The sequence below is a fragment of the Enterobacter sp. 22499 genome (genome assembly GCF_052044815.1).
Taxonomy (GTDB): domain Bacteria; phylum Pseudomonadota; class Gammaproteobacteria; order Enterobacterales; family Enterobacteriaceae; genus Enterobacter; species Enterobacter bugandensis.
Genome location: NZ_JBQENR010000003.1, coordinates 399910 through 457580 on the forward strand (window position 1 = coordinate 399910; position 57671 = coordinate 457580).

Genomic DNA, 57671 nt, shown 5'->3' on the forward strand with positions numbered 1-57671 from the left:
CGGAAAGTTCAGGTGTGCCGGTCGTGAAGGAATAATCGACTATGCTGGAGTTGTTGTTTCTGCTTTTGCCTGTAGCCGCAGCCTATGGCTGGTATATGGGCCGCAGAAGTGCGCAACAAACGAAACAGGATGAGGCTAACCGACTCTCCCGCGACTACGTTGCGGGGGTGAACTTCCTCCTGAGCAATCAGCAGGACAAAGCGGTAGACCTGTTCCTCGATATGCTGAAAGAGGATACGGGGACCGTCGAAGCCCACCTCACTCTCGGTAACCTGTTCCGCTCGCGCGGCGAGGTTGACCGCGCTATCCGTATCCACCAGACCCTGATGGAAAGCGCCTCCCTGACCTACGAACAACGTCTCCTGGCGGTACAACAGCTGGGCCGAGACTATATGGCCGCGGGGCTGTACGATCGCGCTGAAGATATGTTCACACAGCTGGTGGATGAAACGGATTTCCGTATCGGCGCGTTGCAGCAGTTACTGCAGATTTACCAGGCCACCAGCGACTGGCAGAAAGCCATTGATACGGCCGAGCGTCTGGTGAAGCTGGGCAAAGACAAGCAGCGCGTTGAAATTGCGCATTTCTACTGCGAGCTTGCCCTTCAGCAGATGGGCAACGACGACATGGACAAAGCCATGGCGTTGCTCAAGAAAGGCGCCGCCGCAGACCGCAATAGCGCGCGTATCTCTATCATGATGGGGCGCGTTTTTATTGCCAGCGGCGACTACGCTAAAGCCGTTGAAAGCCTGATGCGGGTGATTGACCAGGACAAAGAGCTGGTCAGCGAAACGCTTGAAATGCTGCAAACCTGCTATCAGCAGCTGGACAAGCAGGAAGAGTGGGTGGCATTTCTGCGTCGTTGCGTGGAAGAGAATACCGGCGCGACCGCTGAGCTGATGCTCTCTGACGTGGTTGAGCAGTATGAGGGGAGCGACACCGCACAGGTTTATATTACCCGTCAGCTGCAACGTCATCCCACGATGCGCGTATTCCACAAGCTGATGGACTACCATCTGAACGATGCGGAAGAAGGGCGCGCGAAAGAGAGTCTGATGGTACTGCGCGACATGGTTGGCGAGCAGGTGCGCAGCAAGCCGCGCTACCGTTGCCAGAAGTGTGGTTTTACCGCCTACACGCTCTACTGGCATTGTCCGTCCTGCCGGGCCTGGTCCACCATCAAGCCAATTCGCGGCCTGGATGGGCAGTAATTTTTTTAAAAGCCTTCATTTTAGTTACAACATACTGATGGCTTTTACCACTTTCTCAACACCGTGCGGCTTGCTGGCCTGGCAGGGGCATAAATGGATTCTGTCAATTTGCGGCGACGGCAGGTAGAATGCAGGCCGTTTATCTGTTCCGCGCCGCTGCGCGCCCATAGACGAAAAGGGCTGGTCATGACGTCTGTTACTTCCTCCACTTCCCGCGTTATTACGGATTCTCCTGTTGTTGTTGCGCTTGATTACAATAAGCGTGACGCAGCGCTGGCCTTTGTCGACGGTATCGATCCTCGCGATTGTCGTCTGAAAGTTGGTAAAGAGATGTTCACGCTGTTTGGACCGCAAATCGTCCGCGATCTGCAGCAGCGTGGTTTCGATGTCTTCCTCGATCTCAAATTCCATGATATCCCGAACACCACGGCGCACGCGGTTGCCGCCGCTGCGGAACTGGGTGTATGGATGGTCAACGTCCACGCGTCGGGCGGGGCGAGAATGATGACAGCCGCTCGCGAAGCACTCCTGCCGTTCGGCAACGATGCGCCATTACTGATTGCGGTTACCGTGCTGACCAGCATGGATGACAGCGACTTGCGCGACCTCGGCGTGACGTTGTCACCGGCCGGGCATGCCGAACGTCTCGCGCGTCTGACGCAGAGCTGTGGTCTCGATGGCGTCGTTTGCTCCGCGCAGGAAGCGGTACGCTTTAAGTCAGAATTGGGCAAAGATTTTAAACTGGTCACGCCAGGCATTCGTCCTGCTGGCAGCGACGTGGGCGATCAGCGACGCATTATGACGCCTGAGCAGGCGCTGGCAGCAGGCGTTGACTACATGGTTATCGGCCGGCCGGTGACGCAGTCTGTGAACCCGGCGGAGACGCTTAAGGCTATCAACGCATCACTGAAAAAGGGGGCGCAATGACTGATTCCAACAGTCGGCTGGTCTACTCGACGGAAAGCGGGCGCATAGACGAACCGAAAACGAAAGCAGAACGTCCGAAAGGTGACGGTATTGTTCGTATCCAGCGTCAGACCAGCGGGCGAAAAGGAAAGGGAGTCTGCCTGATCTCCGGGATTGATCTGGATGATGCGGAGCTGAACAAGCTGGCAGCAGAGTTGAAGAAAAAATGTGGCTGCGGCGGCGCCGTGAAGGACGGCATTATCGAAATTCAGGGTGATAAACGCGATTTAATTAAATCGCTCCTTGAAGCCAAAGGCATGAAAGTTAAACTGGCAGGCGGCTAAAATAAATAAGCCACGGCAAATGCCGTGGCTCGTGTTATATACGTGCGTTAGTCAGACCTGAAATGCGATGCTAAATCGCCTTAATGGGAAGGCTGATAGAATAATTATTTGCCAACCTGGTGACCGATAATACCACCGACAGCAGCGCCGCCTAATGTACCCAGCGTACTACCATCCGTTAATACTGCACCACCGAGCGCACCAGCACCGGCGCCAATTGCGGTGTTACGGTCACGTTTAGACCAGTTAGAGCAAGCGCTCAGGGACATTGCTACAGTGATTGCCAGAACAGCGGCGGCTAATTTTTTGCTGGTTAAGGTCATAATACTTTCTCCTGAATTATCGATTCACGGAAAGATGTACACATTAAGTATAGTCAAAATGAATACTCAATTCTTTTTTCCGTGAAAGCTGGTCGCGCAGGCGTTACGTAATCACGCAGGTGATAGTCACTTCCTGTTATATCGCTAACATTAATTTTACGACTTTACGGCAGGTTAAACAGGTAAAAACTCTTAAAGGATGGATAGGAATCCTCTCAGACGAAGGGGGCATATGCGCCCGGAATACGGGCGCAAATGGACTCAGGCGGGCGTTTTAATAATATCGACAATGAGACCGTCATCTTCCAGTTTATTACGATGTTCGTCGCTTAACCTTTCATCGGTAATTACGCGGCTAAAGCGTGAGGCTGGACCCATGGTGTAAGGATGGACGGCGCCAAATTTAGAGCTGTCGGTCAGCACAATAGCTTCACACTCTTTTTCCAGAACGGCATTCACAACGTCAGATCGCATCATATCCCGGCCGGTGAAGCCTGTCTCCGGCTGCCAGCCGTCAATACCGATAAACGCCTTACTGAAATGAACCTGCTGGACATACTGCCGGGTTAGCGGGCCTACCATGCTCTCACTTTTTTTCTGGTAAATGCCGCCCAGCAAAATCACCTCACAGCGCGTCTCTTTGAGCAAATGGGCGATATAGCTGCTGACGGTGATGATGGTAACGTCTTTTTGTTCGGCGAGCGTACGTGCCAGAAGAGCGTTGCTGCTGCCGTTTTCAATAAAGACCGTCTCGCCAGGGTTTACCAGCGATGCGGCAAATTCTGCCAGTTCTCGTTTAAGCGCGTAGTTATTCATCATGCGCGTCTCAACGTCGTCGCTGTCCAGCGGCACGGCATAGCCATGCGCACGGCGCAGGTAGCTCTGTTTTTCCAGCAGATTAAGATCCTGACGGATGGTCACTTCTGAAACGCCGGTGGTTTTAGCCAGCTCAACGACGCTTACGCGCCCCTGATCGATGACCATCTGCAAAATGAGTTGTTGTCGGGAATTCATAGCATCCAATTAATAAAGCGAAACGAGGTCTGAGACAGTGGGATTAGACTTCCCACGGCGCTTTAGGCTGTCGGTTTTCGGGGGCATTGTCAGAGCCATCCTGAGCGAGAAGTTCAGACTTCAGGATCTCGAGATTACGGATTGCAGAGTGATAATCACCCGCCACCAGGATATCCAGCACGGTATCAATACGTTGTGCTACAGCTTGTGGATCAATATTAGACATCATCTCTCCCCAGGAGCGAAAAGTTAATAATTTCAATGATGCAGAAAATAGGTTCAAAAGAGAAGGGAAAAAACGCCATAACGAAATTACCTATACGAAAGTGAACCTCTGTATGACGTTAACGTTGTTGTCGCGCTTGATATCGTTTTAGCCAGCGCTCGAATGCGGCAGCGGGCATCGGCTTAGCGAAAAGAAAACCCTGCCGTTCGTTGACGCCGTTTTTGGTCAGAAAGGCATCTTCTTTTGCGTTCTCCACCCCTTCGGCAATCACCTGCAGGTTTAACGCCTGCGCCACTGCGACAATGGCGCGTACCAGAGACTGGGAGACAGAGTGCTTGTGAATATCTCTGACAAAAGCCTGATCGAGTTTAATGGCATCAATAGGAAAACGCGCCAGCTGGGAAAGGGAGGAGTAGCCGGTACCGAAATCGTCCAGATGAATTTGTGCCCCGAGCCGACTGAATTGCTGGATCACCGAGAGCGCCAGCTCTTCGTTTTCGATAAGACAGCTTTCGGTTAACTCAACGTCGATAGGGCAGTACTCAAAATGCAGATCCTTAAGCGCCTGCTTTAGCTCGCTGAAAATCGTCTGGTCGGCCAACTGACGTGCAGAGACGTTCACGGCCACGCGCAGGTTAATTCCCTTGTCACGCCATTTTGCCACCTGGCGAACCACATCAAGCATCACCCAGCGACCCAGCGGCACAATCAAACCGGACTCCTCGGCATAAGAGATAAATTCCAGAGGGGGGATCAGCCCGCGCTCGGGCGACTGCCAGCGGACCAGCGCTTCAAGGCTTCTGACTTCGCCGCGCCAGGTCATTTTCGGCTGGTAGTGGATCAGGAGCTGATCGTTATCCAGCGCTTTACGCAGGTTGGTGTCCAGCCACAGGTACTCAAACACGCGCTGGTTCATCTCGGGGGAGAAGACGCAGAATTTGCCACGGCCATTCTCCTTGGCGGTGTACATGGCGATGTCGGCATTGCGAATCACGCTTTCCCGATCGTTCCCGTGCTGCGGCGCGAGGGCGATCCCCAGGGAGCAACCGGTGTAAACCTCAATGAGACCGATTCTGAACGGCTGGCGCAGGCGGGTCAGAATACGCGACGCCATCGCTTCCAGCGAGCCCTGAGAGGTATTGGTGGCCATAACGATAAACTCATCGCCGCCGAGCCGCGCTAAAACCTGCCCCTCATCCAGACAACTCAGAAGGGCAAGTGCAACCGCCTGCAGGAGCTGATCGCCGAACATATGCCCGTAGGCATCGTTAACCTTTTTGAAGTTATCGAGGTCGAGGTACACCACGCCAACCTGCGTGTCGCCGCGGCTATTGATGGCGTCTGAAATCAGCTCATGGATCGCATTGCGGTTGGGCAGGCCGGTGATGGTATCGGTATTGGCCAGCACGCGCAGGCGCTCCTGTGCACGCCGTTCTTCGGTAATGTCGGTTCCGGAGCAGATAAGGAAAATTTCATTTTTACCGCTGCCGCTGTGAACGAATTTATTTCTGAACAGAAACAAGCGTTGCCCTTTTCGCGTTTTAATCCAGCGTTCGACTTCGTAGGAGCTGCCGTTGCGAAAGAAACCCGCAATGTTGCGCTTCGAGGCTGCCGCTTCGCTGCGGCTCATGAACAGTTCAAACACGTTTTGACCAATGACTTCATGTTCTTTCAGACCGGTATACTCTTCGCTCAGGCGGTTAAAGCGCTGGATATTGCCGTTTTGATCGAGAATGACAATGACGGAATTCGCTTCAGAAACTACCTGTTCCGCAAAGGAGAGTCCCTGAGCCAGATCGCGTGCCACGGAGGGCGTATCGTTCCAGGCGGAAGCCGTTCCGGCCCACTCGTTTCGGGTGATTTTGCGTCCGACAAGATGGACGGGAACTTGCTCGCCGTAAAGAGAGAGGTTCAGGGAAATGCTGGTGGTCATTACCGTTAGCTGACGGATCTGTGCGGCCTGTTCATCATCCAGTACGATCTCCTGAGTCACGTCAGCATTTTCGCTGGCGGCAAGGTGCAGAGCGTTGCTGTCAGCCGACAATCGCCACCACGGGCTGTGAGTACCCATGTAACGAAACAGCAAATTTTGCTCAAGTTCGTCGATCATGATTTCTCCCGCCGCGACGCATTAGCGAACAAATTATTCATTAGTCGTCGACTTTTCCGTTGAAAATAGCGGCAAAGCCGCAGTGAAAGTATTGTTTTTCTGAGCTTTTTTATAATAAAACGCATCAGGCAGATAAAAATGCTGAGCGTATAAAATCCACGTGCCCGAACAGGGCAGCACTCTTTAACTGTAGATAATTATGGCTGTTTTGGGCGGGCTGGGGCCGAAAAAGTAAGAAAAATGATGCTTTTGCGGGGGGAAAGACAGGGAGAAAATTGTCGGCCTTTCTGAACGGAAATGACCGACAATTGAGCAGGTTATCAGGCGACAGGGCGCGCAATAATACTGCGGGTTTCCATGCGAACTTCAGCGATAGTTACATCAATCACGTCAGTGACTTTGTAAACCGTCTCGCCTTTAATTTGCACGGTGCCGCTTTCCTGACTGCAGACCAGTTCGTCACGAACGGCGTGCAGGAACGGGGCAGGGATAAAGGCGACCGCGCCGTTATCCACCAGACGTACGCGCATTCCCCCGCGGCTGATATCAATAATTTCTGCCGCGAAGCGGGTATCGGTACCGGCTTTATCCTGCAGGAAGCGCGCGTATAGCCAGTCTCCAACGTCACGTTCCGCCATGCGGTTCAGACGGCGACGCTCGGCCATCTGTAGGGTCGTGTCGTCCTGTGGACGGGCAATGGTTTCGCCCTTGATAATCGCTTTCAGCAGGCGGTGGTTAACCATATCGCCATACTTACGGATCGGGGAGGTCCAGGTGGCGTAGGCTTCCAGACCGAGGCCAAAGTGCGGGCCTGGCTCGGTGCTGATTTCCGCGAAGGACTGGAAGCGGCGAATACGGCTATCCAGGAAACCGGACGGCTGAGCGTCCAGCTCGCGGCGAAGCTTGCAGAAGCCCGGCAGTGTCAGCACTTCTTCCGGATCAACATGCACATCGTGATTCTTCAGCAGGGCCGCGAGCGCTTCGGTATTGGCCGGATCGAATCCGGTATGAACGTTGTAAATACCGAAGCCCAGCCTGTCGCGCAGCACGCGCGCGGCACAGATGTTGGCGGAAATCATCGCTTCTTCGACGATGCGGTTAGCAATGCGTCGCGGCTCGGCCACGATATCCAGCACTTCGCCTTTTTCACCGAGAACAAAACGATAATCCGGGCGATCCTTGAAGACCAGGGCGTGAGTCTTGCGCCACTCGCCGCGGTTCAGGCAGATGCGGTGCAGCAGACGAATCTGTGCTGCGATAGCATCGGATTCAGGTTTCCAGCTGCCGGTGTTTTCCAGCCAGTCGGAGACATTGTCATAGGCCAGCTTGGCTTTGGATTCGATGGTGGCGGCAAAGAATTCGATATCGTCTTCAATCGTGCCATCTGCGGCAATGGTCATGCGGCAGGCGAGAACCGGGCGCACCTCATTTGGGCGCAGCGAGCAGAGGTCGTCAGACAGTTCGCGCGGCAGCATCGGGATGTTAAAGCCCGGCAGGTAGTTGGTGAACGCGCGGATTTTCGCCGTTTCGTCCAGCTTGCTGCCTTCCACAATCCAGGCGGTTGGATCGGCAATGGCGACGGTCAAATGCAGTTTGCCATCGGCGCTCTCTTCAGCGTAGAGCGCATCGTCCATATCTTCTGTGCTGGCGCTGTCGATGGTGACAAACTCCAGCGCGGTAAGATCGCGGCGCGCCAGGCCTTCATCCTGCATCTCAGTTGCCACGCCGTTCGGCGCTTCTTTTTCAAGATTATGGCGCGCCAGCGTGACCCACCACGGGACGAAATGGTCGTCGCCAAAGGTGATGAACTGGGTCAGTTCAGCATAGAAACCGCGGTCGCCTTTCAGAGGATGACGGCGCATTTCTGCCACGGCCCAGTCACCTTCTTTAAAATCATGCTCAACGCCGCGGGCGGCGCGGCAGGGAATGGCATCTTTCAGCAGGGGGTGATCCGGCACGACAGAAAGACGATCGTCCTTTCTCTGCACTTTGCCCACAAAGCGGGTCAGGAACGGCTCGATCAGTTCTTCCGGCTCGGCGGATTCACGTTCCTTCTCGGTATGAATGACGGCCATGACGCGATCGCCATGCATCACTTTCTTCATCTGCGGTGGCGGAATGAAGTAGCTTTTCTGCGCGTCAACTTCAAGGAAGCCAAAGCCCTTTTCCGTGGCTTTCACGACCCCTTCTGCACGCGGCGTCTGGGAATGCAGTTGCTGTTTAAGCTGCGCTAGCAGCGGGTTGTCCTGAAACATAATGTTCTATTTTCGTAGCCATTGAGCGGCTGACAGTTTTACGCGATTCTCACTGCTACAGCAAGCGCTCTTTGGGGAAAGAGTGTGGTTATTCCGCTTTGCCGGACGCGACTTTTAGTCGATTGAGCCAGCCCTCCAGCGCGTATTGGCTGAGCAGGTTGATCGCCTGAACGGCAGTAAGTCCTTCTTCCGTGAGCGGGGTAAATTGTGCGGCGCTGAAGCGGTCCGGCGAGCGTGTCAGCAATTCGGCTGCTGCCGAAAGCGCCGGAGGAGGCAGCGAAACCGTTTCCCGGCTGTTTATCAGGATCTCCCCCATCAGGTCGAGCAAGGTCGGTTCATGGCACAGGACCGGCGTCAGCGCCTCAAGCGTGGGCTCTGCCTGCCAGCGGGAGAGGGACTCAAGCTGATGCGCACTGGCATAGCGAAGCTCTACCACGGGCAGAAGCGAGATCCACGCGTCGGAGGACGTTGGCAGGGTGTGCGGCTGAATATGATGGCCCGGCAGCCAGCGGACGGGATGGCCTAGCAGTGCCTGAAAGACGGCGACCACGCGCGCCTGAAAACCGATAAAGCCGATTATCTGGTTAATCACCACAACGTCATAAATAGACAGACCTACCTCATCAAGCTGGTTTCGCGCCTTATCATCAATGACGTCAGGTGAGCTGGCGAGCTGGCGGGCGTACTGCGTGATTTGCGCCAGCCGTCGGTTACTTTCGCGGGAGGAGTCAGGGCCCGGCAGCGGGGCGAGGAGGGCGGCGTAGTGGTTGCACAGCCGCTGAACGCCGCAGGCCTGCGCCACCGTCAGCGCGGTACTTAACCGATCGTAGGCGCTAAGCGTTCGCAGGCGGTTTACGGGAAGTGAGAGCGGGAACAGCTGATGACATAAGGATTTGGCAGGAGCAAGCCAGCCGGTACAGGCGGCGACAATCTCATCTGGCAGGGCTAAATCGAGCAAAAAACGATCGTCGACGTTAGCGGCTTCGGGCACCAGGGGCAGCACATCCGGCTGCGCGTGGTTAGACTGGGTTTCGTGATACCAGTGGCCTTTGCCGGAAAAACGGCGTTGTTCCATGGGCGTTCCTTGATCTCAAAATGGCGATCAATATCCTGGCGTAAGGCAGATAAAGGGAAAAATATTGTTAGGTGATAACAAATAGCAGAACGGAATAACGAAGGGGAGTGCGGAGGGGGAAAGCTCTCTTCCCGTGCGGGAAGAGAGCCACAGCTTATTTAATTTCCAGCTCGTTCATTGCAGCGATGTTGAAGCCGCCGTCAACGTGAACCACTTCGCCGGAGATACCTGCGGAAAGGTCAGAGCACAGGAATGCAGCAGAGTTACCCACATCTTCAATGGTAACGGTACGACGAATCGGGGTAACCGCTTCGCAGTGTGCCAGCATTTTACGGAAATCTTTGATGCCGGACGCCGCCAGGGTGCGGATAGGGCCAGCAGAGATGGCGTTAACGCGCACGCCTTCTGGACCCATTGCGTTCGCCATGTAGCGGACGTTGGCTTCCAGAGAGGCTTTCGCCAGGCCCATAACGTTGTAGTTAGGGATAGCACGCTCTGCGCCCAGGTAGGACAGGGTCAGCAGCGCTGCGCCCGGGTTCAGCATTGCGCGGCAAGATTTCGCCATTGCAACGAAGCTGTAGGAGCTGATGTCGTGCGCGATTTTAAAGCCATCACGGGTTACCGCGTTCACGTAGTCGCCGTCCAGCTGGTCGCCAGGAGCGAAGCCGATGGAGTGAACGAAACCGTCGAATTTCGGCCATGCTTTTGCCAGTTCAGCAAACATGCCGTCGATGCTTTCGTCTTGTGCAACGTCACATTCCAGAACAATGCTGGAACCCAGCTGCGCGGCAAACTCTTCAACACGGCCTTTCAGCTTGTCGTTCTGGTAGGTGAACGCCAGCTCAGCGCCTTCGCGATGCATTGCCTGTGCGATGCCGTATGCGATGGACAGTTTGCTGGCAACGCCAGTCACCAGAATGCGCTTACCGGAAAGAAAACCCATAGCTTTAATCCTTATATTCATTGCTTATTTTGCCTTGTAATTCATAGCGTTACAGGCAGTATTTCAAAATCATTCGAAATTAGCTCGAAATTATAGCCCACTCACGGCCCCTTGTGTCACGATATTTCTCGCCGATCTCCGAAGAGGAATGCCCCAAAAGGTGAGGCGCGGGCTGGCGGGGGCTCAAAATTTCAGCATTCGTCCAGTATATCACCCGGCAGCAGCTTCGCCTCATCCAACCAGCAAGGTTCCGCGATCCATCAGCGGTATTCACACTTTCCTGGCGTTCTCAACGAAACGCGCAACGACAATAAAGAATACCGGGACGAAAAAGATCGCGAGAAGCGTGCCGCTGATCATGCCGCCAAACACCCCGGTGCCGATAGCGTGCTGCGTGCTGTCACTCGCGCCACGCGCCAGCATCAGTGGCACCACGCCTAACGTAAAGGCTAACGATGTCATCAGAATAGGGCGCAGACGCTGGCTTGCGGCCTGTATTGTTGCCGCCAGCAGGGGTTGTCCTTCCCGGTGGAGCTGCCTTGCAAACTCGACAATCAGAATGGCGTTCTTGGCGGAAAGGCCTATCAGGGTGATAAGACCGACCTTAAAGAAAACATCATTCGTCATGCCCGCAACGGAGACGGCAACCACCGCACCGATAAGCCCCAGGGGAACGACCAGCATGACCGCAAAGGGAATTGACCAGCTCTCATACAGGGCGGCGAGCACCATGAACACGACCAGTATCGACAGAACGATCAGACTCGGGAGCTGAGATTCGGATTTTCTCTCCTGCAATGAGCTCCCGGCCCACTCGCCGGCCATCCCCTGCGGTAAATCCCGTGACAACGTCTCCATGGCCTTCATTGCAGTGCCGCTGGATTTGCCCGGGGCCGCACTGCCGGTAATGCGGATAGCAGAATATCCCTGATAACGCGTCAACTGCTGCGGCGCAACGTTCCAGGAAAGCGTCGCAAACGTAGATACTGGCACCATCTGCCCCATACGGTTTTTTACCGATAATTTCAGGATCTGCTCAGGCTGCATGCGGTAAGGGGCGTCGGCCTGAATAATGACCTGCTGAACACGGCCCTTGTTCGTGTAGTCATTAACGTAGTTCGACCCCATGGTGACCGAGAGCGTCTGGTTGATTTCATCAAATGAAACGCCCAGCGCTTCCGCTTTTTCCCGGTCAATCTGAAGGGCCAGGCTTGTTCCTTCCGGCAGACCGTCTATATACACGTCACTCAGTTCAGGACGTTGATTAGCTTTCATAACCAGCGCATCGGCCGCTCTCTTTAACGCCTCGTAGCCCAGTCCCGCCCTGTCCTGCACGTACCAGGTGAAGCCCGAGGAGGTGCCCAAATCCGAAATGGCCGGCGGGAGAAGGCTCATCGTGACGGCATCAGAGACGTTAGCCATGCTGGCCTGTATATGGTCGGCTTCATTCTGTGCGGTCGTACCCTGCCGATCTTTCCAGTCCTTCAGCGTGGTGAAGGCCATGGCCGAATTCGGTCCCGAGCCTGAAAACCCAAATCCCAGAATCATAATGTTGCTTTCAATATCCGGCCGGGCCGCAATTTCCTCTTCAAATTTTTTAACCACTCTCAGGGTGCGCTGCATTGTGGCATCGGAAGGCAGCTGAATTGAGGACATAAAATAGCCCTGATCTTCATCCGGAAGAAAGGACGAGGGCAGCGAAGAAAGCCCCAAACATAGGGCAGCACATAGCGCAACGTACAACAGCAGCATACGCCCGGTACGTCTCAGCACCGCACCCAGCCAGGATTCGTACCACGTCGTGAGGGTACGAAAGCGGGCGTTAAACCCTGCTGCGAACCTGCCACCTACGTGCTTTGCTGCGCTGTGAGGCTTAAGCAGCGTCGCGCATAGCGCGGGGGTAAGCGTGAGGGCAAGAAATGCCGACAACAGTATGGAGACCGCCATGGAAATACAAAATTGTCGATAAATAATCCCGACGGATCCTTCGGCGAAACCCATGGGAATAAAGACGGCGGTAAGCACCAGCGTGATCCCGATAATTGCCGGCGTGATTTCATTCATGGCCTCCCGGGTTGCGTCGCGCGGAGAGATTTGTTTTTCTTCCATCAGGCGCTCGACGTTCTCCACGACCACAATAGCGTCATCTACGATAATCCCTATCGCCAGAACCATGCCGAACATGGTCAGAATATTGATGGAGTATCCACTCAATAGCATCACCGTGAAGGTGCCAAGCAGTGCGACGGGGGCAACAATCGCCGGGATAAGCGTACAGCGTATCTTATGCAGAAACAGCAGCATTACGAGGAAGACCAGAATCATCGCTTCCACAAATGTCTGCACCACCTTCATGATGGAGAGCTTCACAAAAGGCGCGGTATCGAAGGGAACCGTAAACGTCATTCCTTCCGGCAACACCTGAGAAAGTTCGTCGATGCGTGCGCGTACGCCTGCAGCCGTGCTCATCGCATTGGCGCCAGGCGATAGCTGGACTGCCGCAGCCGTTGCGGGAACCCCATTTTCGCGGATACCGAAAGCGTAGCTTTGCAGGCCGGACTCAATGCGCGCGACGTCGGACAGCTTCAGCCTTGCGCCGGACGCCTCTGATTTCAGAGTTATATTACTGAAAGCCTCTACGGAAGTGAGTTGCCCCTTCACGGTGATCGGATACGTTACGCCTTGCCCTTCAGATGCCGGTTCATCTCCCGTTTTGCCGGGCGAAACCAGGGCATTTTGCTGGCCAACGGCGGTAAGCACATCGCTCACCGAAAGCCCGTAGCTATGAAGCTTCATCGGGTCCAGCCAGATGCGCAGCGCTTTTTCGCCACCAAACAGCTGAATTTTCCCTACTCCAGGTACGCGGCGAAGCTCGTCGCTGACATGCCGGGCAAAGTAATCGCTTAAATCGGCTTCCTCAAATCTACCGGTTGCGGACTTCAGCCCCACCATCATTAAAAAACCGGAATTGGCCGCCTCGACGTTGATGCCATTTTGCCTGACCGCCTGTGGCAAACGCGGCTCCACAATTTTAATCTGGTTCTGAAGGTCCATCTGCGCCAGCTTGATGTCCGTGCCGGGCTTAAACGTCACGGTAATAGACGCAGAACCGGTTGTGTCACTGGATGATTCGAAGTAAAGCAAATTATCGACGCCAGATATTTCGCGCTCAAGTAACGACACCACCGACGTATTCATAATATCGGGGCTGGCGCCCGGGTAGGTGACAGAAATAATAATCCCAGGCGGTGCCACCGCCGGATACTGCGCAACCGGCAGCCGGGGGATAGACAATACACCCGCCAGGACGATAAAAAGCGCCACGACCCAGGCGAAAATGGGACGTTCAATAAAGAAATGAGGCATTAATTTAACTTCCAGATACGTGACTATTTCAGTGAGTTATTTTGTTCAAGATGGTGTGATGGAGAGTCTACAACTCGCCTGTTTAGCGGACATGGGCGGTTTATGGAGAGAGTGTGGAGCGAAACAACACGGTTGTTTAAATCATTCTCACGATGAGGTACAACGGTGAACCGCCAAAAAAGAGAATTAAATAACACTCATAGTAAAACACCAAATCGTTAAAATCTGGTGTAGCGTTCAGCAGCACAGTGAACGTAATAATGAGATAAACAAAAATCACCATTAGCCAGAAGGCGATGAGAAGTAATTCAGTGAACGCGCCTGCTTTGTTTTGTATTATCAGAGAGACAACCGACAAGGCGATGCAGCCATAGATCATGGGGGAAGAGAGTAGTGTTGCGGCGACTTTCTCATCCATTTTATGCATCAATACCAGCCAGGTATAAAGTAATCCCCACGATAGCAGCAGGAAGAGAGAAAATATGCCGATTTTTTTAGGAGAGAAGTATTTCGAAAGTTCCATGTTCATTATCTCAGCCAAATTCAGAAAGCCTTTAAGCGACAGGGGTATTTACCACGTTAAACGAAAGATGGTTTAACTCCGAATAACTATTGTGGACTGACATTGTCGAGTCTTTATTGACTGAATGTGTAGGCTGTATGGAGAAATTGCCTGGCACTTAAATTAACCCAGGAAATTTTCGCGGTCATGGCACTTTTTCCCGGAGCCTGTGTCTTATTGTGCTAAAGATATCTGATAGCGTGCTCAAAGGGATTTCACCCGCGGAGATAAAATGAACAAAAATACTCTAATCCTTGTTGTTGAAGATGAAAACGAAATTGCCGATATACTGATGAGTTACTTAGAGCGTTCTGGGATGAAAACGCTGAGAGCCCGGCAGGGCGAGCAGGCGATAGCGCTTAATCGGCTCCATAAACCGGATCTTATATTGCTGGATATCCATCTGCCCGTATGCGATGGCTGGAGTGTACTCACGACGCTCCGTCAGGAAAGTTCTGTGCCCGTCATTATGGTGTCCGCACTCGATCAGGACGTGGATAAGCTGATGGGGCTGAGGCTTGGCGCGGATGATTACGTCATCAAACCTTTCAACCCTTCCGAAGTGGTCGCGCGGGTTGAAGCCGTGCTGCGCAGAACCAGACCCGCTCTTCAGCAGGCGGGTGCCGTGCCTCTCAGGACGCCTTTTATTACGGTCTACCCGGACGATTTCTACGTTGAGGTCACCGTGGGCGAAGAGGTAGTCTCCCCAGTATTAACGACGACGGAATTTAAACTTCTTACTTACCTGGTGAGATACCCGCGAAAGGTCTGTTCCCGGGAAGAGTTACTTAACGCGTGTCTGCCGGAAGGCGATACGCTCGACAGAACGGTAGACAGCCATATGAGCAAGCTGCGTAAAAAGCTGGAGCTTGCAGGCCTTTATGGCGTTCCTGAGAGCATCAGGGGGATGGGCTATCGACTCGGGGAGAAAAAATGAACAGAGATTCTGTCCTGAGTCGGCAGATCTTAACGTATATGCTGCTGCTGACGTTTATGATCATTGCAATTGCGGTACTGGGCTCATGGTTTTTTTACTCTTTTATTCTCGATCACCTCCCCGGCGGTGCCGTTGAGGGCGATGACGAGCAAATGACGATGTGGGACTGGGTGTGGATCGGGACCGCGACAACAATCAGTCTGATAATCGCGATATTTTTAACGATAAAACTTTCTTCACGAATACTCACCCCGTTAAACGCGGTAGCGTCCAGCCTGAGAAAAATTTCTCAGGGCCAGCTGGATGCCCGTGCTTATTGCGCCAGCTCCCGTCTGGGAGAGGTCAATCATCTGGTCACGGATTTCAATGAAATGGCGGAAAAACTCCAGACGCTGGATATTCAGAGGAAATCCTGGAACGCCGCCATTGCCCATGAGCTGAGAACCCCGGTCACGATTTTACGCGGGCGGCTTCAGGGGCTGGTTGACGGCGTTTTTGAGCCGGATCCGCTGCTTTTTAATAATCTTCTCAAGCAGACTGAGGGGTTAACCCGTTTGATTGAAGATCTTCGGGTGATCAGCTCTGACGGCGGGGCGGGTTATACGCTGTATAAATCCAGAACGGACCTCAAAGGCACAATCCAGGATGCGCTTGATACTTTCATGCCCGAGTTCAAGCACAATCAGTTTGTGATTAAAACAGAGTTGAGGGAACAGCGATGCGTGTTCGATCCGTTGCGCATCAATCAGTGTCTGGCCGTTCTGTTTGACAACGCATTACATTATTCAACTTCGCGGAAACTCATCGTAAAAAATGGCGTCTCTGATAAAGGCAATTATATCCTTATTGAGGATGGCGGGCCGGGCATTCCCAGGGAATTTCATGATTTCTTATTTCAACCTTTCCAGCGGGATAAAGGAGCCAGAGATGTTAATCCCGAAGGATGTGGTTTAGGCTTATCGGTGGTAAAAGCCATCATGCTGGCTCATGGTGGCGATGTAACGTATACCTTATCGAAGCAAAACCACTCCCTGTTCAAACTGACCTGGCCCGATGCCTGAGCCCTGGCGGCAGGTCAGCCCGGCCTGCCCGCCGATAGCGGCAACTGCCATATATCGCCTAACTTTGTATCCCATTCCAGAGGGGTAATTCGCAATTTGCCCCGTTTTGGGCTTAAGGTTATTTCACTGAAGTAAATTTCATCGCTTTTCAACATGAGGTCAACGCGGCAGTAGTCAAGGCCATTCGCCAGCTCCTGAGCGGCCAGCAGAGCCTCACGGAACAATTTCGGCTCGCCGGGCGCAACCGGCGTATTAGGATATTCCATCTGGAAGGGCTGTAAATTCCAGTGTCGGTCGTAAACGTTGATAAATTCTCTGCCGCGGTCATCTGTAAAATCTGCCTCAACATAGTGTGCGACGCCGTGAAAACAGTGAATTCTCAGCATTTCCGGCGTGCTGTTCCTGTCCGCATTATTGAAAAGATCGACATAGGGCTCACACAGTATAACGGGTGTAATATTTTTGTACTGCCACTCACGCGTGGTGTAATACAAATTCTTCTTTAATGCGAGAGTGAGCTTTTTACGGGCCTGCCGGTAATTGAACTGGTCTTTGTTTGTACAGATTATTGTGCTTCCACTGTCATGATTGCACTTAAGGACGAATTGATCGGGCAGTGTTGAAAAATCGATATGCGAAAACCTGCGGTATACACCAATCAATGGCACCGCTTTTACTCGCGTTGTTCTGGACGCAACGTATTCGCGGACGGCGAGTTTATCGGCAAGCATTGTGTAGAGATTATTATGGTCATAGACCAGGCGATGACATATTTTTTCACTCAACGTAGTGGGTGATTTAATGTCAGGGGTTATGCCTGATGTCTTTTTGAGTTTTGCATTATGAAAATTGAGGTCCGTCATGAAATATGAACGGCATTTTCTGATGAGATACTCCGTATATTTTAGAACATATGTGGTGGTGTTCATTTCTTCTCCTCCGTAATGTCCCGGTATTCTGGAGAAGAACTATTGATGGATATTGCTTAAAATATGGAGCAGGGATGGAGACAAAAAATAAAAGGATTAAATAGCGCACGCAGGCTATTTAATCCTTATTTGAGCGGAGCAATCCGTGTTTACCGCCGCGCTTAACGGTCTTTTCTCCACGCATCGGCGGTCAATGCTTCACCGAAATGCCCGGCAATCAGCCTTTTCGTCAGCTCATGAAGCGGGGAGGCCATCACATCCGCCGTGCTGCCGCGCTCGACGACTTCCCCCTGGTGCATGACCATCACCTGATCGCTGATGTGCTTCATCATCCCCAGATGCTGGGTGACGTAGATGTAGGAGATCCCCTGCTTTTCCTGTAATTCGAGCATCAGGTTAATCAGCTGCGAACGCATCGACATATCCAGCGAGGCAAGCGCTTCGTCTGCAACGATCACTTTCGGGCGCAGAATCAACGCGCGGGCCAGACCCAGACGCTGTTTCTGACCGGGGGCCAGCATATGCGGGTAGTAGCTTTCGTGATCCGGTAACAACCCAACCATACGCAGCGTTTCGAAGATACGCTTGCGGCGCGCCTCTGGCTCCAGTTCGGTATTCAGACGCAGAGGGAAATCAAGGATCTGCGAAATGCGCTGGCGTGGATTAAGCGAGGTAGACGGATCCTGGAAGATCATGCGGATGCGCTGGCTGCGGAAAGAGTAATCGCCAAACTGCAGAGGATGATCGTCAATCAACACTTCTCCAGCAGTGGGCTCGACCATGCCGGCAAGCATTTTCGCCAGCGTGGATTTACCGGAGCCGTTTTCGCCGATGATCGCCAGCGTCTGTTTTTCACGCAGGGTAAAACTCAGCGGCTTAACCGCTTCGACAGTCTGACGATGAAACAGCCCCGTGCGATAGCGAAAGGTCTTACTCAGATTGCGGACTTCCAGCAAGGTTTCGACCATTTCACTCTCTCTCCATGTTCAGCGGGAAATGACAGGCGTAAAGATGATTTTTGGCGCCGGTCAGGCGCGGCGTCTCGATACATTTACGCTGAGCATACGGACAACGCGGCCCCAGACGACAGCCTATCGGCAACGATTCCAGCAGCGGAATCGCTCCGGGCAGGGTATTCAGACGGCTCTTGTGCGGCATGGCGCTGCCAAAATCAGGAATGGCGCGGATAAGCGCCTGCGTATATGGATGGTGCGGCGCGGCGATCAGCTCCTCACTCGGGGCAGTTTCTACCGTTTGCCCGCAGTACATTACGTCAATTTTATCCGCCCATTTGCTGAGCATTTGCAGGTCATGGCTGATCAGCAAAATGGTGGTGTTATTGTTCTGGTTCAGGCGCGACAGCAGGCGGAAAATTTGTGCCTGGGTGGTCGGCTCCATCGCGTTGGTGGGTTCATCCGCAATCAGCAAACGCGGCTGATTAGCCAGGGCGATGGCAATCATCACCTTCTGGCATTCACCGTCGGTCAGCTCATACGGGAAGCTGCGCATCGCGTCTTTATGGTCTTTGATCCCGACGCGGTGTAATAGCTCAATGGCGCGGCGCTTGCGCCAGCCGAAACGCTGCCACCAGCGGCCTTTATAGGTCCAGCCGGGAATGTTCTGCATCAGCTGTTTGCCTACGCGCTCGGACGGATCGAGGCAGGACTGTGGCTCCTGGAAAATCATCGAGACGTTATGGCCGACCAGCTTGCGACGCTCGCGCGGAGAGAGGCGCAGCAGGTCTATATCGTCGAACCGCATGCGGTCGGCGGTCACGCGCCAGTTGTCTTTCGCCACGCCGCAGATCGCTTTGGCGATCAGGCTTTTTCCCGAACCAGATTCACCCACCAGCCCGCGAATCTCGCCCTCGGCGAGAGTAATGCTGATGCGATCGACGGCTTTAACCCAGCCTTCACCGGTTTTGAATTCAATGGTGAGGTTGCGAATATCAAGAAGCGGCATTATTGCACCCCCGCGTTAATTGCACGGCGAATACCATCGCCCAGCAGGTTGATCAGCAACACGCTTACCATAATCGCCGCCCCCGGCAGCATAACCGTCCACGGCGCCACGTAGATTAGCTCCAGCGCGTCACCGAGCATCGCACCCCATTCAGGGGACGGCAGCTGCGCACCGAGGTCGAGGAACCCGAGCGCAGCGATGTCCAGAATCGCCATCGACAGCGCACGGGTGATCTCGGTGACCAGCCCGGCGGCGATGTTTGGCAGAACGGCAAACCACAGAATATTGAAGGTCGTCGCGCCGTCCAGACGGGCCGCAACGACATACTCTTTTTCCAGCTCGTCATGCACCATGCTGTAAACCGAGCGCACGATGCGGGGGAGGATAGCCAGCCAGACGGCGAACATGGCATGCGACAGATGCGGACCGGCAAAGGCAACCACAATGATTGCCAGCAGCAGAGACGGAATCGACAGCAGCGTGTCCAGAATGTGGTTCAGCACCGCCGAGCGCAGGCCATGCGTGGAGCCCGCGAAAATACCGAGCGCCAGTCCAAAGAGCGTCGCCGCGAGCGTCACGACAAACGCGCCGCCCACCGTCGGGGCTGCCCCGCTTAACAGACGGCTCAATACGTCGCGTCCGAGATCGTCAGTGCCGAGGAAGAATGAGACTTCGCCGTAGCGTGACCAGGAAGGCGGCAGCAGCTGATAGCCAAGGAACTGCTGATCAATGCCATAAGGCGCAAACCACGAACCAAAGAGGCAAAGCAATACCAGACCGGCGCAGCCATAAAGGCCGATCATTGCCGTGGTGTCACCATAGAACTTTCGCCACACGGTACGCAGCGCACCAGGCGTGCGCTTTTCACTGTAAACGTTATCGTAAGGCATACCATTCCTTATGCTTCAATGGGTTAGCCATCGCACCCAAAATATCGGACAACACGTTAACAATAATGACCAGCGAACCAATCACCATCACACCCGCTGAGATAGCAGCATAATCCTGCTGACGGATGGCGTTAATCAGCCAGCGTCCCAGCCCGGGCCAGCTAAAGACCATCTCGGTGATCATGGCCAGCGTAAGCATGGTGGAAAACTGCAGCCCCAGGCGCGGAATTACCGGCGGCAGAGCGTTGTGCAGGACGTTGCGGCGCAGTATGGTCAGGCGCGACAATCCGCGCGTGGCGGCAGCTTTGACATAGTTCTGCTCAAACACCTCGATGGTGCTCAGGCGCATCAGACGGATCACCTCGGTTGTCGGCGCAACCGCCAGCGTCAGCACCGGCAGTACCATATGACGCAGGGCGCTGACGATCATCTCATGGCGCCAGACGGAATCGGACAGCCAGGCGTCAATGATGGCAAAACCCGTTACCGTTTTAACCGTATAGAGCAGGTCAAAACGGCCAGAGACCGGTAGCCAACCCATCGTCAGCGAGAAGAACAGCGTCAGCAGCAGCGCCAGCCAGAATACCGGGATAGAGAAGCCGAGCAGGGCAAGGGCGCTGATAAACTTATCCTGCCATTTGTTGCGGTAGATCCCGGCCAGCATGCCCACGGGAATACCTACCATCAGGGCAAAGCCGAAGGCCAGAATGCACAGCTCCATCGTGGCCGGGAAAACCTCTTTTAGCTGATCGGAGATAAGCTGCCCGTTGATGCTCGACACGCCGAAATCCCAGTGCAGCAGCCCGTTAAACCAGAACAGCCAGGCATCCCACAGCGATGAGCCCTGTAGCGGGGCGTGCGGCGTGAAATAGCTCAGGCTGAAGCCGACAAAGTTCAGAAAAAAGAGCGTCACCAGCAGTAAAAGGAGCCGACGCAAGGTAAAAATAATCATGGTTTTTTCACCTCTTGTTCTTTTTCACGCGATACGCCGGCGAACGAGGCGTTGCCGAACGGGCTCAGCACCAGGCCTTTAATATCATAGCGGTAGGCCTGAAGGCGCAGGGAAGATGCCAGCGGAAGCACCGGCAGTTCCTGAGCGAGTATCTTTTGCGCTTCATCGTAAGCGTCAATGCGCGAGGCCAGCTGTTGGGAAGAGAGCGCTTTTTGCAGCACGGCGTCGAACTCCCGGTTACACCAGTGGGCGTAGTTGGTCTGCGAATTTATCGCAGCACAGCTCAGCAGCGGCCGGAAGAAGCTGTCCGGATCGTTACTGTCGGTAGCCCAGCCTGTCAGGGTGAGGTCGTGATTCATATCCATCAGGCGCGCCTCCTGGAAACGGCCCTCAACCGGTACGATGATCACCTTGACGCCCACCTGCGCCATATCCGCCTGCAGCAGTTCAGCGGTTTTCAGCGGGCTCGGGTTCCACGCCTGGGAGCTGGTGGGCACCCAAAGCTGGAGCGTCAGGTTTTCCGCGCCCAGCGCTTTCAGTTGTTCACGCGCTTTTGCCGGATTGTATTCCGTAATTTTAGCCTCACCGTCGTAGGCCCACGAGGCGCGCGGTAAAATTGAGGCGGCGGTTTCCGCCGTGCCGTAGTAAATCGACTGCATCAGACGCTGGTTGTTGATCGCCAGCGCCAGAGCGTGACGTACGGCAGGGTTGTTCAGCGGCGGCTTATCGGTGTTAAAGGCCAGATAAGCGATGTTCATCCCCGGGCGTAACGTCAGACGCAGACGCGGATCGTCGCGCAAAATGGTGAGCTGGCTGGCAGCGGGCCAGGCGAGCACGTCGCATTCCCCGGTGAGCAGTTTCGAGAGCCGTCCCGTTCCGCCAGACCCGAGATCGACCACCACCTGCGGCATCAGCGGCGTACCGCGCCAGAAATGTTCGTGGCGCTGCAGGCGAATATATTGCCCCGCGCGGTATTCGGCCAACTGGAATGGACCGGTACCGACCGGCTGGCGGTCGAGCAGCTCCTGACGATCTTTTTTCGTCAGCTTCGCCGCGTATTCGGCGGACATAACGGACGCATAGTGGGTCGCCAGGTGCCAGAGGAAGGAGGCATCCGGGCGCGTCAGCGTAAATTCAACCGTCCGGCTGTCCAGCTTGCGCACGCTTTTAACGGTGTCGGCAAACTGCAGGCTGTCGAAATAGGGGAAATTATCCCCGTTAACGTTATGCCACGGGTGGTTACGGTTAAAGATACGCTGGAAGGTGAAGACCACGTCATCCGCGTTCAGCTTGCGCGTAGGGGTAAACCACGGCGTACGCTGAAACGCGACATCATCGCGCAGGCGAAAACGGTAGGTTGCACCGTTATCCAGGACTTCCCAGCTTTCCGCAAGTTCAGGCACCAGGCGATAGGTGTACGGGTCGACATCAAGCAGACGGTCGTAAAGCTGCGCGGCGAGCGTATCCACAATCAGGCCGCTGCCCGCTTTTTGCGGGTTGAAGGTGTCCACCTGGCCACTTACGCAATAGACGAAGCCGCTGTCACGAATGTCAGGCTGCGTAGACTGCCCGGGCGCAGCAAACGCCAGGCCGCTGAACAGACCGAGTGCAAAAAAGGACGATAAAACCAGACGCATAATTTTTAAGGTTTTTAGGTTCGATCTGCAAAGTGTATCGCACTTACGCCTGCTTCGTAAAAATGTCTGCGGGTAAGTGCCGATATTGTCAGCGCATTTGATGCTTTTTAAGCAATGCCCGTAACTGATGGTAGGTCAGGCCCAGGAGTTCGGCCGCACGTTTCTGGTTATATTTCGCCGCCTTCAGGCTTTGCTCCAGCAGCTGTTGCTCCTGCTCGTGCTGGAACTGGCGCAAATCAAGGGGCAGCGCGGGAGTATCGCCTGACGATGACGGGGAGGAAACCGGCGGCGCATTGCGCTGAAAAGGATCGATAATGATATTGTCCAGCTCTGTCTCGCTGCTGCCGTGGCGGTAAACAGAACGCTCCACAACGTTCTTCAGTTCGCGGATATTTCCCGGCCAACGGTAGGCCAGAAGCGTCTCCCGCGCATGATCGCTGAAGCCGGGGAAAAGAGGGAGACCGAGCTCGCGGCACATCTGAATCGCAAATTGTTGAGCAAGCAGCATGATGTCGCTTCTCCTGTCGCGCAGGGGCGGAAGCTGAACGACGTCAAAGGCCAGGCGGTCAAGCAGATCGGCACGGAATTTCTCCTCCGCGACCATATCCGGCAGATTGGCGTTGGTGGCGCAGACCAGGCGCACGTTAACCTGCAGCGGCTGGTTGCCGCCGACGCGCTCCAGTTCACCATACTCAATCACGCGCAGCAGCTTTTCCTGCACCAGCATCGGCGCGGTGGCGAGTTCATCAAGGAACAGGGTGCCGCCGTCGGCGCGCTCAAAACGTCCCGGATGGCGCTTTTGAGCGCCGGTAAACGCGCCCGCCTCGTGGCCGAACAGCTCGGTGTCGAGCAGGTTTTCATTCAGCGCCGCACAGTTTAGAGAAATGAAGGGGCCGTCCCAGCGTCCGGATAAATAGTGCAGACGGTTGGCAATCAGTTCCTTACCCGTGCCGCGCTCGCCGATAATCAGCACCGGTTTGTTGAGCGGCGCAAGGCGAGAAACCTGTTCCAGTACCTCAAGAAAGCTGTTGGCTTCGCCGAGTAAGTTATCTTTGTATTGAGCCATGATGAAATTAACCACTCCTTAGCGATATTCACCAGGTCAGCATAGTTCTGTGATGAATAAAAATCAATCACATCGTGTAAAATCAATAAGATAAAAAACTGGCACGGGAATTGTATTATCAGTACAGCAGGGCATAGCCCGATAACAGAACTATGAGGATTTGATTATGGGTATTTTTTCTCGTTTTGCCGACATCGTGAACGCCAACATCAACTCACTGCTGGAGAAAGCAGAAGATCCGCAGAAGCTGGTGCGCCTGATGATTCAGGAGATGGAAGACACGCTGGTTGAAGTGCGTTCTACCTCCGCCCGTGCGCTGGCTGAGAAAAAGCAGTTAACGCGCCGTATTGAGCAGGCCACCGCTCAGCTCAATGAATGGCAGGAAAAGGCGGAACTCGCCCTGCGCAAAGATAAAGAAGATCTTGCTCGCGCAGCGTTAATTGAAAAGCAGAAGCTGGCGGACATGATCGCTACGCTGGAGCATGAAGTCACGCTGGTGGAAGACACGCTCACCCGCATGAAAAAAGAGATTGGTGAGCTCGAAAATAAACTGAGCGAAACCCGCGCGCGTCAGCAGGCGCTGACCCTGCGTCATCAGGCGGCAAGCTCTTCCCGCGACGTGCGTCGTCAGCTGGACAGCGGCAAGCTGGATGAGGCCATGGCGCGTTTTGAGTCATTCGAGCGTCGTATCGACCAGATGGAAGCGGAAGCAGAGAGCCACGGCATCGGTAAGCAAAAGTCGCTGGATCAACAGTTTGCCGATCTGAAAGCGGACGATGAAATCAGCGAGCAGCTGGCGGCATTGAAAGCCAAAATGAAGCAAGATAACCAATAATAATGTTGCGGCACCTGAGCGTGCCGCTAAGCATCCGACGACAAGGAGTACACATGAGCGCGCTTTTCCTGGCCATTCCCCTGACGATTTTCGTGCTGTTTGTTTTGCCGATTTGGCTATGGCTGCACTACAGCAACCGTTCTTCAGGGAACGATTTATCCCAGAGTGAACAACAACGTCTTGCGCAGCTTACCGACCAGGCTAACAAGATGCGCGATCGCATTCAGGCGCTGGAAGCAATCCTGGATGCAGAACATCCTAACTGGAGGGACCGTTAATGTCAGGACTGAATCTGAACAAAAAATTGTGGCGAATTCCACAGCAGGGCATGGTGCGCGGCGTTTGCGCCGGTCTGGCCCATTATCTCGACGTTCCGGTAAAGCTGGTTCGTGTGGTCACGGTGCTGTCGATATTTTTCGGCCTGGCGTTTATCACTTTCGTGGCCTACATCGTGCTGTCGTTTGTACTTGACCCGATGCCGGAAGGCGAACTGGCTGCGGAAGGCGCGCCTACCAGTAACGATCTTCTCAATGCGGTTGACGATCGGCTGGCTGAAGGGGAGAAGCGGTTACGTGAAATGGAACGCTATGTCACATCCGATACCTTTACGCTGAGAAGTCGTTTTCGTCAGCTTTAAGAGAGAATATACATGAAGAAAAACTGGCAACAGGCCGGTCAGAAGGTAAAACCCGGCCTGAAAATCGCAGGTAAACTGGTTCTGATGACGGCGTTACGTTACGGCCCGGCAGGTGTGGCGGGCTGGGCGATCAAATCTGTTGCCCGCAAGCCGGTCAGAATGTTGCTGGCCGTGGCGCTTGAACCTCTGTTGCAAAAAGCGGCAAAGCGGCTGTCACGCCGTTACTTATCCCGATAATTCACGCTCGCGTTAGCCCTTTCTCTCCCCGGAAGGGCTAACGACATTTCATCCCTTTCCCTCACTTTCTTTGCGGCAGCTCACATTACTGCACAGAGCTGCTTTGTAATTGCGTTTTTCAGCCTCCCGGTTCGTTGACAGATATTTTTCAGGGGAGTAGATTGCCCTTCGTGGGACCGCTACCATGGAAAATAATGTGAACGCAAAAATTAAAAAACTTATCAATCATATTTACGGTGAATCATTTTCTGAAGCACACTTTAAAGTGTTATTAACAAAGCTTGAACAAGCTGCTGTTGATATTACAGAAAAGCGTAAATCAGGCTGGGATGAAAAAGATGTCGTTCTGATCACCTACGCCGATCAGTTCTCCGCGAAAGGGGAGAAAGCGTTGCCGGTATTTACCCGCTTTTATAATGAGTGGCTTGCTCGCACGTTTTCCCATGTCCACCTTTTACCTTTTTATCCGTGGTCCTCTGATGACGGATTTTCCGTTATTGATTACCACAACGTTGCGCCTGAAACCGGGACCTGGCAAGACGTTGCTGATTTAAAACAGTCTGCCAGCTTAATGTTTGATTTCGTCTGCAACCATATGTCAGCAAAAAGTGAATGGTTTGCTAATTATCTTGCGCAGAAACCTGGCTACGAAGATTTCTTTATTGCTGTCGATCCAGAAACTGATTTATCTGCGGTGACGCGTCCTCGCGCATTACCGTTGCTGACGCCGTTTACGCTGCATGATGGCAGCGTGCGTCATCTTTGGACCACCTTCAGCGATGACCAGATCGATCTTAACTTCGCCTCGCCTCAGGTGCTGATTGCGATGGTTGACGTGCTGCTCCATTACCTGGCGGAAGGGGCGCGTTATATCCGTCTGGACGCCGTCGGATTATGTGGAAGATCCCTGGAACAAGCTGCATCCATCTGGAACAGACTCACTGCCTTATCCAGCTTTTCCGTGCTATTACCGAGGCCGTGGCGCCGGGTACCGTGATCATTACTGAGACGAACGTTCCGCATAAGGACAATATCTCTTATTTCGGTGACGGTGAAAATGAAGCCCAGATGGTCTACCAGTTCTCCTTGCCGCCGCTGGTGCTGCATGCTGTGCACCGTCAGGATGTTAACGCTCTCTGTCAGTGGGCGGGATCGCTGGCGCTGCCTTCAACAAAAACGACCTGGTTCAATTTCCTGGCGTCTCATGACGGTATCGGTCTGAACCCACTGCGCGGCATTCTGCCGGAATCAGAAATCCTCGCACTGGTTGAGAAACTTCAGCAGGAAGGGGCGCTGGTCAACTGGAAAAATAATCCTGACGGTACGCGCAGTCCTTACGAAATTAATGTGACCTATCTTGACGCGTTAAGCGCGCAAAACAGTTCAGATGATGAACGCATTGCGCGCTTTATTCTGGCGCATGCGGTGCTGTTAAGTTTCCCGGGTGTACCTGCCGTGTATATTCAAAGTATTCTTGGCTCCCGTAACGATTATGAAGGGGTCGAGCGCCTCGGCTATAACCGCGCGATAAACCGCAAGAAATATACCGCCGGTCAGGTTGATCTCGAACTTAATAATAAAAATAGCATTCGTCATAAAATTTATTCCCGTTTAAGCGCGTTTATTGCGATTCGTCGTGGGGAAAGTGCGTTTCACCCTGATGCTAAGGCATTTTTTGAATCACTGGATGAACAAATTCTTAAAATCGTTCGCGTGGCTAAAAACGGTGAGAGAATTACAGCCCTGTTTAATTTTAGTAATAACGTTCATACCGTTTATGGGGACACGCTTACTGGTATGGAATTACTATCAGGACAAGCTGTTAGCGGTAAAGAGCTGACCCTCAATCCATGGCAGGTTATGTGGATTAAAGAAAACTAAAAAGGACCCTAAAATGAAAATGCCCAAAATTGTGGTGTTATCAGCACTGGTTTCGTGCGCCCTGTTATCAGGCTGTAAAGATGATAAAGCGTCTGCTGTGACCATTGAGTTCATGCACTCGTCAGTAGAGCAGGAGCGCCAGGCGGTTATTACGAAACTGATCGAAAAATTCGAGAAAGAAAACCCCGGCATTACGGTGAAGCAGGTGCCGGTGGAAGAAGATGCCTACAACACCAAAGTGATTACGCTCGCCAGAACGGGCGCGCTGCCTGAAGTGATTGAAGTCAGCCATGATTACGCGAAAGTCATGGATAAGGAACAACTGCTGGATCGCAAGGCTATCGGTGAAGCCATTGAAGCGGTAGGCGAAAAGACCTTCTATGACGGGATCCTGCGCGTTGTGCGTACTGAAGACGGCACAGCCTGGACAGGGGTGCCGATGAGCGCCTGGCTGTCCGGCGTCTGGTATCACAAAGATGTGCTTGCCGCTGCGGGTATTCAGGAACCGCATAACTGGGAACAGCTGCTGAAAGCCAGCCAGAAGCTTAACGACCCGGCCAACAAACATTACGGTATTGCGCTGCCCACCGCGGAAAGCGTCATGACCGAGCAGGCGTTCTCCCAGTTTGCGCTTTCCGGCGGCGCGAACGTTTTTGATGCCAACGGAAACGTTGAAATTGACACCCCTGAAATGGCGAAAGCGCTTGAGTTCTATAAAGCGCTGGCCGCGACCACCATGCCGGGCTCGAACGACGTCATGGAGATCAAAGATGCCTTCATGAACGGTTCCGCACCGATGGCCGTCTATTCCACCTACATCCTGCCAGCGGTATTCCAGGATGGTAACCCTGCCAACCTTGGCTTCGTTGTCCCGACAGAAAAGTCCTCTGCCGTTTATGGCATGGTCACATCGTTGACGATCACCAGCGGACAAACCGAAGAAGAAACGCAAGCGGCTGAAAAGTTTGTGACGTGGATGGAGCAGGCTCAAAACGCAACCGACTGGGTCATGATGTCGCCGGGCGCGGCGCTGCCGGTGAACACGCTGGTCGTAGGAACGGATACCTGGAAAAACAACGAGGTGATTAAAGCGTTTGGGCAACTGCCTTATGAACTGATTGCCCAATTCCCGAACGTACAGGTGTTTGGTGCTGTCGGCGACAAAAACTTCACGCGCATGGGCGATGTGACAGGGTCCGGCATTATCAGCTCCATGGTGCATAACGTCACCGTGGGTAAACAAGATCTCAGCGCAACGCTTAGCAAGAGCCAGACGCGACTGACTGACCTGATTTCACAACGATAGGAGCGCTCTGCGGAAGGAAATTATGAAGACGTTGTTTTCTGGTCGTTCAGATATGCCTTTCGCCATGCTGCTGTTGGCCCCCAGCCTGATTTTGCTGGGGGGCCTGGTGGCCTGGCCAATGATTTCCAATATTGAAATCAGTTTCTTACGCCTGCCGCTTAACCCGCGTATTGATGCGGTGTTTGTTGGCCTGGATAACTACATCCGCATTCTGGGGGATGCTGCGTTCTGGCACTCGCTGTGGATGACGTTCTGGTATACGGCGCTGGTCGTGCTCGGCAGCACCGGGCTGGGGCTTGCCGTCGCCATCTTCTTTAACCGTGAGTTTCGTCTCCGGAAGACGGCGCGTTCGCTGGTGATTTTATCCTACGTGACACCCTCTATTTCCCTGGTATTTGCCTGGAAATACATGTTCAACAACGGCTACGGCATTGTGAACTATCTGGGCGTCGATCTGCTGCATCTGTATGACCAGGCGCCGCTCTGGTTCGACAACCCTGGCAGCAGCTTCGTGCTGGTGGTGCTGTTCGCCATCTGGCGCTACTTCCCGTATGCCTTTATCTCATTCCTGGCAATTTTGCAGACCATTGATAAATCGCTGTATGAAGCGGCAGAGATGGACGGAGCCAACGCCTGGCAGCGTTTCCGTATCGTCACGTTGCCCGCCATCATGCCTGTACTGGCAACGGTGGTGACGCTGCGAACCATCTGGATGTTCTACATGTTTGCGGATGTTTATCTGCTGACCACGAAGGTCGATATTCTGGGCGTGTATCTCTATAAAACTGCCTTTGCATTCAACGATCTGGGCAAAGCAGCCGCCATTTCTGTTGTGCTGTTTGTGATCATCTTCGCCGTCATTCTGCTGACCAGAAAAAGGGTAAACCTCAATGGCAACAAATAAACGCATACTGGGCCGTATTGGTTTCTATCTGGGGCTGACGGTATTTCTGATTATCACGCTGTTCCCGTTCTTCGTGATGCTGATGACGTCATTCAAGAGCGCGAAAGAGGCCATATCGCTGAATCCGACTATTCTGCCGCAGGCGTGGACGCTTCAGCATTACGTTGACATCTTTAACCCGCTAATTTTCCCGTTCGTGGATTATTTCCGCAACAGCATGGTGGTGTCGCTGACGTCATCGGTAATTGCGGTGTTTCTCGGCACGCTGGGCGCTTACGCCTTGTCCAAGCTGCGTTTTAAAGGACGCGCGACGATCAACGCGAGCTTCTACACCGTCTATATGTTCTCCGGGATTTTGCTAGTGGTGCCGCTGTTCAAAATCATCACCGCGCTCGGCATTTACGACACTGAACTGGCGCTGATCATCACCATGGTCACCCAGACGCTGCCTACGGCGGTATTCATGCTGCGCAGCTATTTCGACACCATTCCGGACGAAATAGAAGAGGCCGCGATGATGGATGGTCTGAACCGCCTGCAAATCATCTTCCGCATTACCGTGCCGCTGGCCATTTCCGGTCTCGTGTCGGTGTTTGTTTACTGCTTCATGGTGGCATGGAACGACTACCTGTTTGCCTCCATTTTCCTGTCCAGCGCCAGCAACTTTACCCTGCCGGTCGGGCTGAACACGCTCTTTAGTACGCCAGATTATATCTGGGGTCGCATGATGGCGGCATCGCTGGTGACGGCGCTTCCGGTGGTCATCATGTACGCACTCTCTGAACGTTTTATTAAAAGTGGTTTGACCGCCGGTGGCGTCAAGGGCTAAGGCGGCCAATTTTTTATCAGGAGCAAGTTATGAAGAAGTTAGTTGCGACAGCGCCACGCGTAGCGGCGCTGGTGGAGTATGAAGACCGTGCTGTGGAAGCACATGAAGTGAAAATTCGCGCCCGCTTTGGCGCCCCGAAGCACGGAACGGAAGTCGTGGATTTCCGCGCGGCAAGCCCGTTTATTGATGAAGAGTTCAACGCAGAGTGGCAGATGTTCACGCCGCGTGAAGAGGGCGCTGCGCGCGGTATCGAATTCGGTAAGTTCCAACTGGGCAACATGATCGTTGGCGACATTATTGAATGCGGTGCAGACGTAACGGAATACCAGATCGGCGACAGCGTCTGCTGCTACGGCCCGCTGCAGGAGACGGTCATCGTTAACGCGGTGAACAACTATAAGCTGCGTAAAATGCCGCAGGGCGCGTCCTGGAAGAATGCCGTTTGCTACGATCCGGCGCAGTTCGCCATGAGCGGCGTGCGTGATGCCAACGTCCGTGTGGGTGACTTTGTTGTCGTGGTCGGTCTGGGAGCCATCGGACAGATTGCGATTCAGCTGGCGAAAAAAGCCGGTGCGTCAGTGGTTATCGGCGTTGATCCGATTGAACACCGCTGTGAGATCGCTCGCCGTCACGGCGCGGACCACTGCCTGAATCCAATCGGTACCGATGTCGGTCTGGAAATTAAAAAGCTGACCGGCAAGCAGGGCGCGGACGTGATCATCGAAACCAGCGGCTTTGCGGATGCGCTGCAGTCCGCGCTGCGCGGGCTCGCCTACGGCGGCACCATCTCCTACGTGGCCTTCGCCAAACCGTTTGCGGCAGGCTTCAACCTGGGCCGCGAAGCGCACTTCAACAACGCGAAGATTGTCTTCTCCCGCGCCTGCAGTGAACCGAACCCGGACTATCCGCGCTGGAGCCGCAAGCGTATCGAAGAGACCTGCTGGGAATTGCTGATGAACGGTTATCTGAACTGTGAAGATCTGATCGACCCGGTCGTGACCTTCACCACCAGCCCGGAAAGCTATATGAAGTATGTCGATCAGCATCCGGAACTCAGTATCAAAATGGGCGTCACTTTTTAAGCTAAGGACAGCAAATCATGAAGATCGCAACACAAAACCAGGCCTTTTTCCCGACCAATATCATGGAAAAATTCGAGTACATCAAAGCGATGGGTTTTGATGGCTACGAAATTGACGGACGTCTGCTGGTGGAAAATCTCGACGAAGTGAAAGCCGCTATCAAAGCCACGGGCCTGCCGGTGACGACAGCATGTGGCGGGTACGATGGCTGGATCGGTGATTTCATCGAAGAACGCCGTCTGAACGGATTACAGCAGATCGAACGCATTCTGGAAGCGCTGGCGGAAGTCGGCGGAAAGGGCATTATCGTGCCTGCTGCCTGGGGCATGTTTACCTTCCGTCTGCCGCCAATGACCTCTCCACGCAGCCTGGACGGTGACCGCAAAGCCGTAAGCGCCTCGCTGCGCTGGTTGGATGAGGTGGCCGCGCGCACCGGCACCACCGTCTACCTGGAGCCGCTGAACCGCTACCAGGATCATATGATCAACACCCTGGCAGACGCGCGTCGTTATATCGAAGAGAACGGCCTGAAGCACGTGCAGATCATCGGTGATTTCTATCACATGAACATTGAAGAAGACTCGCTGACGGACGCGCTGCATCAGAACCGCGATCTGCTGGGTCATGTTCACATTGCAGATAACCATCGCTATCAGCCGGGCAGCGGTAGCCTCGATTTCGCCAGCCTGTTCGGTCAGCTGCGTGCCGATAACTATCAGGGATACGTAGTGTATGAATGCCGTGTTCGCGCCGAGGATCCGGCTAAGGCTTATCAGGACTCTCTCACTTATTTGCGTGAATGCTAAGGATGACGAGCGTGATGAGTGCTTCTACACCTTCGCCTCTGCGCGTCGCCATTATTGGCGCCGGGCAGGTCGCGGACAAAGTGCATGCCTCGTATTACGCCACGCGCAGTGATGTTCAAATGGTGGCTGTCATGGACAGCCGCCTTGAGCAGGCACAGGCGTTCGCGGAACGTTATGCTATTCCATCGGCATGGCAGGACGCTCACGAGATGTTGCAGGCAGTAAAACCGGATGTGGTGAGCGTCTGTTCGCCCAACCGGTTCCATTTTGAACACGTGATGGCGTCGCTCGAGGCGGGTTGCCATGTGATGTGTGAAAAGCCCCCGGCGATGACGCCGCAGCAGGCTGATGAGATGCGCATCGCGGCGCGCAAGGCAGGAAAAGTCCTGGCCTATGATTTTCACCATCGCTTTGCCCTGGATACCCAACTCCTGCGCGATGCGGTAATGAACGGAACGCTTGGTGAAATTTACTTTACCTCAGCGCAGGCGCTGCGTCGCTGCGGTGTGCCGGGGTGGGGCGTTTTTACCAACAAATCGCTACAGGGCGGTGGACCGCTTATTGATATCGGCATTCATATGCTCGACGCCGCAATGTATGTCCTGGGTTTCCCGGCGGTAAAACGGGTGACTGCGCACAGCTTCCAGAGGCTGGGAAACCGTAAAAGCACCGGTCAGTTTGGCGAGTGGGATCCTGCGCAATTTACCGTGGAAGATGCGCTGTTTGGCACGATTGAATTCTGCAACGGCGGCATTTTGCGTCTGGACACCTCCTTTGCGCTTAACATTCGCGAGCAGTCAATCATGAACGTCTCTTTCTGCGGTGAAAAGGCGGGTGCAACGCTGTTCCCGGCGCACATCTACAATGACGAAGCCGGTGTTTTAGAAACCCTTACCCAGCGCGAAGAGGCGGACGATCAGCGCCATCTGCGCAGCATGGATGCTTTCGTACGTCACGTGCTGGGAGAGCCCGTGATGATTGCCGATGCAGAACAGGGACTGGTAATTCAGCAGCTTGTTGGCGCGCTTTATGAATCCGCAGAAACAGGGGAAAGCGTAACACTATGCTGAACGTCTCTGTATTAACCGATCCGGGCTTTTGTCCACACAGCCTGAATAAATACGCCTCCATCATGGCCTGCGGCAATGGCTACATGGGCATTCGCGCCGCGCATGAAGAAGAGTACACCCAGCAGACCAGAGGCATGTATCTCGCTGGGCTGTATCATCGCGCGGGGCGCAACGAGACCACCGAGCTGGTCAATCTGCCGGATATCACCGGTATTGATGTAGAGCTGGACGGCGTCAATTTCACGCTCCTGGCCGGGGAAATTCTTGAGTGGCAGCGCGAGCTGGCCTTTGCAAACGGCGAACTGCATCGTAACGTTGTCTGGCGTTCGCCCGACGGCAAGCGCTATCGGCTGGAGAGTCGTCGTTTTGTATCGCTGGACCAGCTGCCTTTAGCGGCTATGCAGCTCGCGATCACGCCTCTTGATGCCGCCACGCATGCCGTGCTGAAAACCGGCATCGATGCGACGCAAACGAACAGCGGCAGACAGCATCTGGATGAACTCTCGGTCAGGGTCTTTGATCAACACTATATGCAGGGGGTGTATGAAACGCAGGATCGGGCGTCGGAGGTTGTTGTTTCGGCGTTTTGTCAGCTCTCCGCGAAGAGCGACAGCTGCTTCACCGCCAAAAATCGGCGTCTCAGCGTACATCATTCACTGACCATTGCTCAGGGTGACACTGTCACGCTTGAAAAGATCGTCTGGGTGACACATCGCAGCGATAAAGCGCTGTCACAGGAGTCTTTTGCGCGCAACGCGCTGGCCGATCTCAAAGTTTCTGCCGCAAGAGGTTACGACGCATTGCTTGAAAGCTCAGCGTATGCCTGGAAAGAGGTCTGGCGTGATGCCCGGGTGGAAGTGACTTCCGCAGAGCAACAGGATCAGATGGCGCTGGATTATGCGGTCTGGCACCTGACCACGATGACGCCTGCCCATGATGAGCGAAGCAGTATCGCTGCGAAGGGGCTGACGGGAGAGGGGTATAAAGGCCACGTCTTCTGGGATACCGAAATTTTCCTGCTGCCTTTCCATCTGTTTACCCGCCCGCAGGTTGCCCGCAGCCTGCTGCGCTATCGCTGGCTTAATCTGGCTGGCGCACGGGAAAAAGCCCGTCGTAACGGCTGGCCGGGCGCGTTGTTCCCATGGGAAAGCGCCGCAAGCGGAGAGGAAGAGACGCCGGAGTTCGCGGCAATCAACATCCGCACCGGGGTACGCCAGAAGGTGGCTTCCGCACTTGCTGAGCATCACATCGTGGCTGATATTGCCTGGGCCGTCGTTGCGTACTGGCAGGCGACGCATGATGACGCCTTTATGCGTAACGAAGGCCTGACGCTGCTGATGGAAACGGCTTTGTTCTGGATGGGACGCGCAACGGACGTCAATGGTCGTCTGGAAATCCATGACGTGATCGGACCGGACGAATACACCGAGCACGTGAACAACAACGCCTACACCAACTATCTGGCCTGGCACAACGTTGCCTGCGCGCGCCAGTTCATGGCGATGTTTGGGCGTGAGGATGCGCGTTTTACGGAGAATGCTGCGCAGTTCCTGGCGCGCTTATGGCTACCGGAGGCCGATGCAGACGGTGTGATCCCGCAGGATGATTCCTTCATGGCAAAACCTGCCATCGATCTGAGCCGCTACAAAGCCAAAGCGGGTAAGCAGACGATTCTGCTCGATTATTCCCGCGCGGAAGTGAACGAGATGCAGATCCTTAAGCAGGCCGATGTGGTGATGCTTAACTACCTGCTGCCAGAACGGTTTACACCACAGCAATGCGCCGCCAATCTGGCGTTCTATGAGTCACGCACGATCCATGATTCGTCCCTGAGCAAGGCCATTCACGGGATTGTACTCGCGCGCTGCGGTGACACGCAGGGGGCCTATGCCTTCTGGCGCGATGGCATCGCCATTGATTTGGGTGACGATCCGCACAGCAGCGATGAGGGCATTCATGCCGCGGCAACCGGTGCGATCTGGTCTGGCGCAATTCAGGGATTTGCTGGCCTGCAAATCATTGAAGGGGAACTGCATCTCGCGCCAAAACTGCCTGCTCACTGGCAGAAACTCGCTTTCCCGCTGCGGTGGCGGAACGCAGCAATGCACTTCACATATGAAAACGAGGTGTTAACCATTGAAACCACGGCGCCTGCCACGCTGACACTGTGGGGCAAAACGCTACATATCCCGGAGCGAGAAGTCTTCGCGTATAAGGATTTTCTTGCGTCCGTGAATGGGACCGCTACCACGGAGGGGCAACATGACGCTTAAGGCTGTTGTATTCGATTTGGACGGTGTGATCACCGATACCGCGCATCTCCACTTTCTGGCCTGGCGTGCCGTGGCAGAGGAAATTGGCATTACCTTCGACGAAGTGTTTAACGAACAGCTTAAGGGGATAAGCCGCATGGATTCCCTCCAGCGCATTCTGAAGCACGGCGGAAAAGAGGGGATGTTTAGTGAGGAGCAGTGCCTGGCGCTTGCGACGAAAAAAAATGCGCTTTACGTCCAGTCGCTGGCATCACTGACGCAGGATTCTCTGCTGCCGGGGATCCGCGACGTGCTGGCGGAGATCCGTGCCGCGAAGGTCAAGATTGGGCTGGCATCCGTATCGCTCAATGCCCCAGGGATTTTGCACGCGCTGGGCATTCATCAGGCCTTCGATTTTTGCGCTGATGCTTCCCGCATTTGCCGTTCAAAACCTGACCCGGAGATCTTCCTTGCGGCCTGTGCGGGGCTGAACGTGCGTCCTGAAGAGGCGATTGGCATTGAAGATGCCGCTGCGGGTGTTGAAGCAATCAACGCCGCAGGAATGCTGTCGGTCGGGATTGGGCCTGGCCTTAACCATGCGGGATTACAACTTCATTCAACGCGGGAACTGACCTGGAAATGCCTGACAGAATTCTGGGCGTCCCGGGCGTATTGATAAGGAATAAATTATGGCTCAACTTTCTCTGAAACATATTCAGAAAATCTATGATAACCAGGTCCACGTGGTTAAGGATTTCAACCTCGAAATTGAAGACAAAGAGTTTATTGTTTTCGTCGGTCCGTCGGGCTGCGGTAAATCCACGACGCTGCGAATGATTGCCGGTCTTGAGGAGATCAGCGCGGGTGAACTGATTATCGACGGCGTGTGCATGAATGACGTGCCTGCCAAATCGCGTGATATCGCGATGGTATTCCAGAACTATGCGCTTTATCCGCATATGACGGTCTACGACAACATGGCGTTTGGCCTGAAAATGCAAAAAATAGCGCCCGCGGTGATTGAAGAACGCGTGAACTGGGCGGCGCAGATTTTAGGGTTACGCGAATACCTGAAGCGTAAACCTGGCGCTTTATCGGGTGGTCAGCGCCAGCGTGTGGCGCTGGGCAGGGCGATCGTGCGCGAAGCGGGCGTCTTCCTGATGGATGAGCCGTTATCCAACCTTGATGCCAAGCTTCGCGTGCAGATGCGTGCCGAAATCAGCAAGCTTCACCAGAAGCTTAACACCACCATGATCTATGTTACGCACGACCAGACGGAAGCCATGACGATGGCGACCCGCATCGTGATCCTGAAAGATGGCATCATTCAGCAGGTGGGTGCGCCGAAGCAGGTGTACAACGAGCCGGCCAATATGTTTGTCGCAGGGTTCATTGGCTCTCCGGCAATGAACTTCATTCGTGGCGCTATCGACGATCGCTATTTCGTAACGGAAACGCTGCGTCTGGAGATCCCTGAGGACAAGCTAGTCGAGTTGAATGCGCAAGGTTACCAGCGTAAAGCGGTCGTCTTCGGGATCCGTCCGGAAGACATACTTACCCTGCAGAGCAGCGGAGAAGATATCGCGGCGAAAGTCAGCGTCGCTGAGCTTACCGGTGCCGAATTTATGCTTTATGCCACCGTGGGTGGACATGAACTGGTTGTCCGCGCAGGCGCGGCCAATGACTACGTTGCCGGAGATACTATCGGCATTCAGTTCGATATGAATAAGTGCCATTTCTTCGACGCCGATACCGAAGCGGCTATTAGATAAGAAAGGTGTTTGCCGGAAATGCAAATTTCCGGTTTTTTTGTTTGTTAATTATAAAGGGAATATTTAATGAGTACTCTACTAAGAAGTGCTGCGCTCGTTCTGTGCGCAGGGGTTAGCTGTGCGCAAGCAACAGAACCCGCAAAGCAGTGGGCGTTTAATATCGGTGCCATGTATGAAATTGAAAACGTCGAAGGTCAGGGCGACGATAAAGATGGATTATATGAACCCTCCGTATGGTTTAATGCAACATGGGATGCCTGGACAATCTCTCTGGCAATGTATCAGGAAGGGCCGGTTGATTATAGCAGCATGACGCGTGGCACCTATTTCGATCGCCCGGAATTTGAATTGCGCTATCGCTTTATCGGCACCGATGATTTTACGTTCGGTCTGACCGGTGGCTTCCGCAATTATGGTTATCACTTTAAAGATGAACACGGTGCCAAAGACGGCAGCGCTAATATGCAGCGCTATAAAGTTCAGCCTGACTGGGATATTAAATTAACCGACGACTGGCGCTTTAGCGGCTGGTTTGCCATGTATCAGTTTGCCAACGATCTGGAAAAAACCGGTTATTCTGACAGCCGCGTCGAGACCGAAACCGGTTTTACCTGGACCATCAACGAAACATTCTCTGCGAAAGTAAATTATTATTTAGAGCGCGGCTTCAACATGGACAGCTCACGTAATAACGGCGAGTTTTCTACCCAGGAAATTCGTGCGTACCTGCCGATTTCGTTAGGCCAGACGACGTTAACGCCTTATACCCGTCTGGGACTCGATCGCTGGTCAAACTGGGACTGGCAGGACGATCCGACGCGTGAAGGACATGATTTCAACCGTCTGGGTATGCTGTACGCCTATGATTTTAACAACGGTTTATCCATGACGCTGGAATATGCCTACGAATGGGAAAACCATGACGAAGGTGAGAGCGATCGCTTCCACTACGCGGGTGTCGGCGTGAACTACGCGTTCTGATCATGATTTACCAGGGGCGATTGCCCCTGGTTTTTAGCGCAAGGACGCCGCATCCGAAAAATGCGTATCAACCAAAATCTTATGCGGCGCAGGTTTACCCGCAATACGCTTAAACAACACGTTGCAGCTCTCTTCGCCGAGCTTTCTCGTCGGAATATCAAACCCGCCTGGCGCAGGGGTTAAAACGAGAGACAGCATCGGATCGCTGTAGCCTGCCATAACAACCTGCTCGGGAACCATCAGATTTAACTCATCCGCAGCACGATAAAGACCCAACAATTTCATACTGTCAGTAGCAAAAACGGCATTGGGCGGGTTGTCAGACGAGAGTAATTTGCAGGCTGCCTGGAGCGCGCTTTCATGGGTATATCCGCCATCAATGACCCAGTCCGGGTTAATGGCGATACCCTGCTTCTCAAGGCTGGATTTATAACCCGCAAGGCGATCGATAGAAACGTGATAATCGAGCGGGGCATGCAGACAGGCAATTTTTGTTCGCCCATGTTTAATAAACGAATCGACCAGAATAGCGCTGTCGTGAAAATTGTCCGTATCAACAGAATAAATATTCTGGAACTTTCCTTCTACTTTTCCAATAACCACCACGGGCACACCGTATTCGTCCAGCGTGGTGAAAAAAGATTCGTTTGCGGGTGAACTCAGCATGATGATCCCTTTGATCATCTTCTGTTTTATTTTTCCCACGCACTTCTGCAGATCGTCCTCACTGCTTTTCGAGGTTTGTAAAATAACGTCAAACCCTTCCTCTTCCGCTTTTGCCGTAATGGCGTGAAGAACATCGGAGAAAAAAGGGTTACCGGCAGTAGTTTTGGTCGAGCGGGTCGAAATAACCATAATGGCATCAAAGCCAGAAGAGGTCAGGGCGCGGGCCAGTTTGTTGGGCTGATAATTTAATTCGTCTATGGCCTTAAGCACTTTGTCTCGCGCTTCAGGGGAAATATTCGTTTGTTTATTCAGAACGCGGGAAACGGTTGATTTCGATACGCCCGCAACCCGTGCGATATCATAGATGGTGGGTGACATACACCTTACTCACTCCGGACTGACAGCAATGTCGTTCATCTTACTGGAGAGAAAACGGCAATAGCAATAAATAAGAATTGATAATCAACGATCTGCCCCCATTTATTGTATTCTGAAGCCATACATTCCTGGCTTCCGGGCAATGAAGGATGGCGATGAAGCGATTTAAGAACGAACTCAATTCACTGGTGAACCGCGGCGTTGATCGACATCTGCGTCTGGCCGTTACCGGCCTGAGCCGCAGCGGTAAGACGGCGTTCATCACCGCGATGGTAAACCAGTTGCTGAACCTGCACGCCGGCGCGCGGCTGCCGTTGCTCAGCGCCGTGCGCGAAGAGCGTCTGCTGGGCGTTAAGCGCGTCCCTCAGCGTGATTTTGGCATACCGCGTTTTACCTACGACGAAGGGCTGGCGCAGCTTTACGGCGATCCGCCCGCGTGGCCGACGCCAACGCGAGGCGTCAGTGAAATTCGCCTTGCGCTGCGCTTTCGTTCTAATGAATCGCTGATACGTCACTTTAAGGATACCTCAACCCTGTATCTGGAAATCGTCGATTATCCCGGCGAATGGCTGCTCGACCTGCCGATGCTGGCGCAGGACTACCCCAGCTGGTCCCGCCAGATGACGGGCTTGTTGCAAGGGCAACGCGCAGAGTGGTCAACGAAATGGCGACAGCTGTGCGAGGGCCTTGATCCGCTGGCGCCTGCGGATGAAAACCGTCTGGCGACCATTGCTGAAGCCTGGACGGACTATCTGCATCAGTGCAAACAGGAAGGGCTGCACTTCATCCAGCCGGGCCGTTTTGTCTTGCCGGGTGATTTAGCAGGCGCGCCCGCGCTGCAGTTCTTCCCGTGGCCGGATGTGGACGGCGCAGGCGAGTCGAAGCTGGCACAGGCCGACAAACACACGAATGCCGGCATGCTGCGCGAGCGTTACAATTACTACTGCGAAAAGGTGGTCAAAGGTTTTTATAAAAACCACTTTTTACGTTTCGACCGCCAGATTGTGCTGGTGGATTGCCTGCAGCCGCTCAACAGCGGGCCGCAGGCATTTAACGATATGCGCCTCGCGCTGACGCAGCTGATGCAGAGTTTCCACTACGGGCAGCGGACGCTGTTTCGTCGTCTGTTCTCACCGGTGATCGACAAGCTGCTGTTTGCGGCCACAAAAGCCGATCACGTTACGGTCGATCAGCACGCCAACATGGTTTCTCTGCTGCAGCAGCTGGTGCAGGACGCCTGGCAAAACGCCGCGTTTGAAGGCATCAGTATGGATTGTCTTGGGCTCGCATCGGTGCAGGCGACTCAAAGCGGCCTGATTGACCTTAACGGCGAGAAAATACCAGCATTACGCGGGAATCGACTCAGTGACGGCGAGCCGCTTACCGTCTATCCCGGCGAAGTGCCCGCGCGGCTGCCGGGCCAGGCCTTCTGGCAGAGCCATGGCTTTCAGTTTGAAGCCTTCCGCCCTCAGACCATGAGCGTCGATCGGCCGTTACCGCACATCCGTCTGGATGCGGCGCTGGAGTTTTTGATTGGAGATAAACTGCGATGACGGAACCGTTAAAACCGCGCATAGACTTTACCGGAACGCTTGAGCCCGAGCGTCAGGACGCCTTTAAAACGGCGCAGACGTTCAGCGGCGCGCAGGCGGAGAACTTTGCCCCGGCGCTGCCGGACGATCCCGCCGTCGAGGAAGGTCCGGCGGAGGCGGTCGTGGAAGCCGCTCTGCGTCCTAAACGCAGCCTGTGGCGCAAGATGGTCACCGCCGGTCTGGCGCTGTTTGGCGTCAGCGTGGTCGGGCAGGGCGTGCAGTGGGCGATGAACGCCTGGCAAACCCAGGACTGGGTTGCGCTGGGAGGATGTGCCGCGGGCGCGCTCATCGTGGGGGCGGGCGTCGGGTCGGTTGCCACCGAGTGGCGCCGCCTCTGGCGTTTGCGACAGCGTGCGCACGAGCGCGATGAAGCGCGGGATCTCCTCCACAGCCACGGCACTGGCAAAGGCCGCGCCTTCTGTGAAAAACTGGCCAGCCAGGCCGGTATCGATCAGTCGCATCCGGCGCTCCAGCGCTGGTACGCCGCCATCCATGAAACCCAGAACGACCGGGAGGTGGTCACGCTCTATTCCCATATGGTTCAGCCGGTGCTGGATGCCCAGGCGCGGCGTGAGATTAGCCGCTCGGCGGCGGAATCCACGCTGATGATTGCCGTCAGCCCGCTGGCGCTGGTGGATATGGCCTTTATCGCCTGGCGTAACCTGCGCCTCATCAACCGTATCGCGAACCTTTACGGCATAGAGCTGGGTTACTACAGCCGGCTCAGGCTGTTCAAACTGGTCCTGCTCAATATCGCGTTTGCGGGCGCGAGCGAGCTGGTGCGCGAAGTGGGAATGGACTGGATGTCGCAGGATCTGGCGGCGCGTCTTTCAGCCCGTGCAGCCCAGGGCATTGGCGCGGGCTTGCTGACGGCGCGTTTGGGTATCAAAGCGATGGAGGTGTGCCGTCCGCTGCCGTGGATCGATGGCGATAAGCCGCGGCTGGGGGATTTCAGGCGTGAACTGATCGGTCAGCTGAAAGAGACGCTCAATAAAAAACCGTCTCCTTGAGGCTTTGTTCACTAATCGTGCTGGCTGTCAATATTTGTTGACAGCCATCTTCCGGTTCACCGAGTTCTGACATATCATTTTAACGTTATTGGCTTAAAACGGTGAATTTCCCATGCGTCTTGAAGTCTTCTGTGAAGACCGTCTCGGTCTTACCCGCGAATTACTCGATCTTCTTGTTTTACGTAGCATTGATTTACGTGGCATTGAGATCGATCCTGTCGGGCGAATTTACCTCAATTTTGCCGAAATTGAATTTAACACCTTCAGCAGCCTGATGGCGGAAATCCGCCGTATCGCTGGCGTTACGGATGTACGCACCATCCCCTGGATGCCCTCCGAACGTGAGCACCTCGCCCTGAGCGCGCTGCTTGAAGCGATGCCCGAGCCGTTCCTCTCTTTGGATCTGAAAAGTAAAGTCGAGCGCGTTAACCACGCGAGCTGCCAGCTTTTCGCGCAGAGCCAGGAGAAGCTCAGCAGCCACCACGCCGCGCAGCTGATCCCCGGTTTTAACTTCCAGCGCTGGCTGGACAGTAACCCGCAGAATACGCACAGCGAGCATGTGGTAATTAACGGGCAGAATTTCCTGATGGAGATCACACCGGTCTATCTGAAAGGAGAAGGAAATAGTCGCGTATTGACCGGGGCGGTGATCATGCTGCGCTCGACGCTACGCATGGGGCGCCAGCTGCAAAATCTCTCCAGCCAGGACGTTGGCGCATTCAGCCAGATTATTGCCGTCAGCCCGAAAATGCGCCACGTGGTTGACCAGGCGCGCAAGCTTGCCAGCCTTACCGCGCCGCTGCTGATTACCGGCGATACCGGTACCGGGAAAGATCTGCTGGCGCACGCCGTGCACCTGGCAAGCCCGCGTGCGGCAAAACCGTATCTGGCGCTTAACTGCGCTTCAATTCCAGAAGATGCCGTCGAAAGCGAGCTGTTTGGACACGCACCGGAAGGCAAGAAAGGGTTCTTCGAGCAGGCCAACGGCGGCTCCGTGCTGCTGGACGAGATCGGCGAAATGTCGCCGCGTATGCAGGCTAAACTGCTGCGTTTCCTGAACGACGGCACCTTCCGCCGCGTCGGTGAGGATCACGAAGTGCATGTGGACGTGCGCGTCATTTGCGCCACCCAGAAGAACCTGGTGGAGCTGGTGCAAAAGGGGATTTTCCGCGAAGATCTCTATTACCGCCTCAACGTCCTGACGCTGAACATTCCACCGCTGCGCGATTGTCCGCAGGACATCATGCCGCTAACGGAACTGTTTGTGGCCCGCTTTGCCGACGAGCAGGGCGTTCCACGTCCGAAACTGTCTGCAGATCTCGGCACGGTGCTCATGCGCTACGGCTGGCCGGGCAATATTCGTCAGCTTAAAAACGCCGTTTATCGCGCTCTGACCCAGCTTGAAGGGTATGAACTGCGCCCTCAGGACATTCTGTTGCCGGATTACGACGCCGGAACGGTATCGGTAGGCGAAGAGGCGATGGAAGGGTCGCTGGATGATATCACTAGCCGCTTCGAGCGCTCCGTGCTGACGCAGCTGTACCGCAGCTACCCCAGCACCCGCAAACTGGCAAAACGGCTTGGCGTCTCGCATACCGCGATTGCGAATAAGCTACGTGAGTATGGATTGAATCATAAGAAAGGTGACGAATAACAAAAAGCCTCTGTAAAGAGGCTTTTTTAATGTTTATTCCTTCGCCAGCGGCGTGGTCACGATCTCTGTTTTTGTCTCGCCCTGAATCGACGCAATCCTGCTTTCGACGTCCTTCACCTGCTGCGCGCTGTGTAGCAGGGTATAGGTCAGGTCAAACTGAGCGCTGGCGCCTGGTTGCAGCTGCTTAACCCGCTTCTGCTCGCGTTCAATGGTGACGGGGTAGGCGTAGCTGGTGCCTGGCTCAATCCCCGTGACATAGCCCTGTTTTGGCGTATCGGTATTTTTCCACAGGGTCAGCACGGGCAGCTGGCGGGTATCAAACTGAATTGACGCGCCTTTGTCACCGGCTTTATTCACCACCGCCGCGAGGGTTTCATGGTTGCTGTCCGCAAGCGGTTTGATGTTAAAGACCATCTCATCAAAGCCTTTTGTCGGCCCGGCGTAGGTTTGCCAGTCGTTAACGCCCGCTTTCGCGTAATCATTGAACGGGCTCACGCTTGCCGCCGGGGCAAGGAAGCGCGCGCCTTCTTCGAGGACAGGCGCCCCGAAGTTGCTGTGGTAGATGATCTGATAGTCATGAGGGTAATCGGCATGGTTCGTCAGAACGTCATGCAGGCTGAACTGGTTGGTTCCTGGAACGTAACGCAGTTCGGTCATGGTTTGCAGATCCGCTTTTTTAAAGGTGCTTTCTTTGATGAGACCGCGAATACGAATTTCATGCGGGGCAGCATCCGCAATTTCTACCTCCACCTGGGATGCCGGTGTATTCCCCGCCTTGCCATGCAGGGTGTAAATCTGGCCGTCAGCGGTGACCGGGTGCCCCGTCCATTCGTAGCCACAGCGAACCATCATCTCGTTGAAACCTTCCAGCCAGCCAAGTCCGTTTCGGCTTTCCAGATTAATATACGCCGGATTAACGACCTCTTTAACGGGCGAATTCCACCCCAGCCTGGTGCCAAAGCCCTCCACATGCAGAAGGTTCATCCCGCGCGTCGGGCTTAAGGTGATGGTCAGCCCGTTTTTACTGCTAATAACGATCACTTTACTGCCTTCCTGCTTGCCGCCGTGCAACACTTTTTGCTCGATGCTGAACGTTCGATCGTTAATTTTCAGCTCATCGCTGGAAATCTTCCAGTTTCCTTTTTCCACGCTGCTTTCAGCGCTTGTCAGCACCCAGGTTTTTGCTGCGGCATGGCCCGAAACCAGTACCGAAAGGAGCGTTAAAGCCAGTTTTATTTTCATATTTATCCCTTTTTGCTGAAACGATTATTTAACTTCGTAAGCAAATCTAATGTTTTGGCGATAAGGGAAATGTGATGCGCCTCACTGAGGGTAAATTCAGGGTTGTTTAACGATCAATATGCGGGTCTGATCGCTATTTTGCTGAATTCTTGAAACTGAATTGCGTTAATTTTGTGACGCAAGCTCATTATTGCTTTAACGATTCAGCGAGTAATTAATAAAAAACCCCGCCATAGCGAGGTTTTGAAAAAGCGGTATAGAATGCTAAGTAATGATTATGCTTTCAGCTTTTCCAGCGCGGCGGTGTAATCCGGCTCGGTAGTGATTTCATTAACCAGTTCGCTGAAGATGACAGTGTCGTTTTCATCAAGAACCAGTACCGCGCGTGCTGCCAGGCCTTTCAGAGGGCCTTCGGCGATGCTGACGCCATAGTTTTCGAGGAAATCCGGGCTGCGCAGGGTGGAGAGGGTGATAACGTTGCTCAGGCCTTCAGCACCGCAGAAGCGAGACTGGGCGAACGGCAGGTCAGCAGAAATGCACAGCACAACGGTGTTGTCCATTTCAGTTGCCAGCTGGTTGAACTTACGCACGGATGCGGCGCAAACACCGGTATCAATGCTCGGGAAAATGTTCAGCACTTTGCGTTTGCCCGCAAACTGAGCCAGTGTGACGTCAGACAGATCTTTAGCCACCAGAGTAAAAGCCTGCGCTTTGCTGCCAGCCTGCGGAATGGAACCTGCAACAGCAACCGGGTTGCCCTGGAAATGAACGAGTTGTGACATAGATATCTTCCTGTTTACATATAGTTAACGTCGGGGCTAGTGTATGCCATCCGCGGATAACACGGCAAACCAAATTTTTTCGCCTTTCCGGGCTGCAAGGAGTCAGTGATGAGAAGCGTTAAGGTCTATGAAGAAGCCTGGCCATTGCATACCCCGTTTGTGATCTCCCGCGGCAGTCGAAGCGAAGCCAGCGTGGTGGTCGTTGAAATCGAAGAGGACGGTTTTAAAGGCGTAGGGGAGTGTACGCCTTACCCGCGCTATGGTGAAAGCCTCGCGTCAGTGATGGCGCATATCATGACGCTGGTGCCAGACCTGCAAACCGGGCTCACGCGCGAGGCATTACAGCAGCGTTTGCCCGCCGGGGCCGCACGTAACGCCATTGATAGTGCGCTCTGGAGCCTGGAGGCGGCGAAACAGCAGCAACCCCTGACAGCATTGCTGGGCGTGGCGCTGCCTGAATCGGTGGCTACCGCGCAAACGGTAGTGATTGGCGAGCCGGAACAGATGGCCGCCAGCGCTAAAGCGCTTTATGACGCCGGGGCCCGGCTGCTGAAGGTGAAGCTTGACGATCGTCTGATTAGCGAGCGGATGGTCGCCATTCGCGCGGCGGTACCCTCAGCCACGCTGATTGTTGATGCCAATGAATCATGGCATCCAGAAGGGCTGGCCGCCCGCTGTCAGCTGCTGGCCGACCTGGGGGTGGCCATGCTGGAGCAGCCTCTGCCAGCAAAAGATGACGCGGCGCTGAAGAACTTTATCCATCCGTTGCCCGTTTGTGCGGATGAAAGCTGTCATACCCGCGCGAGCTTGAGCGAGCTGCAGGGCCGCTACGAGATGATTAATATTAAGCTCGACAAGACCGGCGGGCTGACAGAGGCGCTGGCCCTGGCGGCAGAAGCCCGGGCGCAAGGTTTTTCACTGATGCTGGGCTGTATGCTCTGTACGTCCCGGGCAATCGGCGCGGCGCTACCGCTGGTCAATCAGGTCCGTTTCGCCGATCTGGACGGCCCGACGTGGCTGGCGGTTGACGTCTCTCCCGCGCTCCATTTTACCAGCGGCGTGCTTCATCTCTGAGGCTGCCAGCGTAAAAGATCCACCATGGCTTTTAAGTATTTTTCGCTGGCCTCGTCGGAGGAGATCGGCGGGAATTCAGCGGTTATGCAGGGCAGGCTCAAATCGGCGCACCAGCTACCGAACGAGCCCGGCGTTTCATAGCCCACGCTGGTCACGAGCGGCAGGGCGAAAGCGTCTGCCAGCCACGCGCCAAGCTCGGAGTGACGCGGATCTTCAATACAGGCCAGCGGATCGTGGAAGGAGACCACCCACGCGGGATGGATCTTATGGATTAGCTTGCACAGCGCCTGGGTTTCCGGCTCTGAGCCCGGCTTATCTCCCGTTAGCAGAACCACATCACGCTCCTCGGCGGAGCTGTTCCAGCGATACACCGTTTCCCCGGCGCGCCAGTTTGCTGATGGAAAATTACGGTTTAAGTCAACGCCTCGCGCATTGGCGCGAAGACCCAGCTGGCAGCCGTCCGGGTTAACCGCCAGAATCACGTGATGACGTCGCAATGACGGCGTCAGCGTCCGCAGCGCGCAGGAAAGCGTCACGATGGAGGAGTTTTCATCCCCGTGCGTGCCGGCAAGAATCAAGCCGCTTTCGCGGTCTGCATCGGGGGCGGGGAACCAGATCAGCGATGCGCCTAAAAAGGAGCGGCCATATTGCTCAGCGCCCGGCGGAAAGGCGCCGCGTTCCGCTCTCGGTCGGGTGGTTGCCATACGAAATCCTGATAAAGAAGTCACTACTGGCAGTGTTGTGCAAAACCCGCTGTTAATCAAATAGTTTCCGTAATGGCTAAGAATTGCCTTAAATCACTATTCAGGCGTAAGTTATTTGCATTTCTTTTTGTCGAAACAAATAATTACGCATCTGCTTAATACCTGAATTCATTAAAGGGGATCTTATGAAGCATCCTGTTTCGCGTCTTTTTGCCGTACTGTGCCTGTGCGGGCTCTCTTCACTTTCTTTCGCAGCTGACGTGCCGCAGGGCACTGCGCTGGCGCAAAAACAGGAGCTGGTCAGGCATATTAAAGACGAGCCGGCTTCGCTGGATCCGGCGAAAGCCGTGGGGTTGCCAGAGATTCAGGTGATTCGCGATCTCTTTGAAGGTCTGGTTAATCAGAATGAGAAAGGGGAGCTGACGCCGGGCGTGGCGACACGCTGGCAGAGCAACGATAACCGCGTCTGGATGTTTACCTTACGCGATGACGCGAAATGGTCCGACGGCTCCCCTGTCACCGCCCAGGATTTTGTCTACAGCTGGCAGCGTCTGGTTGACCCGAAAACCACCTCTCCATTTGCCTGGTTTGCCGCGCTGGCGGGAATTAATAACGCGCAGGCCATTATTGACGGCAAAGCCGCGCCCGATACGCTGGGTGTGACGGCGGTGGACGCCAGAACGTTACGCGTTCAGCTGGACAAACCGCTGCCGTGGTTCAGCAACCTGACGGCGAACTTTGCTTTTTATCCAGTACAAAAAGCTAACGTCGAAAGCGGTAAAGAGTGGACGCGACCGGGCGCGCTGGTGGGGAACGGGGCTTACGTTCTGAAGGACCGCGTGGTGAATGAAAAACTGGTTGTGGTGCCCAATACGCACTACTGGGACAATGCCAAAACGGTACTGCAGAAGGTGACCTTCGTGCCGATTAATCAGGAATCGTCGGCGACCAAACGCTACCTGGCAGGGGATATTGATATTACCGAATCGTTCCCAAAAAACATGTATCAGAAGCTCATGAAGGACATTCCGGGGCAGGTTTATACGCCGCCTCAGTTGGGAACGTATTACTATGCCTTTAACACCCAAAAAGGCCCGACGGCGGATGCACGGGTTCGTCTGGCGCTGAGTATGAGCATCGACCGTCGTATCATGGCAGAAAAGGTGTTAGGGACGGGGGAGAAGCCCGCCTGGCACTTCACCCCAGACGTGACGGCAGGGTTCACTCCGGACGCCTCGCCGTTTGAGCAGATGTCGCAGCAGGAGCTGAACGCCCAGGCCAAAACCTTGCTGCAGGCTGCAGGATACGGTCCTCAGCGTCCGCTAAAGCTGAACCTGCTGTATAACACTTCGGAAAACCACCAGAAAATCGCGATTGCGGTGGCCTCCATGTGGAAGAAAAATCTCGGTGTGGATGTCAAACTGCAAAACCAGGAGTGGAAAACCTACATTGATAGCCGTAACACCGGCAACTTTGATGTGATCCGCGCCTCATGGGTGGGCGATTACAACGAACCATCAACGTTCCTGTCATTGTTGACCTCCACTCACAGCGGCAATATCTCCCGCTTTAATGACCCTGCCTACGATAAGATCGTCCAGCAGGCGACGCTGGAAACCACCGCGAAGGCGCGCAATGCGGACTACAACATGGCGGAGAAAATCCTTATGGAGAAGGCGCCCATCGCGCCAATTTATCAGTACACTAACGGTCGCCTGATTAAGCCCTGGGTGAAGGGCTACCCCATCAATAACCCGGAAGACGTGGCATATAGCCGGACGATATATATTGAAAAGCACTAATCGGTACTGGCTTGCTGTTAACGCAAGGTAACCACGGCTAAACCAAAAGCTGGCGCAGCTGACAGCGCCAGTTTTCATTAGCGTCCTGAAAGGTGATGTCCTCAAATGACGGTTTTTAGCCATGACGCTATATCCTGGGTAGGCAGGTTATTCTGTACATTCCAGGTATCTTTCATCGGCCACCATACACCGTCTTCCCTGGCGAAGGCCGTGCGATAGCCTGTCATCGTATCATCCGGTTTCAAACGCAGCTCATCCAGTAGCACAGAGAGGGGTAATACGTCTTTAGTGAACGTTTGGCCGGTCACACGTTCAACGGTTTCTGCCAGTTTTCCGTATGAGGTTGTTTCACCTGCGACAAATATCACTTCATTTACGATCCGCGGCTGATGCAAATAAATTTCGGTGGTGAGTCGGCCAATATCCGCAGGTGATGTCACGGTAACCTGTGTTTCCCATCCTCCGAGCGCATTAATGGTTTTTTCGGATAAATTCACCACATCAAATGCCGGTTCGAAGAGAAAACTGGTAAACATGCCGGTTGAAACAATCACCCATTCCGTCGCGTTCTGTTCCCGCAGTAGCGTCCTGACATCATACTGCTCGTCCCAGACGGGCTGACAGCTCCCTTTGCCTACCACATCGTAATTCACGCCAAACTGCCAGGGAAAATAGCGTTTAACGCCAGCCTCCAGTACCGCGCGAGTAATCTTTATCTGTGTTCCCGCGCCAGCGACAAACCCCATGCAGTTGATAACAGTATCAAAATCCGCGAAGTGGTTTTTTAACGCGTCAATCGTGCTGGCAGCGACATCGACAGAGATAAATTTGGCCCCTGCATCAGCCAGTTTTTGATGCGTTTCGGACAGAAGCTTACCCCGGCTGTCCCTGGAGCCGGGCGATACGATAACGTAGACAGCGCCGTCGCGCTGCGTGAGTGCCGGAACCAGATACTCCAGCACGGCAGCGCCCAATTGTCCTGCACCAAGCACTAATACTTTTTCGCCTGTCGTGATATCACGTTCTTTCATACTGAGCCTCTCTTTGTTTAATCGTTTGATTACTTCAACTTGAGCAAGGTTATGTCAGATGGCTGCATTCGATAAGACGACAAGCATAAGTTAGACTGTTCGTAAAAATGGGATAATCGATCTTTTCGGGCGCGGTGGGAATATGGATAAACTGGAATCAATGCGGGTATACGTTTGTGTGGTCGAGACCCATAGCTTCGCCAGGGCGGCAGAAGTGTTGGGGCTACCGCGCTCTACCGTATCGCGGGTCGTTAAGGAGCTGGAAACATATCTGGGCATTCAGCTTTTACAACGCACCACCCGGAAACTCAGCGTGACCGCAGAAGGCCGACGTTACTATGACGAGAGCAAACGGCTGCTGACGGATATTGCGACAATGGAGTCTTCCTTTCCCGGCAGATCCGCGCAGCCAAGAGGCCGTTTTAAAGTCGGGATGCCGCAGTCTCTCGCCCGACATTGCATTCTTCCCAATCTCCCTGAATTTCTCCGCCAGTATCCCGAGCTGGAGCTGATACTCTGTTCCAGCGATAACGTGGAGGACATTATTCAGGAAGGGTATGACTGCGTGATCCGCACCGGGAGGATCGAAGATTCAACGACGCTGGTCGCGCGCCCTCTGGCGAACTTCAGATGGGTTGTTCTGGCTTCTCCGGGCTATATAGCCGCCTGTGGTAAGCCGGAAAATCTCGACCAACTGGAAAAGCATTACGCAGTCGGCTACCTGAACCACCGCACCGGGCGTACCATCGACTGGTTTTTTACGCGTGATGACGGCGATTGTGCAATCCGCATGAAAGAGACGCTGATCGTCGATGACACCGATGCCTATATCCAGGCCGGAATTCAAGGGCTCGGATTAATTCGCGTGGCCAGCTATCTGGCTGAGCCGTATCTGAAGAGCAGGGCGTTGGTCCGCTGTATGGAGGACGTCTCTTTCGATTTACCGCTTTCGCTTGTCTATCCACAAAATCACTATCTCCCGCCTTCGGTACGCGCCTTTTATGACTGGAGCAGAGCGGTGCTACACCAACATGGTGACTGACGGGCGAAAACTCTGGTTTTGCTTAAAAGTCGGAAATAAAAAAAGCCCGTCAGAGAACGGGCGAAATAAACAAATGATTTAGTGATTCGTTATCAACATTGTTGGAGGATAACGCCGCGTATCTTACGTGGCTGAGGGCAATGCAGATACCTGACAAATTCGGTAGGTGAAACAATAAATTAAACGTGCACTACAGTGCGTCAAAAGTGGGGTAGAGACTGTTTTCCAGATATTCAACGAAAAACCAAATCTCACCGCTGAAAATAAACCATAAGCCAAATATAATAAGCAATAAAATAATTAAGGTGAGTATTATTTCTGTCTTTCCCATTGTTGCCACAACCCACCCGTCGTTAATTTACTTAAGCTGGGCATTGTAGCGGGGCTTTTCACGATACTCCAGTTTCATGCCGCAAGGACTTTATTACGCCCGTCGTTTTTGGCGCGATAGAGCGCATCGTCGACACGTTTAAACAGCGCGTCAATACTCTCTTCCGGGTCATGCCGAGCCACGCCAATACTGACGGTAAATCGTGGTAAGCCTGGGAGGGTAATATGGGCGACCGCCGCACGGACGGATTCGGCAATCTTCAGCGCCGTTTCGAGAGGCGTACGCGGCAACAGGATGACAAACTCTTCACCGCCCCAGCGGAACACCAGGTCATCTTGTCTGCTGCAGGCTTCCAGCGTTCGGGAGAGGGCGATGAGCACCTCATCACCCTTCAGATGACCAAAGAGGTCATTGATGTTTTTAAAATGATCGGTATCCACCAGCAGCAGGCTAAATTGCTGCTGGGCGGAGAGGTGGCTCAGGTTGGTTTGGTCGATAACGTTATAAAACTGACGTCGGTTGAGTAACCCCGTCATCGAGTCACGTAATGCAGCATTTTCCAGCTCCTGCTCAAGCCTCTTTTGCTCAGTAATATCATGGATTATGCACAGCATCAGTTTGTCGCCGTAGATCTCAATGGGCCCCGCGTAGGTCTGGACGTGGCGGGTGGTGCCATCGGCAAGGCGGTGAATAAAATTAAGCGGCTTATGTCCGCCGGGCAGCGCGGCGATCTCCGTCATGATGGGCATGACGCCTCTGCCAAGCGTGTTAATTTCCCAGGTGTGCTTCCGGCACATCTCATCATGTGAATAACCGTAAAAGCTGAGCGCGGCCAGGTTTGCATCGACAATTTGCCCGTCACGGGCAGGATCGATTAGCAACATTGGTGCGCTGTTGGTCAGGAAAAAGCGTGCGTAAAACCCCTGTTTTTTGCGTTGATAGGTTGCGGAACGGCTGGCTTTCAGGCCTGAGGGGGCGTACGAAGAGATCCCTTCGAAAACGATAACATCACCATCCGGCGTGACGTGGGTGAGGGAGAGGCGACAGCTTATCGGTACGTCCTGCCCGCCCCGGCTAACTGTCCAGATCTCGACAATATCGTGATCGTTCTTCAGTTCAGGAACATACATTGACAGTACGGTTTGCGCACTTGCAGAACAGGACCCTTTACGCAGGTCATTCAGCGTTTTATTACCCGTTAGCTGTATTGCGGCCACATTTGCAAAAATAATCTGTTCCGAAACAGGAGAAATGAGCCACACGGGCGTTTTAATTGCATTAAGCGCATCAAAACTATTTTGCGACATAGTATTTTCCTGTTCATCGGCACGATACGCCTGGCAATCATGGCAGAACTGACCCGCATGTACTCCCTTGAAACATACTCTACTCAATCCCGTCAGGCATGATTTTTTTGTGAAATAAATTCGGGGTCCGTTTGAATTTTACTTATGGGTATAATTTGTTTGTCTGAGTTTTTTTGTAGCAGCAGCCACGGAACCTGTTCAGCGGGCAAGGGGCGGGAGAAAAGGTAGCCCTGGAGATAGTCACAGCCGAGGCTGGTCAGTATTGCCTGCTGTTCGTCCGTTTCAATCCCCTCGGCAACGACAGTCATCTCCATGGTGCGGGCAATATTAATAATGGTTTCCACCAGCTTGCGGCTTTTTTCATTTCCCAGCATAGAGGACACAAAGCTCTTGTCGATTTTAAGCTCTTTTGCCGGAAGAACGCTCAGCATCAGCAGGTTGGAATAACCCGTGCCAAAATCATCAATAGAGACGGTGATCCCCGCATGGTTAAAGGCGTTGAGCAGCTCGATGCTGCGGTCGAGATTTTTTAGCGCGGTACTCTCCGTGACCTCCAGGATCAGCCTTGAGGGCGACAGATTATATTTATCCAGCATGGACGACACGATGTGAAAGATATCCGGCTGTTCGAACTGAATGGGGGATAAATTGAGCGATAACGTCCACTGGCTGAAACCTTGTTCAGTCCAGAAATGAAGCTGCCGACACGCGGCTTCAATAGCCCAGTTGCCAACCGGAATAATCAAACCCGTTTGTTCCAGAGTGGGTAAAAACAGACCTGGCAGCAAAACGCCTTGCTCCGGATGCCGCCAGCGCAGAAGAGCCTCAAAACCGTGGATTGTCTTCTCTTTAGCATGCCAGGTTGGCTGATACCACAGTTCAAACCGATCGCTTTCCAGCGCCTGATAAAGTTCCTGCAGAAAACCCGGCTGCGCCGGAACCGCCGTTGACATCTCAGGGCGGTAAAACGCCCAGCCGTTACGACCTTCTTGCTTAACGTGGTGTAAGGCGGCATCCGCCTTAAACTTCAGTTCATGCAGCGTTTCGCCATCCTGAGGATAAAGGCTTACACCCGCGCTGAGGGTGGTACTCAGCGTATGTCCGCAAAGGGATAGCGGACGGCGCATATCCGCGAGCAGCGTCGTGAGCAGGGTAGTGAGCTTTTCTTCGTCGTATTCGGGAACCAGCAGGATAAAGGCATCCCCACCCAGCCTGGCCAGCGTCATCTCACGGGTAAGTAGGGAGGTGATGCGCTGGGCAATGGTAATTAATAACTCATCACCGACGCTGTGACCCCAGGTATCATTCACGCGTCTGAAGCGATCGACATTCAGAAAAATCACGGCAAATTGTTTGTTACTCAACAAGGCGCTGTGCAGACAATCCTGCATTCGGATATCCATCTGCTGGCGGTTTGCAAGGCCGGTGAGAGCGTCAAAGCGAACCTGTAGCTCAAGCTGACGGTTGAGTTGGCGCAGATTGTCCGTCAGTCGGCTGGTCCGCCAGTGCGAATCGATAAGCGAAATAATTAACATCATGCCGAGCAGGGCGAGCGTGGTGACGGAAACCCAGATGGATAACCCCAGCTCGCTGACCCCGCCGGGGAGCGTATGCGCCATCTCATGGAAATGCGCGGCGCTCATGCCCGTATAGTGCATCGCGCAAATGGCGGCGCCCATGACTAACGCGGCGAGAATGCGAGTCACAAAGACCCCTTTGTGCTTATCTCTAAGGCGAAAAGCCAGCCACAGCGCCACGCCGGAGGCGACCACGGCAATCATCACGGACACACCCACAATGCGCCGATCCCAGAGGATGCTTCCTTCCAGCATCAACGCGGCCATGCCGATATAGTGCATAGCGACCACGCCAGCGCTGAGGATAACCGTGGCGAAGAACAGCCGAAAGGGAGAGAGGTGTTTGCCCGTAACGGCAATATTTATTGCTATCGTGGAGGCAACGATCGCCACGCCGAGAGACGCAAGGGTTAGCCATAGGTCATAGCTCATCATCATCGGCATTTGCATCGACAGCATACCGATGAAGTGCATTGACCAGATCCCGATGCCCAGCGTGATCCCGCCGGCAATGCGCCAGAACAGAGACGCTTTACGGCTGGAAAGGGGAATTTTCCCGGCGCTGTCCAGGGCCACAAAGGAGGCGATAAACGCCACCAGATAAGAGACAGCGATCAACACAGGGTCCCACGATATATTGAGCATTATGCAATCCCACACCTGAGAGGGTTACCGATTTTGCCGGCCGGCACGTCTTTATCTGGCAACGAACATGCGCATTCAAACCATATTAGTTATTTATCGTGGAAAATAGCCACTTATATAAAAGGTCAAACTTACCCGAAATATAAAATATATTCTTTATGTTAATGCATTAAGTACGGCTAAACATAGTTGATAGATTGTAGCAAAGCGTCTTAAATATGTGTGCATATGGACCGTTGTACCGCAGATAATGGTATCGCTTCAGGAGGCTTTGGACCAGCAATACAGCATATGGGGTATGACATTTCTACTAAAACCTCTTTTTTATCTGACTTAAGTTAAATACAGGGTGGGTAACGGCGAAACGAGAAACCAGCGTATTATGTGAGGACAAACGCAAAAGTGAATGCTATAAATCTAAATGCCGACCAAAATATAAGTTGTGGGTAAAATCATGCTAAGAAATATTAGTGTCAGGACCTTCATTGCCTGGTTCCTGCTGTGCCTGTTTTTAGTGAATGCAGGTATCGTTGCTCTATTTTCCAGCAATCTTCCTCTTTTCGTTTCGATTAATCTGGTCAATTTCGTTGGATTATTTTTGCTCTGGAGTTATATGACGAAGTTTCTTGTGACGCCGATCAATACTGTGAAAAAAAGTATTGAAGAAGTGACCGCAGGCAACTTAGGCGTCTCTATCCCCGAGTTTGGCAATAACTGCGCGGGGCGATTAATTCCCGGGATTAATACTCTTTCCAGCAACATCGCTACGCTGGTGCGTGAGATCAGGGCATCATCACAAAACGCCATGGCCTTGTCGGATCAGCTCTCTTCCCGCAGTGCTCAGCTCTCGGTGAAAACAGAGCAACAGTCTGCATCTCTGGTGCAAACTGCGGCAAGTATGGAGCAGATGGCGGCAAGTACCCGAAACAATGCCGATAATACCCGGCTGGCGAGCGAGCAGGCGAATGCCGCGACGCTGCAGGCGCGCAAGGGCGGAGAACTGATGGAACAGGTTGCCAGCAATATGCAATCCATTACCGAGTGCGCGCAGCAGATGACGGAAATTATCTCGCTGATCGACGGGATTGCATTCCAGACGAATATTCTGGCGCTTAACGCGGCCGTCGAGGCCGCGCGGGCGGGCGATCACGGGAAAGGGTTCTCCGTGGTCGCAGAGGAAGTCCGAAACCTTGCTCACCGCAGCGCCGAGGCGGCGAAAAACATCAAAACGCTGATTGACGTTACCAGCAGTAATGTCACCCAGGGGGCCAGCGTTGTGTCGGAAGCGGAGAAGAATATGCGTGACATCGTGACCGGCTCCGGCAACGTCAGCCGGTTAATGGACGAAATTTCTACCTCAACCGCAGAGCAGGAGAAGGGCATTTCCCAGATCACGCTGGCGCTGTCCGAACTGGAGCGGGTCACGCAAAGCAACGTGGCGATGGCGGAGGAGCTCAACGGTTCCTCTGATGTGCTGCGTAATCAGGTGATCGAACTGCAGACGCGGACCCGAAATTTCAGGCTGGACCAGGGGCACCCCCTGTCACCAGTAGCCAGCCCTGTCTCGTTTCATCCGCGCCCCGAGCACTCTCATTGACAGCTTCCCGAAGCCTGGCATGCCAGGCTTTTTTATTCTCAAAATATAGCGTGTACAATTCCTGAGCGATTTCAGCGCGATGCGAAACATAGTTGTTGCTTAACCCCTGATGGAAGCTAGACTGACATCGAAAGAGCCAAACAGGGGAGGCGCTGTGGAGAGCATTAAAGGATCCGAACTTAACGTTCCTGACGCAGTTTTTGCGTGGGTGCTGGACGGTCGCGGCGGTGCCCGACCGCTGGAAGATGATGATGTCATTGATAAAGAGCATCCCTGCTGGCTACATCTGAACTATACCCACCCGGACAGCGCTGACTGGCTGGCCTCGACTCCGCTGCTGCCTAACAACGTACGTGATGCGCTTGCGGGGGAAAGCCTGCGGCCTCGCGTAAGCAGGATGGGAGACGGGACGCTTATCACCCTGCGCTGTATAAACGGCAGCACGGATGAACGTCCCGATCAGCTGGTTGCGATGCGCGTCTATATGGACGATGGGCTGATTGTTTCCACACGTCAGCGTAAGGTTCTGGCGCTGGATGACATTGTGAACGATCTCAAAGAGGGGACCGGACCGGTTGACTGCGGCAGCTGGCTGGTGGACGTCTGTGACGCCCTGACCGATCATGCGAGCGAATTTATTGAAGAGCTGCACGATAAAATCATCGACCTGGAAGATAATCTGCTCGATCAGCAGATCCCTCCGCGCGGCTTTCTGGCGCTATTGCGCAAGCAGCTGATCGTGATGCGTCGGTATATGACGCCACAACGGGATGTGTATGCCCGTCTGGCCAGTGAAAGACTCAATTGGATGAATGACGATCAGCGCCGCCGGATGCAGGACATTGCTGACAGGCTGGGCCGCGGGCTGGATGAGAT

Annotated in this window: 52 protein-coding genes and 1 pseudogene (2 of these 53 only partly in view); 29 read left to right on the forward strand and 24 right to left on the reverse strand. The window is 53.9% G+C overall.

The annotated features are described in order from the left end of the window. The 4 genes from ACTJI7_RS13090 to yciH all read left to right on the forward strand — a co-directional run. On the forward strand, positions 1-35 hold the final stretch of the coding sequence (locus ACTJI7_RS13090) for a LapA family protein (RefSeq protein WP_028013399.1). Its footprint begins 274 nt before the window's first position; only the last 35 of its 309 coding nucleotides appear in the window; the start codon falls outside the window, past its left edge; the stop codon is at positions 33-35. Positions 36-41: 6 nt separating this feature from the next. Next, the gene (lapB, locus tag ACTJI7_RS13095) at positions 42-1211 is read left to right on the forward strand and encodes a lipopolysaccharide assembly protein LapB (protein WP_440669407.1); all 1170 of its coding nucleotides are present in this window, start codon (positions 42-44) and stop codon (positions 1209-1211) included. 186 nt (positions 1212-1397) lie between these two features. Continuing rightward, on the forward strand, positions 1398-2138 hold the full coding sequence (gene pyrF / locus ACTJI7_RS13100) for an orotidine-5'-phosphate decarboxylase (RefSeq protein ID WP_028013397.1): 741 nt from the start codon (positions 1398-1400) through the stop codon (positions 2136-2138). Next, on the forward strand, positions 2135-2461 hold the full coding sequence (gene yciH, locus ACTJI7_RS13105; protein ID WP_045630534.1) for a stress response translation initiation inhibitor YciH: 327 nt from the start codon (positions 2135-2137) through the stop codon (positions 2459-2461). The genes pyrF and yciH overlap by 4 nt, the downstream gene beginning before the upstream one ends. A gap of 104 nt (positions 2462-2565) precedes the next feature. Here the strand turns inward: yciH and osmB are convergent, their stop codons facing one another. From osmB to crrC, 9 genes are all read right to left on the reverse strand, one after another. Further along, the gene (osmB, locus tag ACTJI7_RS13110) at positions 2566-2784 is read right to left on the reverse strand and encodes an osmotically-inducible lipoprotein OsmB (protein ID WP_008501216.1); all 219 of its coding nucleotides are present in this window, start codon (positions 2782-2784) and stop codon (positions 2566-2568) included. Between the two features lie 261 nt (positions 2785-3045). Then, positions 3046-3798: a DNA-binding transcriptional regulator YciT gene (gene yciT, locus ACTJI7_RS13115; RefSeq protein ID WP_041909650.1), complete on the reverse strand. Its 753-nt coding sequence runs from the start codon at positions 3796-3798 to the stop codon at positions 3046-3048. 43 nt (positions 3799-3841) lie between these two features. After that, positions 3842-4024, reverse strand: a complete 183-nt coding sequence (locus ACTJI7_RS13120; protein WP_440670026.1) for a YciZ family protein — start codon at positions 4022-4024, stop codon at positions 3842-3844. A 118-nt stretch (positions 4025-4142) separates the two neighbouring features. Beyond that, positions 4143-6134: a cyclic di-GMP phosphodiesterase gene (gene pdeR / locus ACTJI7_RS13125; protein WP_028013393.1), complete on the reverse strand. Its 1992-nt coding sequence runs from the start codon at positions 6132-6134 to the stop codon at positions 4143-4145. Positions 6135-6454: 320 nt separating this feature from the next. Next, entirely contained in the window at positions 6455-8389 is a 1935-nt protein-coding gene (locus ACTJI7_RS13130; protein ID WP_045260657.1) for an exoribonuclease II, read from the reverse strand. Between the two features lie 88 nt (positions 8390-8477). Then, complete coding sequence (locus tag ACTJI7_RS13135; protein WP_440669410.1) at positions 8478-9464, reverse strand: CMD domain-containing protein; 987 nt, start codon at positions 9462-9464, stop codon at positions 8478-8480. Positions 9465-9618: 154 nt separating this feature from the next. After that, a complete protein-coding gene (gene fabI, locus ACTJI7_RS13140) occupies positions 9619-10407 on the reverse strand; it encodes an enoyl-ACP reductase FabI (RefSeq protein WP_003856831.1) in 789 nt (262 codons plus the stop codon). A gap of 270 nt (positions 10408-10677) precedes the next feature. Beyond that, on the reverse strand, positions 10678-13773 hold the full coding sequence (locus ACTJI7_RS13145) for a multidrug efflux RND transporter permease subunit (protein WP_440669412.1): 3096 nt from the start codon (positions 13771-13773) through the stop codon (positions 10678-10680). Positions 13774-13909: 136 nt separating this feature from the next. Next, on the reverse strand, positions 13910-14296 hold the full coding sequence (gene crrC / locus ACTJI7_RS13150) for a colistin resistant protein CrrC (protein ID WP_041909660.1): 387 nt from the start codon (positions 14294-14296) through the stop codon (positions 13910-13912). Between the two features lie 271 nt (positions 14297-14567). On the opposite strand from crrC, the gene ACTJI7_RS13155 reads away from it, so the two are divergent. Together ACTJI7_RS13155 and ACTJI7_RS13160 are read left to right on the forward strand one after the other, a co-directional pair. After that, complete coding sequence (locus ACTJI7_RS13155) at positions 14568-15272, forward strand: response regulator (RefSeq protein ID WP_028013388.1); 705 nt, start codon at positions 14568-14570, stop codon at positions 15270-15272. Further along, entirely contained in the window at positions 15269-16333 is a 1065-nt protein-coding gene (locus ACTJI7_RS13160; RefSeq protein WP_048956161.1) for an ATP-binding protein, read from the forward strand. The genes ACTJI7_RS13155 and ACTJI7_RS13160 overlap by 4 nt, the downstream gene beginning before the upstream one ends. Positions 16334-16347: 14 nt before the next feature. On the opposite strand, the gene ACTJI7_RS13165 is transcribed toward ACTJI7_RS13160, so the two are convergent. The 7 genes from ACTJI7_RS13165 to pspF all read right to left on the reverse strand — a co-directional run bounded on the left by ACTJI7_RS13165 (position 16348) and on the right by pspF (position 23784). Further along, positions 16348-17262: an ATP-grasp fold amidoligase family protein gene (locus ACTJI7_RS13165; RefSeq protein WP_126325903.1), complete on the reverse strand. Its 915-nt coding sequence runs from the start codon at positions 17260-17262 to the stop codon at positions 16348-16350. Between the two features lie 161 nt (positions 17263-17423). Further along, positions 17424-18230 (reverse strand): putrescine export ABC transporter ATP-binding protein SapF, encoded by an 807-nt coding sequence (sapF, locus tag ACTJI7_RS13170; RefSeq protein WP_028013385.1) that lies wholly within the window; start codon positions 18228-18230, stop codon positions 17424-17426. Between the two features lies 1 nt (position 18231). After that, a complete protein-coding gene (gene sapD, locus ACTJI7_RS13175) occupies positions 18232-19224 on the reverse strand; it encodes a putrescine export ABC transporter ATP-binding protein SapD (protein ID WP_028013384.1) in 993 nt (330 codons plus the stop codon). Further along, entirely contained in the window at positions 19224-20114 is an 891-nt protein-coding gene (gene sapC / locus ACTJI7_RS13180; protein WP_440669415.1) for a putrescine export ABC transporter permease SapC, read from the reverse strand. The genes sapD and sapC overlap by 1 nt, the downstream gene beginning before the upstream one ends. After that, on the reverse strand, positions 20101-21066 hold the full coding sequence (gene sapB, locus ACTJI7_RS13185; RefSeq protein WP_028013382.1) for a putrescine export ABC transporter permease SapB: 966 nt from the start codon (positions 21064-21066) through the stop codon (positions 20101-20103). The genes sapC and sapB overlap by 14 nt, the downstream gene beginning before the upstream one ends. Then, entirely contained in the window at positions 21063-22703 is a 1641-nt protein-coding gene (gene sapA / locus ACTJI7_RS13190; protein WP_028013381.1) for an ABC transporter substrate-binding protein SapA, read from the reverse strand. The genes sapB and sapA overlap by 4 nt, the downstream gene beginning before the upstream one ends. An 88-nt stretch (positions 22704-22791) precedes the next feature. Then, entirely contained in the window at positions 22792-23784 is a 993-nt protein-coding gene (gene pspF / locus ACTJI7_RS13195) for a phage shock protein operon transcriptional activator (protein ID WP_440669418.1), read from the reverse strand. A 151-nt stretch (positions 23785-23935) separates the two neighbouring features. Here pspF and pspA point away from each other — a divergent pair, with 151 nt between their 5' ends. From pspA to ACTJI7_RS13270, 15 genes and pseudogenes are all read left to right on the forward strand, one after another. Further along, positions 23936-24604, forward strand: a complete 669-nt coding sequence (gene pspA, locus ACTJI7_RS13200; RefSeq protein WP_028013379.1) for a phage shock protein PspA — start codon at positions 23936-23938, stop codon at positions 24602-24604. Positions 24605-24657: 53 nt separating this feature from the next. Beyond that, entirely contained in the window at positions 24658-24882 is a 225-nt protein-coding gene (gene pspB / locus ACTJI7_RS13205) for an envelope stress response membrane protein PspB (RefSeq protein WP_028013378.1), read from the forward strand. Continuing rightward, the gene (gene pspC, locus ACTJI7_RS13210) at positions 24882-25241 is read left to right on the forward strand and encodes an envelope stress response membrane protein PspC (protein WP_028013377.1); all 360 of its coding nucleotides are present in this window, start codon (positions 24882-24884) and stop codon (positions 25239-25241) included. The genes pspB and pspC overlap by 1 nt, the downstream gene beginning before the upstream one ends. Positions 25242-25253: 12 nt before the next feature. Then, on the forward strand, positions 25254-25478 hold the full coding sequence (gene pspD / locus ACTJI7_RS13215) for a phage shock protein PspD (protein WP_028013376.1): 225 nt from the start codon (positions 25254-25256) through the stop codon (positions 25476-25478). A gap of 184 nt (positions 25479-25662) precedes the next feature. Continuing rightward, a pseudogene (locus ACTJI7_RS13220) lies at positions 25663-27359 on the forward strand (sugar phosphorylase). 13 nt (positions 27360-27372) lie between these two features. Further along, positions 27373-28665, forward strand: a complete 1293-nt coding sequence (locus ACTJI7_RS13225; protein ID WP_440669420.1) for an ABC transporter substrate-binding protein — start codon at positions 27373-27375, stop codon at positions 28663-28665. Between the two features lie 22 nt (positions 28666-28687). Continuing rightward, positions 28688-29569 (forward strand): carbohydrate ABC transporter permease, encoded by an 882-nt coding sequence (locus tag ACTJI7_RS13230; RefSeq protein ID WP_028013373.1) that lies wholly within the window; start codon positions 28688-28690, stop codon positions 29567-29569. Next, complete coding sequence (locus ACTJI7_RS13235) at positions 29556-30398, forward strand: carbohydrate ABC transporter permease (RefSeq protein ID WP_049001105.1); 843 nt, start codon at positions 29556-29558, stop codon at positions 30396-30398. The genes ACTJI7_RS13230 and ACTJI7_RS13235 overlap by 14 nt, the downstream gene beginning before the upstream one ends. A 29-nt stretch (positions 30399-30427) precedes the next feature. Beyond that, positions 30428-31480, forward strand: a complete 1053-nt coding sequence (locus ACTJI7_RS13240) for a zinc-dependent alcohol dehydrogenase (RefSeq protein ID WP_041909681.1) — start codon at positions 30428-30430, stop codon at positions 31478-31480. 17 nt (positions 31481-31497) lie between these two features. After that, positions 31498-32286 (forward strand): sugar phosphate isomerase/epimerase family protein, encoded by a 789-nt coding sequence (locus ACTJI7_RS13245; RefSeq protein WP_047368687.1) that lies wholly within the window; start codon positions 31498-31500, stop codon positions 32284-32286. Between the two features lie 11 nt (positions 32287-32297). Further along, positions 32298-33356 (forward strand): Gfo/Idh/MocA family protein, encoded by a 1059-nt coding sequence (locus tag ACTJI7_RS13250; protein ID WP_126345843.1) that lies wholly within the window; start codon positions 32298-32300, stop codon positions 33354-33356. Beyond that, positions 33350-35629, forward strand: coding sequence for a glycoside hydrolase family 65 protein (locus tag ACTJI7_RS13255; protein ID WP_063154349.1), 2280 nt, complete (start codon positions 33350-33352; stop codon positions 35627-35629). Before ACTJI7_RS13250 ends, ACTJI7_RS13255 begins: the two co-directional genes overlap by 7 nt. Further along, complete coding sequence (gene pgmB / locus ACTJI7_RS13260; RefSeq protein WP_048956152.1) at positions 35619-36284, forward strand: beta-phosphoglucomutase; 666 nt, start codon at positions 35619-35621, stop codon at positions 36282-36284. Before ACTJI7_RS13255 ends, pgmB begins: the two co-directional genes overlap by 11 nt. 13 nt (positions 36285-36297) lie before the next feature. Then, positions 36298-37380 (forward strand): ABC transporter ATP-binding protein, encoded by a 1083-nt coding sequence (locus ACTJI7_RS13265; protein ID WP_063154347.1) that lies wholly within the window; start codon positions 36298-36300, stop codon positions 37378-37380. A gap of 66 nt (positions 37381-37446) precedes the next feature. Continuing rightward, positions 37447-38361 (forward strand): OmpG family monomeric porin, encoded by a 915-nt coding sequence (locus ACTJI7_RS13270; protein WP_088205575.1) that lies wholly within the window; start codon positions 37447-37449, stop codon positions 38359-38361. 33 nt (positions 38362-38394) lie between these two features. Here ACTJI7_RS13270 and ACTJI7_RS13275 read toward each other — a convergent pair whose 3' ends face one another. After that, positions 38395-39405: a LacI family DNA-binding transcriptional regulator gene (locus ACTJI7_RS13275; protein WP_041909694.1), complete on the reverse strand. Its 1011-nt coding sequence runs from the start codon at positions 39403-39405 to the stop codon at positions 38395-38397. 155 nt (positions 39406-39560) lie between these two features. Between ACTJI7_RS13275 and ACTJI7_RS13280 the strand changes: the two genes are divergently transcribed. From ACTJI7_RS13280 to tyrR, 3 genes are all read left to right on the forward strand, one after another. Further along, a complete protein-coding gene (locus ACTJI7_RS13280; RefSeq protein ID WP_258150621.1) occupies positions 39561-40958 on the forward strand; it encodes a YcjX family protein in 1398 nt (465 codons plus the stop codon). Beyond that, positions 40955-42007, forward strand: a complete 1053-nt coding sequence (locus ACTJI7_RS13285) for a YcjF family protein (RefSeq protein WP_047364984.1) — start codon at positions 40955-40957, stop codon at positions 42005-42007. Before ACTJI7_RS13280 ends, ACTJI7_RS13285 begins: the two co-directional genes overlap by 4 nt. A 112-nt stretch (positions 42008-42119) precedes the next feature. Next, positions 42120-43661: a transcriptional regulator TyrR gene (gene tyrR / locus ACTJI7_RS13290; RefSeq protein WP_028013361.1), complete on the forward strand. Its 1542-nt coding sequence runs from the start codon at positions 42120-42122 to the stop codon at positions 43659-43661. Between the two features lie 33 nt (positions 43662-43694). On the opposite strand, the gene ACTJI7_RS13295 is transcribed toward tyrR, so the two are convergent. Together ACTJI7_RS13295 and tpx are read right to left on the reverse strand one after the other, a co-directional pair. Further along, entirely contained in the window at positions 43695-44903 is a 1209-nt protein-coding gene (locus ACTJI7_RS13295) for an aldose 1-epimerase family protein (protein ID WP_048959060.1), read from the reverse strand. A 275-nt stretch (positions 44904-45178) separates the two neighbouring features. Continuing rightward, the gene (gene tpx, locus ACTJI7_RS13300; RefSeq protein WP_028013359.1) at positions 45179-45685 is read right to left on the reverse strand and encodes a thiol peroxidase; all 507 of its coding nucleotides are present in this window, start codon (positions 45683-45685) and stop codon (positions 45179-45181) included. Positions 45686-45793: 108 nt separating this feature from the next. Between tpx and ycjG the strand changes: the two genes are divergently transcribed. Next, positions 45794-46759, forward strand: a complete 966-nt coding sequence (gene ycjG, locus ACTJI7_RS13305; RefSeq protein WP_028013358.1) for an L-Ala-D/L-Glu epimerase — start codon at positions 45794-45796, stop codon at positions 46757-46759. On the opposite strand, the gene mpaA is transcribed toward ycjG, so the two are convergent. Further along, complete coding sequence (gene mpaA, locus ACTJI7_RS13310) at positions 46750-47463, reverse strand: murein tripeptide amidase MpaA (RefSeq protein ID WP_440669426.1); 714 nt, start codon at positions 47461-47463, stop codon at positions 46750-46752. The two genes, ycjG and mpaA, sit on opposite strands and share 10 nt — an antisense overlap. A gap of 185 nt (positions 47464-47648) precedes the next feature. Here mpaA and ACTJI7_RS13315 point away from each other — a divergent pair, with 185 nt between their 5' ends. Beyond that, a complete protein-coding gene (locus ACTJI7_RS13315) occupies positions 47649-49265 on the forward strand; it encodes a peptide ABC transporter substrate-binding protein (protein ID WP_028013356.1) in 1617 nt (538 codons plus the stop codon). A 101-nt stretch (positions 49266-49366) separates the two neighbouring features. On the opposite strand, the gene ACTJI7_RS13320 is transcribed toward ACTJI7_RS13315, so the two are convergent. Next, positions 49367-50296: an aromatic alcohol reductase gene (locus ACTJI7_RS13320; protein ID WP_258150620.1), complete on the reverse strand. Its 930-nt coding sequence runs from the start codon at positions 50294-50296 to the stop codon at positions 49367-49369. A gap of 142 nt (positions 50297-50438) precedes the next feature. Between ACTJI7_RS13320 and ACTJI7_RS13325 the strand changes: the two genes are divergently transcribed. Further along, the gene (locus ACTJI7_RS13325) at positions 50439-51338 is read left to right on the forward strand and encodes a LysR family transcriptional regulator (protein WP_258150619.1); all 900 of its coding nucleotides are present in this window, start codon (positions 50439-50441) and stop codon (positions 51336-51338) included. Positions 51339-51528: 190 nt separating this feature from the next. Here ACTJI7_RS13325 and ACTJI7_RS13330 read toward each other — a convergent pair whose 3' ends face one another. The 3 genes from ACTJI7_RS13330 to ACTJI7_RS13340 form a co-directional block, all read right to left on the reverse strand. Continuing rightward, a complete protein-coding gene (locus tag ACTJI7_RS13330) occupies positions 51529-51669 on the reverse strand; it encodes an Ecr family regulatory small membrane protein (RefSeq protein ID WP_032644880.1) in 141 nt (46 codons plus the stop codon). 74 nt (positions 51670-51743) lie between these two features. Next, positions 51744-52976: a sensor domain-containing diguanylate cyclase gene (locus tag ACTJI7_RS13335; RefSeq protein ID WP_258150618.1), complete on the reverse strand. Its 1233-nt coding sequence runs from the start codon at positions 52974-52976 to the stop codon at positions 51744-51746. Between the two features lie 92 nt (positions 52977-53068). Then, a complete protein-coding gene (locus tag ACTJI7_RS13340; RefSeq protein WP_258150617.1) occupies positions 53069-55198 on the reverse strand; it encodes a putative bifunctional diguanylate cyclase/phosphodiesterase in 2130 nt (709 codons plus the stop codon). A gap of 454 nt (positions 55199-55652) precedes the next feature. Here ACTJI7_RS13340 and ACTJI7_RS13345 point away from each other — a divergent pair, with 454 nt between their 5' ends. Together ACTJI7_RS13345 and zntB are read left to right on the forward strand one after the other, a co-directional pair. Beyond that, positions 55653-56795 (forward strand): methyl-accepting chemotaxis protein, encoded by a 1143-nt coding sequence (locus ACTJI7_RS13345; protein ID WP_440669429.1) that lies wholly within the window; start codon positions 55653-55655, stop codon positions 56793-56795. A gap of 154 nt (positions 56796-56949) precedes the next feature. Further along, positions 56950-57671 carry the 5' portion of a zinc transporter ZntB gene (gene zntB / locus ACTJI7_RS13350; protein ID WP_028013350.1) on the forward strand. The gene runs 262 nt beyond the window's last position, so the window shows 722 of its 984 coding nt (coding positions 1-722); its start codon is at positions 56950-56952; its stop codon lies beyond the right edge, outside the window.

Bases quoted from the DNA above. Each gene is read 5' to 3' on its own strand.
- lapB (WP_440669407.1), top strand. From the start codon at position 42: ATGCTGGAGTTGTTGTTTCTGCTTTTGCCTGTAGCCGCAGCCTATGGC.
- pyrF (WP_028013397.1), top strand. From the start codon at position 1,398: ATGACGTCTGTTACTTCCTCCACTTCCCGCGTTATTACGGATTCTCCT.
- yciH (WP_045630534.1), top strand. From the start codon at position 2,135: ATGACTGATTCCAACAGTCGGCTGGTCTACTCGACGGAAAGCGGGCGC.
- osmB (WP_008501216.1), bottom strand. From the start codon at position 2,784: ATGACCTTAACCAGCAAAAAATTAGCCGCCGCTGTTCTGGCAATCACT.
- yciT (WP_041909650.1), bottom strand. From the start codon at position 3,798: ATGAATTCCCGACAACAACTCATTTTGCAGATGGTCATCGATCAGGGG.
- ACTJI7_RS13120 (WP_440670026.1), bottom strand. From the start codon at position 4,024: ATGTCTAATATTGATCCACAAGCTGTAGCACAACGTATTGATACCGTG.
- pdeR (WP_028013393.1), bottom strand. From the start codon at position 6,134: ATGATCGACGAACTTGAGCAAAATTTGCTGTTTCGTTACATGGGTACT.
- ACTJI7_RS13130 (WP_045260657.1), bottom strand. From the start codon at position 8,389: ATGTTTCAGGACAACCCGCTGCTAGCGCAGCTTAAACAGCAACTGCAT.
- ACTJI7_RS13135 (WP_440669410.1), bottom strand. From the start codon at position 9,464: ATGGAACAACGCCGTTTTTCCGGCAAAGGCCACTGGTATCACGAAACC.
- fabI (WP_003856831.1), bottom strand. From the start codon at position 10,407: ATGGGTTTTCTTTCCGGTAAGCGCATTCTGGTGACTGGCGTTGCCAGC.
- ACTJI7_RS13145 (WP_440669412.1), bottom strand. From the start codon at position 13,773: ATGCCTCATTTCTTTATTGAACGTCCCATTTTCGCCTGGGTCGTGGCG.
- crrC (WP_041909660.1), bottom strand. From the start codon at position 14,296: ATGGAACTTTCGAAATACTTCTCTCCTAAAAAAATCGGCATATTTTCT.
- ACTJI7_RS13155 (WP_028013388.1), top strand. From the start codon at position 14,568: ATGAACAAAAATACTCTAATCCTTGTTGTTGAAGATGAAAACGAAATT.
- ACTJI7_RS13160 (WP_048956161.1), top strand. From the start codon at position 15,269: ATGAACAGAGATTCTGTCCTGAGTCGGCAGATCTTAACGTATATGCTG.
- ACTJI7_RS13165 (WP_126325903.1), bottom strand. From the start codon at position 17,262: ATGAACACCACCACATATGTTCTAAAATATACGGAGTATCTCATCAGA.
- sapF (WP_028013385.1), bottom strand. From the start codon at position 18,230: ATGGTCGAAACCTTGCTGGAAGTCCGCAATCTGAGTAAGACCTTTCGC.
- sapD (WP_028013384.1), bottom strand. From the start codon at position 19,224: ATGCCGCTTCTTGATATTCGCAACCTCACCATTGAATTCAAAACCGGT.
- sapC (WP_440669415.1), bottom strand. From the start codon at position 20,114: ATGCCTTACGATAACGTTTACAGTGAAAAGCGCACGCCTGGTGCGCTG.
- sapB (WP_028013382.1), bottom strand. From the start codon at position 21,066: ATGATTATTTTTACCTTGCGTCGGCTCCTTTTACTGCTGGTGACGCTC.
- sapA (WP_028013381.1), bottom strand. From the start codon at position 22,703: ATGCGTCTGGTTTTATCGTCCTTTTTTGCACTCGGTCTGTTCAGCGGC.
- pspA (WP_028013379.1), top strand. From the start codon at position 23,936: ATGGGTATTTTTTCTCGTTTTGCCGACATCGTGAACGCCAACATCAAC.
- pspB (WP_028013378.1), top strand. From the start codon at position 24,658: ATGAGCGCGCTTTTCCTGGCCATTCCCCTGACGATTTTCGTGCTGTTT.
- pspC (WP_028013377.1), top strand. From the start codon at position 24,882: ATGTCAGGACTGAATCTGAACAAAAAATTGTGGCGAATTCCACAGCAG.
- pspD (WP_028013376.1), top strand. From the start codon at position 25,254: ATGAAGAAAAACTGGCAACAGGCCGGTCAGAAGGTAAAACCCGGCCTG.
- ACTJI7_RS13225 (WP_440669420.1), top strand. From the start codon at position 27,373: ATGAAAATGCCCAAAATTGTGGTGTTATCAGCACTGGTTTCGTGCGCC.
- ACTJI7_RS13230 (WP_028013373.1), top strand. From the start codon at position 28,688: ATGAAGACGTTGTTTTCTGGTCGTTCAGATATGCCTTTCGCCATGCTG.
- ACTJI7_RS13235 (WP_049001105.1), top strand. From the start codon at position 29,556: ATGGCAACAAATAAACGCATACTGGGCCGTATTGGTTTCTATCTGGGG.
- ACTJI7_RS13240 (WP_041909681.1), top strand. From the start codon at position 30,428: ATGAAGAAGTTAGTTGCGACAGCGCCACGCGTAGCGGCGCTGGTGGAG.
- ACTJI7_RS13245 (WP_047368687.1), top strand. From the start codon at position 31,498: ATGAAGATCGCAACACAAAACCAGGCCTTTTTCCCGACCAATATCATG.
- ACTJI7_RS13255 (WP_063154349.1), top strand. From the start codon at position 33,350: ATGCTGAACGTCTCTGTATTAACCGATCCGGGCTTTTGTCCACACAGC.
- pgmB (WP_048956152.1), top strand. From the start codon at position 35,619: ATGACGCTTAAGGCTGTTGTATTCGATTTGGACGGTGTGATCACCGAT.
- ACTJI7_RS13265 (WP_063154347.1), top strand. From the start codon at position 36,298: ATGGCTCAACTTTCTCTGAAACATATTCAGAAAATCTATGATAACCAG.
- ACTJI7_RS13270 (WP_088205575.1), top strand. From the start codon at position 37,447: ATGAGTACTCTACTAAGAAGTGCTGCGCTCGTTCTGTGCGCAGGGGTT.
- ACTJI7_RS13275 (WP_041909694.1), bottom strand. From the start codon at position 39,405: ATGTCACCCACCATCTATGATATCGCACGGGTTGCGGGCGTATCGAAA.
- ACTJI7_RS13280 (WP_258150621.1), top strand. From the start codon at position 39,561: ATGAAGCGATTTAAGAACGAACTCAATTCACTGGTGAACCGCGGCGTT.
- ACTJI7_RS13285 (WP_047364984.1), top strand. From the start codon at position 40,955: ATGACGGAACCGTTAAAACCGCGCATAGACTTTACCGGAACGCTTGAG.
- tyrR (WP_028013361.1), top strand. From the start codon at position 42,120: ATGCGTCTTGAAGTCTTCTGTGAAGACCGTCTCGGTCTTACCCGCGAA.
- ACTJI7_RS13295 (WP_048959060.1), bottom strand. From the start codon at position 44,903: ATGAAAATAAAACTGGCTTTAACGCTCCTTTCGGTACTGGTTTCGGGC.
- tpx (WP_028013359.1), bottom strand. From the start codon at position 45,685: ATGTCACAACTCGTTCATTTCCAGGGCAACCCGGTTGCTGTTGCAGGT.
- ycjG (WP_028013358.1), top strand. From the start codon at position 45,794: ATGAGAAGCGTTAAGGTCTATGAAGAAGCCTGGCCATTGCATACCCCG.
- mpaA (WP_440669426.1), bottom strand. From the start codon at position 47,463: ATGGCAACCACCCGACCGAGAGCGGAACGCGGCGCCTTTCCGCCGGGC.
- ACTJI7_RS13315 (WP_028013356.1), top strand. From the start codon at position 47,649: ATGAAGCATCCTGTTTCGCGTCTTTTTGCCGTACTGTGCCTGTGCGGG.
- ACTJI7_RS13320 (WP_258150620.1), bottom strand. From the start codon at position 50,296: ATGAAAGAACGTGATATCACGACAGGCGAAAAAGTATTAGTGCTTGGT.
- ACTJI7_RS13325 (WP_258150619.1), top strand. From the start codon at position 50,439: ATGGATAAACTGGAATCAATGCGGGTATACGTTTGTGTGGTCGAGACC.
- ACTJI7_RS13330 (WP_032644880.1), bottom strand. From the start codon at position 51,669: ATGGGAAAGACAGAAATAATACTCACCTTAATTATTTTATTGCTTATT.
- ACTJI7_RS13335 (WP_258150618.1), bottom strand. From the start codon at position 52,976: ATGTCGCAAAATAGTTTTGATGCGCTTAATGCAATTAAAACGCCCGTG.
- ACTJI7_RS13340 (WP_258150617.1), bottom strand. From the start codon at position 55,198: ATGCTCAATATATCGTGGGACCCTGTGTTGATCGCTGTCTCTTATCTG.
- ACTJI7_RS13345 (WP_440669429.1), top strand. From the start codon at position 55,653: ATGCTAAGAAATATTAGTGTCAGGACCTTCATTGCCTGGTTCCTGCTG.